Origin of the sequence: Prevotella sp. AM34-19LB, from assembly GCF_003468525.1 — a bacterium.
Classification (GTDB): domain Bacteria; phylum Bacteroidota; class Bacteroidia; order Bacteroidales; family Bacteroidaceae; genus Prevotella.
On record NZ_QSIG01000020.1, the window covers coordinates 1 to 57671 of the forward strand.

Here is a 57671-nt window from a genome sequence, read left to right on the forward strand (position 1 = left end):
GATTGGATAAGCGCTGAAAGCATCTAAGTGCGAAGCCAGCCGCAAGATGAGAACTCCATTGAGGGTCGTCAGAGACGATGACGTTGATAGGATGCAGGTGTAAAGACAGTGATGTCAAAGCCGAGCATTACTAATTGCCCGAACACTTTCTTTAGGAAAGTTCATAGTTTCAACTGTATTTTCAGTTCATTATCTTGTTTTGCTTGTGTGCAAATACGTCATACCCCATTATCAGGTGGTTATTGCGGTGAGGTCCCACCTCTTCCCATTCCGAACAGAGAAGTTAAGCTCACTTGCGCCGATGGTACTGCAATGCAATGCGGGAGAGTAGGTAGCCGCCTTCTTTTATCAAGAGCCTCAGATTTCGAAAGATTTCTGAGGCTTTTTTGTATTTTTGCAGTATGAATTGGACAGATAGGATACGACAGGTGAAGATTTACTGGGTGATAGCAGCGGTTTTGATTGCTGTCGCCTCTTTGCTCGTGTCTCATTTCCTGGTGCGGGATCTGGCTCTGGAGGAACGGAATAGGATGGAGGTATGGGCGGAAGCTATGCGCACTCTCAATAAAGCTGATGAAAATACGGATCTGAGTCTGGTGCTCAAGGTAATCAATGAAAATCATAGTATCCCTGTCATCGTGCTCGATGACCAGAATAAGGCTCAAACTTTCAGAAATGTGGAGATTGAGGGTAGGGATGAACAGGATTCCTTGCGTCAGGCTTCTCTTATCGGACAGCGACTGCTGGCTCAGGGCAAGAATATCAAGATAGAACTCGATGACTCTGCCCATGATTATCTGCAGGTGTGTTATGATGAATCGGTGATGATTCGCAGGCTTTCTGTTTATCCCTATATACAATTAGGGGTAGTGCTGCTCTTTGTGGTCATCGCCATCTTTGCTTTGCTTATTTCCAAAAGGGCGGAACAGAATAAGGTATGGGTAGGCCTGTCGAAGGAGACCGCTCACCAGTTGGGGACCCCTATCTCCAGTCTGATGGCTTGGATTGAAATTCTCCGCATGAATTATCCCGATGATGAACTGATTCCTGAGATGAACCAGGATGTCAAGCGGTTGCAGTTGATAGCCGACCGATTCTCCAAGATCGGTTCGCTGCCGGAGCCGGTATCAGCCAGTCTGAACGAGGTGCTGGAGCATGTCATAGCGTATATGGACCGTCGAACCTCCCGGAAGGTGCAGCTGGTGAAGGAAATGCCTTCTCATGAAGTCATTGTCAGGATGAATGCTTCCCTCTTTGAATGGGTGATAGAAAACCTCTGCAAGAATGCCGTTGATGCGATGGGAGCAGAAGGCGGACGGATTACCCTCCGTTTGATGGAAGCTTCTTATCGTGCCATCATTGAAGTAGAAGATACAGGTAAGGGAATCAGGAAGAAGGATTTGAAGCATGTATTCCGTCCCGGTTTTACCACAAAGCAACGTGGCTGGGGACTGGGACTGTCGCTGGCGAAGCGAATCGTAGAAGAATACCATCATGGCAAGATATGGATAAAAAACAGCGAACCAGGCAAGGGTACAACCTTCAGAATTGAACTCAAGATGGAATCCTGAGCCTGAAAAAACCAGAAAACGGCAAATTATCCGAGAATAATCGGTTAATAATGAGAGATTTTAGTGATTTTTACATAAAAAATTATTTTATCTCAAAAATTATTTGTAACTTTGCAGCCCGAAACCAATATGGTATATATTGAATTATGTGTAATATAGAGTCTTTTAAGATTGATTTGAAAGCTTTGCCTCAAGGGGTAACAAACTTGGAGTTTAAGCTAGACGATGAATACTTTCAGGCAATAGACGCTCCTGATATTCAGAGAGGCGAGTTGCAGAGTAGTCTGTCCATCAACAGGACGGACGACTTCTTCGAGCTCAATTTTCACACAGAGGGAGTGGTACACATACCATGTGACATCTGTCTGGATGATATGGACCAGTCCATTGAGACCGATGACAGACTCATGGTCAAGTTCGGAGACGACTACTCAGAAGAAGATGACCTCGTGATTGTGGCCGAGAACGAAGGAATGCTCGATATCTCGTGGTTCATCTATGAATTTATAGATCTTAACATTCCCATCAAGCACGTGCATGCACCTGGAAAATGCAATCCTGCTATGATTGAAATGCTCCAACAGCATTCTGCCGCCCGAAGCGGTGAGGAAGACGAAGAATCTGTAGATCCACGATGGGCAGCTCTTTTAAAATTAAAAAAGTAAAATTCAAAAAATAAAACATTTAAAAAATTATGGCACATCCTAAAAGAAGACAGTCAAAGACACGTACACTTAAGAGAAGAACTCATGATAAGGCAGTAGCTCCTACATTGGCAGTTTGCCCTAACTGTGGTGCATATTATGTTTACCACACTGTTTGCCCAACTTGCGGATACTACAGAGGCAAGGTAGCTATCGTTAAGGAAGCAGCTGAATAATGGGTAAAATCAATGCTGTAATTACAGGTGTGGGTGGATACGTGCCTGACTACATCCTCAACAACGAGGAGTTGTCTCGCATGGTTGATACTACAGACGAGTGGATTACCACCCGTGTGGGTATCAAAGAGCGCCACATCCTTACAGAGGAAGGTCTCGGAACCAGCTACTTGGCACGTAAAGCTGCTAAGCAGTTGATTCAGAAGACTGGCGTGGATCCAGACACAATCGATGCCTTGATTGTGACAACCACCACACCTGACTACAAGTTCCCTTCTACAGCATCTATCGTCCTCGGTAAGCTCGGATTGAAGAACGCTTTCGCATTCGACTTCTCTGCAGCTTGCTGTGGATTCCTCTACACTCTCGATGTTGCGGCAAGCATGATCCAGAGTGGAAGATACAAGAAGATCATCGTCATCGGTGCAGACAAGATGTCTTCACTGGTTGACTATACCGACCGTGCTACCTGTGTGCTCTTCGGCGACGGTGCCGGCGCAGTTCTTGTAGAGGCTACAGAAGAAGAGAATGTAGGTGTTCAGAACTCATACCTTCGTACCGATGGACAAGGCTTGCCTTTCCTCCATATGAAGGCTGGTGGTTCTGTTTGCCCTCCTTCACACTTCACCGTAGATCATCGTCTGCATTATCTTTATCAGGAAGGTCGTACCGTATTCCGTTACGCAGTAACCGATATGAGCAACGACGTGATGAAGATCCTGGAGATGAACAATCTGAAGGCTGATGATGTGAACTGGGTGATTCCTCACGAGGCGAACCTCCGAATCATCGAGGCAGTGACCAAACGTGCAGGAATTCCACTTGACAAGGTGGTAGTAAACATCGAACGTTACGGAAATACCAGTGCTGCTACAATTCCATTGGCACTCTGGGATGCTGAAAGCCAGTTGAAGAAGGGTGACAACATCATCTTCACAGCCTTCGGTGCAGGTTTCGTACACGGTGCCTCTTTCTATAAGTGGGCATACGATGGTGCTGCTTGCGGCAAGTAAGACATATCAAAAATAGGATAGAATAATTATCTATATAAGGAAACGCATCTTTCTTACTTCATCTATAATATAATGAATAAGCAAGGATGCGTTTCTTTAGCTTAAAATCAATTTTTATCGTATGCATAAAGCAGGTTTTGTAAATATCGTGGGTAACCCTAATGTGGGTAAGAGTACGCTGATGAATCAACTGGTGGGCGAGCGTATCAGCATCGCTACCTTCAAGGCGCAGACCACTCGTCATCGTATCATGGGTATCGTGAATACCGATGATATGCAAATCGTGTTTTCGGATACCCCTGGCGTCTTGAAGCCAAACTACAAGATGCAGGAGATGATGCTCGCCTCTCGGAGAGTGCATTGGCTGATGCCGATGTGCTGCTTTATGTTACTGATGTGATAGAGAATCCTGAGAAGAACATCGACTTCCTGGAGAAGGTGAAGAAGATGAAGATTCCGGTGCTCCTGCTCATCAACAAGATTGACCAGAGCGACCCGAAGAAGTTGGGAGACATCGTGGAAAAATGGCACTCGCTGTTGCCGAATGCGAGATTCTTCCTATTTCTGCGAAAAACAAGTTTGGCGTGGATATGCTCCTGAAGCGTATCAAGGAGCTGTTGCCTGAGTCGCCTGCGTTCTTTGACAAGGACCAGTTGACCGACAAGCCAGCCCGTTTCTTCGTATCGGAGATTATCCGTGAGAAGATTCTCCTCTACTACGACAAGGAGATTCCTTACGCTGTAGAGGTGAGAGTGGAGCGGTTCAAGGAGGATGATACCCGCATCCACATCAATGCCGTGATCTACGTAGAGCGTGACTCTCAGAAGGGAATCATCATCGGCCATCAGGGCGTGGCTCTGAAGAAGGTGAACACCGAGAGTAGAAAGGCTTTGGAAAAGTTCTTCGGCAAGAAGATATTCCTGGAAACCTTCGTAAAGGTTGATAAGGATTGGCGCAGTTCTCAGCGAGAACTCGATGCCTTCGGATATAATCCGGAATAACAACTTTCTCCTCCCTGAATGTAATCGAGGGAGTGACTCTCGCCAGAGGAGCGAGGGCCGGAGCAAGGTCAGCTTCGGCAAATTATTAACTTGGATGCAGAGACCACATCCATGATACCTCCTGAAAGGAAGGAGGCGAATGACTATTTATGGCAAATTTAGTAGCAATCGTAGGTCGCCCTAACGTGGGTAAATCTACTTTATTCAATCGTTTGACTCAATCCCGTCGCGCTATCGTTAGTGATACGGCTGGTACTACCCGCGACCGTCAGTATGGTAAGTGCAGCTGGAACGGCAGAGAATTCTCTGTGGTGGATACCGGTGGTTGGGTCGTTAAATCAGATGACATTTTCGAGGATGCTATCCGCAAGCAGGTGTTGGTAGCTACAGAAGAGGCCGACCTGGTGCTCTTCCTGGTAGATGTAAACACCGGTTTGACCGACTGGGATGAGGATGTAGCTCTCATCTTGCGTCGTGCCAAGCTGCCTGTAATCCTTGTTGCCAACAAGGTGGATAACAGTGCTGAGTATTATGAGGCTGCCGAGTTCTACAAGCTGGGCTTGGGTGATCCTCAGTGTATCAGTGCTGCAACAGGTGGTGGTACGGGTGACTTGCTCGACATCATATTGGACAAGCTTCAGGATAATCCAGAGGAGCTATCGAGGAGGATATTCCTCGTTTCGCTGTGGTAGGTCGTCCTAACGCAGGTAAGAGCAGTATCATCAATGCCTTCATCGGTGAGGACAGAAATATCGTTACCGAGATTGCAGGTACTACCCGTGACAGTATCTATACCCGTTACGATAAGTTCGGTTTCGACTTCTACCTGGTAGATACTGCCGGTATCCGCAGAAAGAACAAGGTGAGCGAGGACCTGGAATTCTATTCCGTGATGCGCTCTATCCGTGCCATCGAGAACAGTGATGTCTGCATCCTGATGCTGGATGCTACCCGTGGTATCGAGACCCAGGATATGAACATCTTCCAGCTGATCCAGAAGAACAACAAGAGTCTGGTGGTGGTAGTAAACAAGTGGGACCTGGTAGAGGAGAAGAACCAGAAGGTGATTGATACCTTCGAGAATGCTATCCGCAACCGAATGGCTCCATTCGTGGATTTCCCTATCATCTTTGCTTCAGCCTTGACCAAGCAGCGTATCTTCCGTGTACTGGAGACTGCAAGGAGGTTTACCAGAACCGCAAGGCTCATATCGGTACTTCCAAGCTCAATGAGGTGATGCTGCCTATCATCGAGGCTTATCCACCACAGAGCGTGAAGGGTAAGTATATCAAGATCAAGTACTGTACACAGTTGCCTAACACTACGATTCCATCGTTTGTGTTCTATGCCAACCTGCCACAGTATGTAAAGGAGAACTATCGCCGCTTCCTGGAGAACAAGATTCGTGAAAACTGGTCATTGCATGGTTGTCCAATCAATATCTTCATCCGTCAGAAGTAATTGAAGCGTAATGGATAGGACGCCCTGAAAGGGCAAAAGCATCTATAAAATGAAGAAACTTTTGTTTTTTATGATATTCAGCATGGGGTTGGGACTTTCTTCCTGCAAGGAGGAGAGTCCTGACCCTGGCTATTTGGCAGGTATCGCAGCCAAGGGATATTACGACCTGCTCCTGGAAGGAAAGTATGAGGAGTATGTGGCTGGTTTCAACCAACCTTACCGTATTCCGAAAGGCTATCATGAGCAGCTGGTGCTCAATGCGGAAATGTATGTGGAGCAGCAGCAGAAAGAGCATGCAGGCATGAAGAAGATTGATGTGCTGAATGCCAAGGCTGATACCGCCCGCCATGTGGCAGATGTCTTCCTGCAGGTGGCTTATGGTGACAGTACCAAGGAACAGATTGTGGTTCCGATGGTAGAGGTGAAAGGTGAATGGAAAATGAGATAAGTATCTGATTTCAATAAAAAAAGCTATCTGCTTGCTGGCAGATAGCTTTTTTTATTGAAATCGGATTTGAAACTTTCTGTTTCTCTATTTTATTTCTTCTCTTTCATTTCCACTTCCTTCACCTTTCTGAAGAGGTCGGAAGCGAAGACGAGGTCGTTGAGCTGCTCGTTGGTAGAAGACATCACCTGGTCCTTGTTGCCCTGCCATTCCTTGTGACCCTTGCAGATGAAGCAGATGTTCTCACCGATACCCATCACAGAGTTCATATCGTGGGTATTGATGATGGTTGTCATATTGTAATCCTTGGTGATGCCCGAAAGGAGTTCGTCGATGACGAGCGAAGTCTTTGGGTCGAGACCAGAGTTCGGTTCATCACAGAAGAGATACTTCGGATTCATCACGATGGCGCGGGCGATGGCAACACGTTTCTGCATACCACCTGAGATTTCGCCAGGGTATTTCTGCTGGGCATCAATCAGGTTGACACGGTCGAGACATTCCTGTGCTCTCTTCACGCGTTCCCTGTAATTCATACTTGAGAACATATCGAGGGGGAACATCACGTTCTCCAGCACATTGAGCGAGTCGAAGAGGGCTGCGCTCTGGAAGATCATACCCATCTCGCGTCGCATCATCACCTTCTCCTTCTTGCTCATCTGCACGAAGTCGCGGCCGTCGTAGAGTACCTTTCCGCTGGTAGGTTCGAGGAGTCCGACGAGGTTTTTCATCAACACCGTCTTTCCCGAACCACTCTGTCCGATGATGAGGTTGGTCTTTCCCGTTTCAAATTTCACACTGATATTATCGAGTACGGTCTTGTCGCCGAAAGCTTTTGTAAGATTTTGAACTTCTATCATAGCCAGAGTCTTTAAGAGAGTAATTGAGTAAGGAACACATCCGAGAAGAGGATGAGAACGCTGGAGCAAACCACGGCATCGGTGGAAGCTTTACCTACCTCTACCGAACCACCTTCCACGGTGTATCCAAAGTAGGAGGAAACACTGGAGATGATGAATGCGAAGAAGAGACTCTTGATGATACTCATCCACACAAACCACTGGTTGAAGGAATGCTGGAGTCCCAGGGTAAGGTCATCCGGCGGGAGAATATGTCCGATGAATGCCGTACCGTATGCACCGATGATGCCCATCAGTGATGAGAAGATGACGAGGAAAGGCATGATGGTAACCAGACCGAGAATCTTTGGCAGCACCAGATAGCATGCAGAGTTGACACCCATGATGTCGAGTGCGTCGATCTGCTGGGTTACTCGCATGGTACCCAGCTCGGAAGCGATGTTGGAACCCACCTTTCCGGCAAGGATGAGACACATGATACTGGAAGAGAACTCCAGCAGCATGATTTCTCGGGTGGTATAACCCGAAACCCATCGAGGCATCCATGGACTCTGGATGTTCAGTTTCATCTGGATACAGATGACTGCACCGATGAAGAATGAGATGAGGAGTACGATGCCGATGGAATCGACTCCCAGCTGCGACATTTCCTTGATATATTGCTTGAGGAACATGCGCATACGTTCTGGTCGCGAGAAAGAGCGACCCATCAATATCAGATATTTACCGAAGGTGGTAAGCCATTTTTCTATTATCATGTCAATATTCTATGAATTTTGCTGCAAAATTAAGCAAAATCCTCTAAAAAACTGCAATATTATGAATAGTTTTAGTTTTTTAAGGTGATATTTCCCCATTTTTTATTATTTTTGCAGTCAAATTAGCTAATTATGGACGAAATAATGAATTCAGAGCAGCAGTCTTCTGACGGCAGATTAGTGCTGCGAACAGAAGGACTGGTAAAGCGCTATGGCAAGCGAACCGTTGCCAATGGTGTAACGATCAATGTAAAGCAAGGTGAGATTGTAGGCTTGCTCGGACCTAATGGTGCGGGTAAGACTACTTCATTCTATATGACCACCGGACTGGTGGTACCTAATGAGGGACATGTATATTTGGGTGATCAGGAAATTACCAAGTTTCCTGTGTATAAGCGTGCCCGTGCCGGCATCGGCTATCTGCCACAGGAGGCGAGCGTATTCCGCAAGATGAGTGTGGAAGACAATATCATGTCGGTGCTTGAGATGACCGGCAAGCCAAGAGCCTATCAGCTTGAGAAACTGGAGAGCCTGATCAAGGACTTCGACCTGCAGAAGGTGCGCAAGAACCTGGGCGACCAGCTTTCCGGAGGTGAGCGCCGAAGAGTGGAAATCGCACGTTGTCTTGCCAACGATCCTAAGTTCATCATGCTCGATGAGCCATTTGCCGGAGTCGATCCTATCCAGGTAGAGGAAATCCAGCATATCGTATGGAAACTGAAGTACCGCAACATCGGAATCCTCATCACCGACCACAATGTGGATGAGACACTTACCATCACCGACAGAGCCTATCTGCTCTTCGAAGGCCGTATCCTTTTCCAGGGTACTCCGGAGGAGCTGGCAGAAAACAAGACAGTGAAGGAGAAGTACCTTACAACCAGCTTTGTGCTTAGAAAGAAGGACTTCCAGCTGCTTGATGAGCAGAAAAAAGCAAGAGATAAGGAGTAATTAGGTTAAAAAAACAAATTTTTCTCTTATATATTAGGTATATCGGCTAAAAATGCGTAATTTTGCAAGCCGATTGTGTAAAAGGCTTGTCCTGGATCGTCAGGGAGAGCCTGGACCAATTGAATAAGATAATAATTAATAATAATAAAAATAAAAAATCAAGATGAAAGTTTCATTTGAAAATCCTGACAAGATTAATGGTCTTATGACTCTCGTTGTAGAGGAGGCAGACTATAAGAACGAAGTCGAGAAGACATTGAAAGATTACCGTAAGAAGGCTAATGTTCCAGGTTTCCGTCCTGGTCAGGCTCCTATGGGTATGATTAAGCGCCAGTTCGGTGCATCTGTAAAGATGGAGGCCATCAACAAGCTCGTTGGCCAGGAGATTTACAAGTATGTACAGGACAACAATATCCAGATGCTCGGCGAGCCTCTTCCATCAGAGAAGCAGGAGCCAGCTGACTTGGAGAAGGACACAACCTTCACATTCATGTTCGACATCGCTGTTGCACCTGAGTTCAAGGTTACTCTCAACGGTCGCGACAAGGTTGATTACTATAACATCAAGGTTGACGATAAGATCCTCGACCAGCAGGTAGAGATGTACGCTCAGCGTGCAGGCAGCTACGAGAAGGGCGAGAAGTATGAGGAGAACGACCTTTTGAAGGGTGATATCCGTGAGCTCGACGAGAACGGTAACACCAAGGAAGGTGGTATCACTGTTGAGGGTGCTATCCTGATGCCTAGCTACATCAAGGTAGAGGAGCAGAAGAATCTCTTCAATGACGCTAAGGTGGGTGATGTAATCACTTTCAACCCTAAGAAGGCTTACCCAGAGAACGATACTGAGGTTTCTTCTCTCTTGAAGATCGAGCGTGAGGCTGTTGCTGACCTGGAGTCTGAGTTCAGCTTCCAGATCACAGAGATCCAGCGCTTCAAGAAGCACGAGGTTAACGAGGAGCTCTTCAAGCAGGTATTCGGTGAGGATACTGACGTGAAGGATGAGGCTGCTTTCCGTGCTAAGATCGCTGAGGGCTTGCAGGAGCAGTTGGTTAACGACTCTGACTACAAGTTCATCCTCGACGTTCGCGAGCACTGCGAGAAGAAGGTTGGCGAGTTGGCATTCCCAGATGCACTCTTGAAGCGCATCATGTTGGCTAACAACAAGGATAAGGGTGAGGAGTTCGTAGAGAAGAACTACGACCAGAGCATCAAGGAGTTGACATGGCACCTCATCAAGGAGCAGCTCATCAAGGCTCAGGATATCAAGGTGAACGACGAGGATATCAAGGAGACCGCTAAGGAGGCAGCTCGTGCTCAGTTCGCTCAGTATGGTATGACAAACATCCCTGAGGAGTATATCGAGAACTATGCTAACGAGATTCTCAAGAAGGGTGACTCTGTTGACGCATTGGTAGATCGCTCTATCGACCGTAAGTTGGCTACAGCTCTCAAGAGCGCTGTTAAGCTCAACGAAAAGGAGATTTCTGTAGAGGATTTCAACAAGATGATGCAGGAATAACACTTTTTTGAAAAAAAACTTCAAATAAATACGAGGTTATCGACTTTTTTTATTATCTTTGTTCCACCGAATGAGATAATGAGGTCGATAACCTCGTTTTTTGTTCCTTATTTTGAAGAAAAAAGTAATATAGATATGAACGATTTTAGAAAATATGCTACCAAGCATCTTGGTATGAATGGGATGGTGCTTGACGACGTGATGAAGTCGCAGGCTAAGTATTTGAACCCTTATATCTTGGAGGAGCGTCAGTTGAACGTTACCCAGATGGACGTGTTCTCTCGCTTGATGATGGACCGTATCATCTTCCTGGGTACAGAAATTGATGATTATACTGCCAACACCTTGCAGGCACAGCTGCTCTATCTCGACTCTGTAGATAGCGGCAAGGATATTTCCATCTATCTGAACAGTCCTGGCGGTAGCGTTACTGCCGGTCTGGGTATCTATGATACCATGCAGTTTATTACCAGCGATGTTGCTACCATCTGTACAGGTATGGCTGCTTCTATGGCTGCCGTATTGCTCGTTTCAGGTCAGGAAGGCAAGCGTTCTGCCTTGCCACATAGCCGTGTGATGATTCACCAGCCATTGGGTGGTGTTCAGGGTCAGGCTTCTGATATCGAGATTGAGGCTCGTGAGATCCTGAAGATGAAGAAGGAACTCTATACCATCATCTCTGAGCATTCTCATACTCCATACGACAAGGTTTATGCTGATAGCGACCGTAACTACTGGATGACTGCCGAGGAAGCAAAGGAGTATGGTATGATTGATAATATCCTGGTACGTAAGTAACGGGACGGTATATCAAGATTGCTATATATAATATAAGGTATATATAATATTAGGGTATATATATAATAAGGTATAAAGAAGAAAAAGGAAAAGACATTATGCCAAAGAAAGCATGTAGTTTCTGTGGAAGAAGCGAGAATGAAGTGAAGTTGTTGATCACAGGTATCAATGGCTTTATCTGTGAGGAGTGCGCTAAGCAGGCATTTGAGATTGTGCAGCAGACTGGCGTGTTGGCTCCAAAGGGCGATGGCGCGAAGTTTGCCTTGAAGCAGGTGCCAAAGCCGGTGGAGATCAAGGAATATCTCGATGAATATATCATCGGACAGGAACATGCCAAGCGTCATCTTGCCGTTGCTGTCTATAATCATTATAAGCGTCTGCAGCAGCCAGAGGATAAGGAAGGCGTGGAAATCGAAAAGAGTAACATCATCATGGTGGGTAGTACCGGTACCGGTAAGACTTTGCTGGCACGTACCATAGCCAAGTTGCTCGATGTGCCTTTCACCATCGTGGATGCTACGGTATTTACCGAGGCTGGTTATGTGGGTGAGGATGTGGAGAGTATCCTTTCCCGTCTGCTCCAGGTAGCCGACTATAATGTGGAGGCTGCCCAGCGTGGTATCGTCTTCATCGATGAGATTGACAAGATTGCCCGCAAGAGCGACAACCCATCTATCACCCGCGACGTAAGTGGAGAGGGTGTACAGCAGGGACTTTTGAAACTCCTGGAGGGAACCATGGTGAACGTACCGCCAAAGGGTGGACGCAAGCATCCTGATCAGGATTACATCCATGTGGATACCAAGAATATCCTCTTTATCTGCGGTGGTGCCTTCGACGGTATCGAGCGCAAGATTGCTCAGCGCCTGAACACCCACGTGGTAGGCTATAACTCAGTACAGAATGTTGCCAAGGTAGATAAGAAGGATCTGATGAAGTACATCCTGCCACAGGATTTGAAGTCATTCGGTCTGATTCCAGAAATCATTGGTCGTCTGCCTGTGCTCACCTATCTCAATCCTTTGGATAGAGATGCGCTGCGCAAAATCCTGGTAGAGCCAAAGAACTCTATCGTGAAGCAGTATATGAAGCTCTTCGAGATGGATGGCATCAAGCTCAGCTTTACAGAGGAATCACTCGACTTCATGGTAGATAAGGCTGTGGAGTATAAGTTGGGCGCCCGTGGACTTCGTTCTATCGTAGAGGCAGTGATGACCGATGCGATGTTTGAGGTACCATCCAAGAAGATCAAGAAGTTTGAAGTGACATTGGATTATGCTAAGGGACAGCTCGACAAGGCTCATCTTGGACAGCTGGAGTCAGCGTAAGGATGATTCCGGCAAGCATCATTCTTTGTAAATATCATCAAATCAGTTGGGAGAGAATCCCGGCTGATTTCTATATACCATATAAAGACATATAAAATTAAAGTTGGATATGACGGAACAGGTAAATCTTACAGAACAGTTGAAACATTATTTCGGTTTCGATTCGTTTAAAGGCGAGCAGGAATCTATCATCAGGAACTTGATGGATGGCAACGATACGTTTGTATTGATGCCTACTGGTGGTGGCAAGAGCTTGTGTTATCAGCTTCCATCCTTGATCATGGATGGAACAGCTATTGTTATCTCACCACTGATTGCCCTGATGAAGAATCAGGTGGATGTAATCAATGGAATGAGCGAAGACGATGGCGTGGCTCACTATCTGAATTCATCTCTGAACAAATCGGCCATTGAGAAAGTGAAGAGCGACATATTGAGTGGCAAGACCAAACTCCTCTATGTGGCACCGGAATCTCTGACCAAGGAAGATAATGTAGAGTTCTTGAAGACCATCAAAATCTCTTTCTATGCCGTGGATGAGGCACATTGTATCTCTGAGTGGGGACATGATTTCCGCCCAGAGTACCGACGCATACGCCCTATCATCAACGAAATAGGCAAGGCACCGGTCATTGCCCTTACGGCAACGGCTACCGACAAGGTGCGTACAGACATCAAGAAAAACCTCGGCATCGTGGATGCCAGGGAATTCAAAAGTTCCTTCAACCGTGCGAATCTCTTCTACGAGGTGCGCCAGAAGAGTAATGACATCGATCGCCAGATTATCATGTTTATCCGTCAGCATCCAGGTAAGAGTGGCATCATCTATTGTCTGTCCAGAAAGAAGGTGGAAGAACTGGCTGAAGTACTCAAGGCTAACGATATCAAGGCTGCTCCTTATCATGCAGGTCTGGATTCTGCAACCCGTTCGCAGACTCAGGACGACTTCCTGATGGAGCGTATCGATGTCATCGTGGCGACTATCGCCTCGGTATGGGTATTGACAAGCCGGATGTAAGATTTGTCATCCACTATGATATTCCAAAGAGTCTGGAAGGTTACTATCAGGAGACCGGTCGTGCCGGACGCGATGGAGGAGAAGGTATCTGCATCGCTTTCTATGCACGCAAGGATTTGAGAAAACTGGAGAAATTCATGGAGAACAAACCTGTGGCAGAACAGGATATCGGCCGACAGCTCCTGCAGGAGACTGCCGCATACGCTGAATCATCTGTCTGCCGCCGCAAGATGCTGCTCCATTATTTCGGAGAAGAATATGATGTGGAAAACTGCCACAATTGCGACAACTGTCTGCATCCTTCCGTGAAGTTTGAGGCTAAAGAAGCCTGGTAGTGGTTTTGGAGGCTGTGGCTGCCGTGAAGGAAAACTTCCGTCAGGAGTATATCATCGATTTCGTGAAAGGCCGTGCCACCGACGACATCGTTTCCCACAAGCACGACAACCTGGAAGAGTTTGGTGCCGGTGAGGATATGGATGCCAAGGTATGGAATCCGGTAATCCGCCAGGCATTGATAGCCGGTTATCTCAAGAAGGATGTAGAGAACTACGGACTCTTGAAGTTGACAGCTGCCGGCAAGCGTTATCTGAAAAACCCGACATCTTTCATGATCGTTGCCGACAAGGAGTTTAAGGACGATTATGTAGAGAGTGCTCACGAAGGCAGTAACAACGGAGAAGCACTGGATCCAACGCTCTTTGCCATGTTGAAAGACCTGCGCAAGAGTGTGGCGAAAAAGCGCAAGTTGCCACCATATGTCATCTTCCAGGATGTATCTCTGGAGCAGATGGCTACCATGTATCCGCACGACTTGCAGGAGTTGCAGAACATCCAGGGCGTGGGAGCCGGTAAGGCAAAGCGTTATGGCAAGGAATTCTGTAAGCTGATCCAGAACTATTGTGTAGAAAATGAAATCGAGCGACCAGAGGAGTTGCGCGTGAAGACCGTTGCCAAGAAGTCATTGCTCAAGGTGAATATCATCCAGAGCATCGACCGACAGATTGACCTCGAAGATCTTGCCAGCGCCAAAGGTTTGGAGTTTGCTGATCTTCTGGACGAAATCGAGGCAATCGTGTATAGCGGAACCAAGTTGAATATCGATTATTTCATCGAAGACAGGATGGATGACGACAAGATTGACGACATCTATGACTACTTCATGGAGAGCGAAACAGACGACTTGGATGCGGCACTCGATGAGTTGGATGAAGACTACACAGAAGAGGACATTCGACTGATTAGAATCAAGTTTTTGTCCGAACAAGCCAACTAATCACGTTAAATAGCATTAATAAGGTAAGATTTTCGTAAAAAGCGAACTCTATCTGAGAAATTATTGCTAAATTTGCACGCAATAAATTTTTAAAGGTTACAATATGTCATCATTTGTTGCAGATAAAATTGTAATGGACGGTCTCACTTACGACGACGTCCTTCTGATCCCTGCTTATTCAGAGGTACTACCAAAACAGGTAGAGTTGAAAACCAAGTTCTCTCGTAACATCGAGTTGAACGTTCCATTCGTTACAGCAGCGATGGACACCGTTACCGAGGCTTCAATGGCGATTGCTATCGCCCGCGAAGGTGGTATTGGTGTCATCCACAAGAACATGACCATCGAGGAGCAAGCTCGTCAGGTGGCTATCGTGAAGCGTGCTGAGAATGGTATGATTTATGACCCTGTCACCATCCGTCGTGGCAGTACAGTGAAGGATGCGCTGGATATGATGCACGACTATCATATCGGTGGTATTCCAGTGGTGGATGACGAGAATCATCTCGTTGGTATCGTGACCAACCGTGACCTTCGTTTCGAGCGTCACATGGACAAGAAGATTGATGAGGTAATGACCAGCGAGAACCTGGTTACCACTCACATTCAGACCGACTTGGTTGCCGCAGCTTCCATCTTACAGGAGAACAAGATTGAGAAGCTCCCTGTAGTTGATAATGAGAATCGCTTGGTAGGTTTGATCACTTACAAGGACATCACCAAGGCTAAGGACAAGCCAATGGCTTGCAAGGATGCCAAGGGTCGCCTTCGCGTGGCTGCCGGTGTTGGTGTTACAGTTGATACCTTGGACCGTGCCAAGGCTCTGGTTGAGGCTGGTGCTGATGCCATCGTTATTGATACTGCTCATGGTCACTCTAAGGGTGTTGTCGAGAAGCTCAAGCAGGTAAAGGCTGCCTTCCCACAGGTAGATGTAGTAGTAGGTAACGTTGCTACCGGCGAGGCTGCCAAGTATTTGGTAGAGAATGGCGCTGATGGCGTAAAGGTAGGTATCGGTCCTGGTTCTATCTGTACTACCCGTGTCGTTGCCGGTGTAGGTGTGCCTCAGTTGAGTGCTGTTTATGATGTATATTCTGCCTTGAAGGGTACAGGCGTTCCTTTGATTGCCGATGGCGGTTTGCGCTATTCTGGTGACGTAGTGAAGGCTCTGGCTGCTGGTGGTAGCTGCGTAATGATCGGTTCATTGGTAGCTGGTACTGAGGAGAGCCCTGGCGATACTATCATCTTCAACGGCCGTAAGTTCAAGAGCTACCGCGGTATGGGTTCTCTCGAGGCTATGGAGCAGAAGAATGGTTCTAAGGACCGTTACTTCCAGGGTGATACCAAGGATGCCAAGAAGCTTGTACCAGAGGGTATCGCAGGTCGTGTTCCTTACAAGGGAACTGTACAGGAGGTTATCTACCAGTTGATTGGTGGTTTGCGTTCTGGTATGGGTTACTGTGGTGCTGCTACTATCGAGAACTTGCACAACGCTAAGTTTGCCCGCATTACAAATGCCGGCGTATTGGAGAGCCATCCACATGATATCACTATTACCAGTGAGGCTCCTAATTACAGCCGCCCAGAATAATTATTTGAAAAGTAATATGAGATTTTATGCGCTTTTTGCAGCTATGCTCCTTTCGGGGAGCATAGCTTTTGCTCAAAACGACGACCCTACTATCATGACTATCAATGGTCAGCCTGTCAGTCGTTCGGAATTTGAATATTCTTATAACAAAAACAATTCCGAGGGCGTGATTGACAAGAAGACAGTCAATGAGTATGTTGACCTATTTGTTAATTACAACTTAAGGTTTTGGCGGCATTGGATGCCCATATCGATACAACGGCTTCTTTCAAACAGGAGTTTCTGCAGTATCGTGACCAGCAGGTGCGTCCGGCGATGATCAGTTCGGGAGACGTGGAGGCGGAAGCGCAGAAAATATACGAAGAAGCAAAACAACGTGTCAGTAGGTCGGGTGGAATGGTTCATCCTGCCCACATATTGATCCGTTTGGGACAGAAAGCCTCTGCTGCAGACCAGGAAACGGCGCGACAGAAGCTCAATCTATCTATCAGGCTCTATGCAAAGGAGGCGATTTCGCCGGATATGCCAGAAAGTATTCTGATGACCAGGGTTCTGCCGTCAAGGGTGGAGATATCTCCTGGATATCAAGAGGGCAGACGGTGAAGACTTTTGAGGATGCTGCGTTCTCACTCAAGGTGGGAGAAATCAGCAAGCCAATCCTCTCGGAGTTTGGCTATCACATCATCAAGCTGATGGGAAAGCAGGACTTCTATCCTTATGATTCGGTGAAGAACGATATCCTTCGTTTCATCGATGCCAAGGGAATCAGAGAAAGAATCATCAACGAAAAGTTGGATTCCATTGCCAGGACGTTGCCTGCGGGAAGTGACCGTGAAACCGTCTTGGATCAGAAAGCTTCAGAATTGTCGGCTCACGACAAGAATCTGAAATATCTCATGCAGGAGTATCACGACGGATTGCTGCTCTATGAAATCAGCAACCGGATGGTATGGGAGAAAGCGGCGAATGATGAACAGGCACAAGCTGCTTATTTTGCCAAGAACAAGAAGAAATACAGATGGGAGCATCCCCGCTTCAAGGGTATTGCTTACCATACAAAGGATGCTGCCGACGTGGCAGCGGTCAAGAAATGTGTAAAGGGTAAGCCTTTTAGCCAATGGGCAGAGTTGCTTCGAAGGAAGTTTAATGCCGATTCGGTGGTGCGTGTCCAGGTGGAGGAAGGAATCTTCAAGAAGGGAGATCATCCTGTAGTGGATTCACTGGTGTTCAAGACAAGCGCCAAGGTAGAGAAGGTTAAAGGATATCCTTACGATGCTACATTCGGAAAAATTCTCAAAAAGGGACCTAAGGAATACACGGATGTGAAAGCCTGGGTGATAGCCGACTATCAGGACCAGCTGGAGAAGGAATGGGTGGCAACATTAAGAAAGAAATATCAGTTTGTGGTGTACCCTGAGGTATTAGCCACGGTAAACAAACATTAAACATAAAATTCAAGCAGAATACAGATCTATGAAGACTGGATATAAAATGAGTCTGGCGTTTATCGCATTGCTCCTTATCATGGGCATGAGCGCAAGCGCCTCACGTATGGGCATGAGTCGCCATGCTTCGGTTGCCGACAGTGATTCGGCAAAGTTGGAAGCGGTGAACGACTCGCAGTCAATCGACCCGGGAAGTATTGTTGACGAGGTGATCTGGGTAGTTGGAGATGAGGCTATCCTCAAGTCTGACGTCGAGGTTACCCGCTTGCAGTCGGAGGCAGATGGCATCAAGTTCGTCGGCGATCCAGACTGTTCTATTCCTGAGCAGATTGCCGTGCAGAAACTTTTCCTGCACCAGGCTGCCATCGACAGTATCGAGGTGTCTGAGTCGGAAGTCATGCAGGGCATCGACGACCAGATCAACTACTGGGTTTCCATGATTGGATCCCGTGAGAAGCTGGAGGAATACCGCAAGCAGAGCATCACCCAGATGCGCCAGCAGATGCATGATGATTTCAAGAACCGCCAGCTCATCCAGAAGATGAAGCAGGAACTGGTGAAGGATATTAAGGTTTCTCCTGCGCAGGTACGTAAGTATTTCAACAACTTGCCTACGGATAGTATTCCATTCGTTCCTACAGAGGTGGAGGTAGAGATCCTGACCATGCAGCCTCGTATTCCGATGGAAGAAATCAGCCGTGTGAAGAACCAGTTGCGTGACTTCACCGACCGCGTGAACAAGGGTGAGACAACTTTCGCTACTTTGGCTCGTATGTACAGTGAAGACCCGGGTTCAGCCCGAATGGGTGGTGAGATGGATTATATCGGACGTGGTATGTTGGATCCTGCATTTGCCAATGTAGCATTCAACCTGACCGACCCAAAGAAGATTTCCAAGATTGTGGAGTCTGAGTTCGGTTATCACATCATCCAGTTGATTGATAAGCGAGGTGACAAGATCAAGTGCCGTCATATCCTGCTCAAGCCAAAGGTTTCACAGGAGGCTATCGACAAGTCAATCGGTCGTCTGGATTCCATCGGTAATGATATCCGTGCCAAGAAGTTTACCTTCGAGGCAGCCGTAGAGGCATTATCTGATGATAAGGATACCCGTAACAACAAGGGATTGATGGCAAATACAGCCCAGGCAGACAACCGTACCTCTAAGTTCCAGATGAAGGATCTTCCTACAGAGGTGGCACGTGTGGTAGATACCATGAAGGTAGGTCAGATTTCTGCACCTTTTACCATGGTCAATACCAAGGGCAAGACTACCTGCGCCCTGATCAAGTTGGTGAGCAGGGTAGAGGGTCATAGAGCTACCATTACTGAAGATTTCCAGGTAATGAAGGATGTCGTCCTTGCCAAGGAAAGAGAAAAAACGTTGCATGACTGGGTGGTTGACAAGATTAAGAAAACCTACGTTCGTATGAACGATCGCTACAAGAATTGCAATTTTGAATATCAAGGTTGGGTTAAATGATCAATAACAAGCAACATAATATTAACAAGAACGGGCATAGAATCTTTTTCATATTGATTCTATGCTATTTGGGTTTTGTCTGGTGCAGGCTATGCAGGCACCTAGGAAGAAACACAAGAAGCGCCCGGAGGGTGAGAGAGTCTATCTTCTTCACGCCGATGAGCTGCGCTACGATATGTTTGGCAGAAACCCTGATGCCCAGATTGTAAAGGGCAAGGTTTCGTTCATGCACCAGGGAGGTCATCTCACCTGCGACAGTGCCTATTTCTATCAGGGTACCAACTCTGTGAAGGCTTTCGGTCATGTGCATTACCGTCAGGGTGATACCTTGTCGCTTACCTGCGAGAGGGCTGAATATGATGGTATGATGCAGATGATGCATGCCCGCAGGAATGTGGTGCTGCACCATCGCAGACAGACCCTGAAGACGGACAGTCTGGATTTTGACCGTCTGTATAACATGGCGAACTTCTTTGACGGAGGTACGCTCATCGACGGTAAGGACCGACTGGTTTCCGACTGGGGAGAATATCATACCGAGACCCGAGAGGCAAAGTTTGTCTTCAATGTGAAGTTGCGCAGTGGTAAGGATGTGGTTACCACCGATACCTTGTATTATGACGTTCCAACCTCTACCGCCCACATGGTGGGACCTTCCAAGATAGTTTCCGGTTCCAGCGTGGTGCATACGGCAGATGGTTATTATGATACCAAGACCGATAAGGCTAAGCTCTTCGGCCGTTCTACCTTGGTGGATAAGGATAAGTCGATTACCGGTGACAGTCTCTACTATGTCAAGAATGGCGAGAGCACGGGTTATGGCAATGTGGTGTATGTGGATAAGAAGAATAAGAATTCTCTTACCTGCAACTATCTCCGTTATAATGAGAAGACGGGAATGGGATTCGCTACCAAGCGACCTGTAGCCATCGACTATTCTCAGAAAGATACGTTGTGGATGCATTCAGATACCATGCGCATTTATACTTTCAATATCAACACAGATTCGGTATATCGCAAGGTGCATGCCTATCCGCATGTCCGTGCTTTCCGCAACGACATGCAGGCTATCTGCGATTCCCTGGTTTTCAATTCCAAGGATTCCTGTATGACGATGTATAAGGATCCTGTTATCTGGAATGCCAACCGGCAGATGCTCGGTGAGGAAATCAGAGCTATATGGCAGACTCCACCATCCGCTTTGCCCATGTCATCGGTCAGGCTCTCTCTATCGAACAGATGCCGGACAGCGTACATTATAATCAGATTACTTCTTCTGAAATGAAATCCTATTTCGAAAAAGGAGAAATGAAGATGACGGAAGCAATCGGCAATGTGCAGACGGTCTATTATATGACCAACGACAAGGACAGTTCCCTGGTGGGACTCAACTATCTGGAGACCGATACCATGCGTATGTATCTGGGAGCAGCCAGAAAGTTGGATAAGATCTGGACCAATAAGTTCACCAGTACCATGTATCCGATTACCCAGGTTCCGCCAGCCAAGTATAAGTTACCTAACTTTGCGTGGTTTGAGGACCTCCGACCAACGGATAAGAATGATATTTTTGTATGGCGTGGCAAGTCGAGTGGCACGGAGTTGAAATCCATCAAGCGCCATGAGGCACCTTTGCAGTCCCTGAAGAAGGAACCGCTCAAGGAGGATAAGGAGAAGGCTGAAGCTGAGACTGCATCTGGGAAAACAGACAAGGAGGCATCCAAGAGTGCATCCAAGACAGCTCCTAAGAAAACTGTTCGTGCAGCTTCCAGAAAAACCTCAAAGGTTGCGCCAAAAGTTACCAAGAAAAACAAACGTAAATAAAAAAAAAGAAACGACGATGAGTGATGTCATCCAACTTTTACCAGATTCTGTTGCCAATCAGATAGCAGCAGGAGAAGTGATACAGCGACCAGCTTCTGTCATCAAGGAGCTGGTGGAGAATGCTGTTGATGCCGGCGCCAGGAATATTCAGGTGGTCGTGGTGGATGCGGGTCGCACCAACATCCAGGTCATTGATGATGGCAAGGGAATGTCGGAGACGGATGCCCGCCTTGCCTTTGAGCGCCATTCCACCTCTAAGATCCGTAAGGCAGACGATCTCTTTGCCCTCCGTACGATGGGATTCCGAGGAGAGGCTTTGGCTTCTATCGCTGCCGTGGCACAGGTGGAACTCAAGACCCGTCAGGAATCTGACGAGATAGGTACCCTCGTAGCCATATCGGGTTCCCGGTATGAGCGTCAGGAACCTTGTGCCTGTCCTGTGGGAACCAACTTTTCTGTGAGCAATATCTTCTACAATGTTCCTGCCCGCCGTAAATTCCTGAAGTCGAATTCTACCGAGCTCAATAACATCCTTACCGCTTTTGAGCGCATTGCCTTGGTGAATCCGCAGATTTCGTTTACCCTGCACAGCAATGGCACAGAAGTGTTCAATCTTCGTGCTGCCAATCTGCGCCAGCGTATCCTGGATGTGTTTGGCAAGAAGTTCAATCATGATCTCTTGCCCGTCAATGTAGAGACAACCATGTGCAAGGTTTCCGGATTTGCCGGCAAACCGGAGGCTGCCCGCAAGAAGGGAGTGCATCAGTTCTTCTTTGTGAACGGCAGATACATGAAGCATCCTTATTTCAACAAGGCGGTGATGGCGGCTTACGACCGCTTGATTCCAGTAGGAGAGCAGGTGCCTTACTTCCTCTATTTCGAGGTGGATCCTAAGGATATCGATGTGAACATCCATCCTACCAAGACCGAAATCAAGTTTGAGAATGAGCAGGCTATCTGGCAGATTCTCTCGGCTGCCGTGAAGGAGAGCATCGGTATGTTTAATGATGTACCTACCATCGACTTCGATACCGAGGATAAGCCGGAAATCCCGATGTTCAATCCGGAAGAGATTCCTTCGGCATCGGCTCCGAAGATCAGCGTCAATCCGGGATATAATCCTTTTAAGACTCGTCCTACTACTACGGCGAAGCCTGTTGGAGCCAGTTTCCCTGGACCTTCCAGTACCAAACCGGAGATAGACCAGAACTGGGAACAGCTTTACGAGGGGTTGAAAGACCAGGATGAACAGCAGCATACGATGGAACTCTTTGATGAGCCCGAGCAGGCTACTGCTGCAGGTACTACTGCTAGCAGTATTATAGCCGAGAAGTCGCCATCCCATTATCAGTATAAAGGCAAGTATATCATGACCGCCGTGAAATCGGGATTGATGATCATCGACCAGCATCGTGCCCATGTGCGTATCCTGTTCGAACAGTATCTCAAGCAGCTTGCCGAGCGCACCTTCCATTCCCAGAAGGTTCTCTTCCCGGAAGTAGTGCAGTTCCCGATGTCGGAGAAGGTAATCTTCGAAAAGATCTTGCCGGAAATGAACGGGATGGGATTTGAATTGGAAGATCTGGGAGGTGGCAGCTATGCCGTCAACTCCGTACCTGCAGGTCTGGAAGGAATGAATCCGGTAAGACTGGTGCAGGATATGGTATCCAGTGCGGTGGAGAAAGGAGTCTCAGCCATGGATGAAATCAACCATGCCCTGGCTCTTTCGCTTGCCCGTCATGCTGCGATACCGCACGGACAGGTGTTGAGCAATGAGGAGATGGAAGGATTGGTCAATGGACTTTTCGCCTGCGAGAATGTGAACTATACTCCTGATGGCAAGTCGGTGCTCTGCATCCTCCAGCAGCAGGAGATAGAGCATCTTCTGGGGTAGTTGCTTCCATCATCAAGGAATGCTATATGTAATATCGAAGACTGCTATATATAATAAGGTGTAGTTAAACTGAAAGTTAAAAATAGAAAGGTATGAAAAAGATATTAGCTTTGCTGGCTTTGGCCAGTGTTTCTATGGGAGGTTTTGCTCAGGACGTGGTTCCTGAAGAAAAATATAGTATTGCCACCAATTCTTTTTTCAGTAATTGGTTCGTGCAGGCTGGTTTGGACTGGAATGCATGGTATTCTGCCGAAGAGAGAGGACACGATCTGTCGAAGAGTCCTTTCAAGAAGTTCCGCAGCAATCCGGGCATCTCCCTGGCTTTCGGTAAATGGTTTACGCCAGGTATCGGTCTTCGTACCAAGATTCAGGGATTCTGGGGAAAGAAGGTGGATGCCGACTGGAACGAGGATACCAACGAGGGCAATGGCAATAAGTATTGGGTAGCCAATGAGCAGGTGATGTTCAACCTGACCAACCTTTTCAAGGGTTATAAGGAAGAGCGCGTCTGGAACATGATGGCGTTTGCCGGTGCCGGTGTGGGCCGCTCGATGACTCACGACAACTATGCCATGAATTACAGTCTGGGTCTTCATTCGGCATGGAAGGTGGCAGATAAGGTGCAGCTTTTCGCTGAGGCTGGTCTGAATACCTTCGATCATAATATTGATAATTGTGCAGGAAGTGCCTCCCAGTCTTGGACCCGCCGATGCAAGAATTACTATTTAGAACTAGGTGTTACCTACAATCTGGGCTCTTCCCGTTGGAGAAAGGCTCCAGATATGGATATTGTTGATACGCTTCACCAGTCGGAACTGGATGCCCTGAATGCTGCTTTGGAAGATGCCAATGCAGAAACCGAGCGTTTGAGAGGACTCTTGGAGAAAAAACAGGCAGGAGAGAAGGATTCTGAGCATGCTATCGACGAGGATCCTGCAGATTCCGTAGATATTCCAGCTGATTCTGGAGATGCTCCTGCAGATTCTGTGGAACAGTAAGTTTTGGCAAAAAGGCCAAATCATCCTATATAAAGGGCATTTTTCCCCGTGGAAAATGCCTTTTTTCATGTTTTTTCAACGAAAATGAAAAAAAAGTAGGAAAAAGTTTGGTGGAATCAAATATTTGTAGTACCTTTGCAACCGCTTACGAAAAGTAAGGGCGCTTAGCTCAGCTGGTTTAGAGCATCTGCCTTACAAGCAGAGGGTCGGCGGTTCGAATCCGTCAGCGCCCACCAAGTTAAAAGGTCTTTCAATAATCATTGAAAGACCTTTTTTGTTTTAATTAAAGCTAAATAATTCTCAGTTTTTCTGTTTTCTCGTAGGAATTCATTAACTTTGCACCCTATATAAATAATACGTATTGTTATGAATTTAGATTTATTGACTGCCATATCACCTATAGATGGTCGTTACAGGGGAAAAACAGAGCAACTCGCTAACTACTTTTCAGAGTATGCTCTCATCCGTTATCGTGTTCGAGTAGAGATAGAGTATTTCATTACTTTATGTGAGTTACCATTGCCACAGCTGGCTTCTTTCGATCAGTCGCTGTTTGAGCGTTTGCGTGACATCTATCGTAATTTCAACGAGAACGATGCTCAGCGTGTGAAAGACATTGAGAAGGTTACCAACCACGATGTGAAAGCTGTTGAGTATTTCATCAAGGAAGAGTTTGACAAGATTGGTGGCTTGGATGCCTACAAGGAGTTTATCCACTTCGGTTTGACATCTCAGGACATCAACAACACCAGTGTGCCTCTTTCTGTGAAGGAAGCTTTGGAGGAGTGCTTCTACCCTCAGGTAGAAGAGCTGATTGCCCAGCTTCAGACTTATGCTGATGAGTGGAAGGATGTACCTATGCTGGCTAAGACTCATGGTCAGCCTGCTTCTCCTACCCGTTTGGGCAAGGAAATCATGGTTTATGTATATCGTCTTACCGAGCAGCTTGATTCATTGAAGGCTTGCAAGTTTACTGCTAAGTTCGGTGGAGCTACCGGTAATTACAATGCTCATCATGTAGCTTATCCTGAGTATGACTGGAAGGCTTTCGGCAACAAGTTCGTCAGCGAGAAGCTGGGCTTGGAGCGTGAGCAATATACTACTCAGATCAGCAACTATGATCATCTGGGTTCCATCTTTGATGCCATCCGCAGAATCAACACCATCATCATTGACTTGGACCGTGACTTCTGGATGTACATCTCTATGGATTACTTCAAGCAGAAGATCAAGGCTGGTGAGGTAGGTTCCAGTGCCATGCCACACAAGGTGAACCCTATCGATTACGAGAATAGTGAGGGTAATCTCGGTATTGCCAATGCCATCCTCCAGTTCCTGGCACAGAAGCTCCCGGTTAGCCGTCTGCAGCGTGACCTTACCGATAGTACCGTACTCCGTAACATTGGTGTGCCTCTCGGTCATAGCGTCATCGCCATCCAGAGCACATTGAAGGGCTTGCGTAAGCTTATCCTCCATGAGGAGAAGTTGCAGGAAGACTTGAATAATACTTGGGCAGTAGTAGCTGAGGCTATCCAGACCATCCTTCGTCGTGAGGCTTATCCACATCCATACGAGGCATTGAAGGCGCTCACCCGCACCAATACCCATATGACTGAGGAAACCATTCATGAGTTTATCAAGGGCTTGAATGTAAGCGATAGCGTGAAGGCCGAATTGATGGCTATCACTCCAAGCAATTACACGGGTATCTAATCAAAAAGCAGTTTCCCTAACGGGCAGCCAAGGATATATTAAGACATATCATATATAAAATAATTAATAATAATAGATTTATTAACCCGGCCGTGAGGCTTTTATATTGAATAATTTATGGATTCAGAGTTCGAAAACAAACCACAGAGTCAATCGTCAGAGAGCGAGAACACCCGAGAGGGCTTCAACGCAGGCGGTTATCAGAAGAGTTATCGTAGTGTAGGTCGCACACAGCGTCCACGTATTAACAGTCATCGCCCATCATTCAACAGCGATAGAAGTAGCAGTAGTAGCGAGGGTGGCTTCCGTCCAGAAGGCTTCGGAGCTGGCTTGCAGAGCAGCTCTAGCAGCGAGCGTCCACAGCGCAGCAGCTATGGTAGCAGCCGTAGCAGCTATGGCAGCCGTCCACAGCAGGGTGGCTACAACAGCCGTGGTGGCTATAACAGCAACCGTGGTGGCGGTTATGGTCGTCCTCAGCCGGGAGGCTACGGCAGCCGTCCCACAGCAGGGTGGCTACAATAGTCGTCCTCGTTTCAATAATAATGCAGAAGGTGACGATCAGCATCCATCAACTGGTGGCTATCAGCCACGTCAGCAGGGTGGTTACAATGGTCGCCCTCAGCAGGGAGGCTATGGCAGCCGTCCTCAGCATGGCGGTTACAACAGCCGTCCTCAGCATGGTGGCTACAACAGCAACCGTGGTGGTTATGGTCGTCCTCAGCAGGGTGGTTACAATAGCAACCGTGGTGGCGGCTATGGTCGTCCACAGGGTGGTGGCTATGGCAACAACCGTGGTGGTGGCTTCCGTCAGCACACTCCAGGATACGATCCAAATGCTAAGTATAGCATGAAGAAGCGTATCGAATACAAGGAGGAGAATATCGACCCAACAGAGCCATTGCGCTTGAATAAGTTCCTTGCCAATGCTGGTGTATGCTCTCGCCGTGAGGCTGATGAGTTCATCCAGGCTGGTCTCGTAACTGTCAATGGTCAGGTAGTTACCGAGTTGGGTACCAAGATTCTTCGCACCGACGAGGTGAAGTTTCATGATGCAGTAGTATCTTTGGAGAAGAAGGTATATGTATTGCTCAACAAGCCAAAGGATTACGTGACAACCAGCGATGATCCTCAGCAGCGCAAGACTGTGATGGACCTCGTAAAGGATGTATGCCCTGAGCGTATCTATCCTGTAGGTCGTCTCGACCGTAACACAACAGGTGTACTCCTGTTGACCAACGATGGTGACCTGGCTTCTAAGCTGACTCACCCTAAGTTCTTGAAGAAGAAGGTATATCACGTACACCTCGACAAGAACCTCACTGCTCACGATATGCAGCAGATCAGCGAGGGTATCACTTTGGAAGATGGCGAGATCAAGGCAGATGCAGTAGCTTATGCTGACGAGCGCGACAAGTCACAGGTAGGTATCGAGATTCACAGCGGCAAGAACCGTATCGTTCGCCGTATCTTCGAGAGTCTCGGCTATCGTGTAACCAAGCTCGACCGTGTACAGTTTGCAGGTTTGACCAAGAAGAATCTCCGTCGCGGTGACTGGCGCTTCCTTACAGAGAAGGAAGTAGATATGCTCCGCATGGGTGCTTTTGAATAAGAAACATTAATATTAACAATGGAAAAAGTAAAAAGAACTAAAGTCGTTGACTTGCTCAAGAGCACTGCTTACGACTCAATCGTGAATGTTAAGGGATGGGTTCGTACCCATCGTAGTAGCAAAGCAGTCGATTTTATCGCTCTTAACGATGGTTCTACTATTAATAATATTCAGATAGTAGTCGACCCATCAAAGGTCGATGAGAATCAGCTCCGTCAGATTACCACTGGTGCCTGCATCAGCGTAGTAGGTACCTTGGTAGAGAGCCAGGGTGCCGGTCAGAGCGTTGAGATTCAGTGCGAAAGCATCGAAATCTACGGTCTCTGCGGCAGCGACTATCCTATGCAGAAGAAGGGACAGAGCTTCGAGTACATGCGTCAGTATGCTCACCTCCGTCTCCGTACCAATACCTTTGGTGCTGTGATGCGCATCCGCCACAACATGGCGATGGCTATCCATACTTACTTCCACGAGCATGGATATTTCTACTTCAATACTCCGCTCATCACTGCCAGCGACTGTGAGGGTGCAGGTCAGATGTTCCAGGTAACAACCAAGAACCTCTACAACCTGAAGAAGACTGAGGATGGCAAGATCGACTACTCTGATGATTTCTTCGGCAAGCAGACTTCATTGACTGTTTCTGGTCAGTTGGAGGGTGAGCTGGGTGCCACAGCACTCGGTGCCATCTATACCTTCGGTCCTACTTTCCGTGCAGAGAACAGTAACACTCCTCGCCACCTGGCTGAGTTCTGGATGGTTGAGCCAGAGGTTGCTTTCCTGGATATGGACGGTTTGATGGAGCTGGAGGAAGACTTCATCAAGTATTGTATCCGTTGGGCACTTGAGCATTGCAAGGACGACCTCGCTTTCTTGAACAAGATGATTGACAAGGGCTTGATCGCTCGCCTGGAGGGTGTATTGAATTCCGACTTCGTTCATCTCCCATATACCGAGGGTATCCGTATCCTGCAGGAGGCTATCGCCAACGGCAAGAAGTTCGAGTTCCCATGCGAGTGGGGTGATGACCTGGCTTCAGAGCACGAGCGCTTCCTCGTAGAGGAGCACTTCAAGCGCCCAGTCATCATGACCAACTATCCAAAGGCTATCAAGGCATTCTATATGAAGATAGACGAGGAGGAGAGCGGCTTTGGTGGCAAGAGCGGTCAGACCGTTCAGGGTACCGACGTACTGTTCCCACAGATTGGTGAGATTATCGGTGGTTCTGTCCGTGAGGAGAGCTATGACAAGCTGATGGGTGAGATTGAGGACCGCAACATCCCTATGAAGGATATGAGCTGGTATCTCGATACCCGTAAATATGGTTCATGCCCACACGCAGGTTTCGGTCTCGGTTTCGAGCGTCTGATTCTCTTCGTAACCGGTATGCAGAACATCCGTGACGTGATTCCATTCCCACGTACACCAAAGAATGCAGAGTTCTAATCTTCGTTGATATCAACGAACAAGAATATAAGATAAGCGAGGCTTCTTTTTCAGAGGTCTCGCTTTTAAAAATATAAAATCGTAAGAAAATGGGAAAGATTATATTGACGGGCGACCGTCCTACAGGTAAACTTCACCTGGGTCACTACATCGGTTCCTTGCAGCGCCGAGTACAGCTTCAGAATGCTGGTGACTTTGACAGAATGTTCGTATTCATGGCAGACGTTCAGGCTTTGACAGATAACGCTGACAATCCTGAGAAGATTCGCCAGAACATTACAGAGGTAGCACTCGATTATCTTTCTGCGGGTCTCGATCCACAGAAGTGTACACTCTATATCCAGAGTATGATTCCGGAGTTGGCTGAGTTGACTACCTACCTGATGAACCTCATCTCTGTATCTCGTGTTCAGCGTAACCCAACCGTGAAGACTGAGATCAAGATGCGTAACTTCGAGGCAAACATTCCTCTCGGTTTCTTCTGCTATCCTGTGAGCCAGGCTGCCGATATCACCGCTTTCAAGGCTACAACCGTGCCTGCCGGTGAGGACCAGGAGCCAATGCTGGAGGTAACCCGTGAGTTGGTTCGTCGCTTCAATCAGACTTATGCGCCTGTATTGGTAGAGCCAGAGATTCTGCTCCCAGAGATTGCCTGCTGCCGTCGCCTCCCTGGAACCGATGGTAAGGAGAAGATGAGCAAGAGTCTCGGCAACTGTATCTACATGAGCGATGACGAGAAGACCGTTTGGAAGAAGGTGAAGAAGATGTCTAACGGTGAGCCACGCATGAGCATGGAAGAGCCAGGACATCTGGAGGCAATGCCGTGTTCACCTATCTGGAGGCATTCTCTACTCCTGAAGACTTCGCAGAGTTCTGGCCTGAGTTCAAGACTTTGGATGAGTTGAAGGAGCAGTATGTGAAGGGTGGTATCGGTGATGGCACCTGCAAGAAGTTCCTGAACAGTGTGATCAACAAGATGCTCGACCCAATCCGTGCCCGCCGTCATGAGTTTGAGCAGGATATTCCTGAGGTATTCAATATCCTGAAGAAGGGTAGCGAGGATGCCCGCGAGTTTGCAGCCCAGACTATGGACGAGGTTCGCAAGGCTATGCGTATCGACTACTTCAGCGATGCTGCCTATATTGAGGAGCAGGCTGCGAAGTTCAGAATTTAATACTTATCACTTAAGCGCTGGAATAAGTGAATAAACGAATATTGCAATTAGCGGTACCGTCGATAATATCCAATATCACGGTACCGCTTTTGGGTTTGGTGGATGTCGCCATCGTCGGACATATCGGCGATGCGGCGTATATCGGAGCCATTGCCGTTGGCTTGATGCTCTTCAATGTCATCTACTGGCTCTTCGGATTTCTGAGGATGGGAACCAGCGGAATGACCTCGCAGGCATTGGGAAGGAGAGACTTTGCCGAGGTGGTGAGACTCCTGGTCCGCTCCCTGGGTATTGGCGTGGGGATAGGACTCCTGTTCTTTATCCTTCAGAAATGGATCATCGGATGCGGACTGTGGGCGGTGTCGCCGGATGCGGATGTCGTGGAACTGGCTCGCAGATACTGCTATGTCTGCATCTGGGGAGCCCCCGCCGTGCTCGGACTCTATGGATTCACGGCTGGTATATCGGTATGCAGAATACCCGTATTCCGATGGTGGTATCGCTCTCTCAGAATGTGGTGAACATCGTAGCCTCTCTGGTACTCGTCTTCGTCTGCAGGATGACGGTAGAAGGTGTGGCGCTTGGAACGGTCATCGCCCAATGGTGGGGATTTCTGATGGCTTGCGTGCTCTATCGGCTCTACTATCGCCGGTTGGGCAAGTATGATTATCGTCAGCATCTCTTTGCTTCAGAACCGTTGAAGCGATTCTTCTCCTTGAACAGAGACATCTTTCTCCGTACAGTATGTCTGGTGGCTGTAAACCTCTTCTTTACGGCAGCCGGTTCCAGGGAGAGTACGCTGGTGCTGGCAGTGAATACCCTGCTGATGACGCTCTTTACCATCTTCTCTTATTTCATGGATGGTTTTGCGTATGCGGCAGAGGCGTTGAGCGGCAAGTATTATGGAGCCGGAAACAGGGAGGCGTTCCGGGAAGTGGTGAAGCGGACGATGGGCTTCGGCGTCGTGGTGGCGATTCTTTTCACCTTATTATATATAGTGGGTGGAGAAAACTTTCTCTCTTTGTTGACCAGCGACAGGCAGGTGGTGGCGGCTGCGGGAGAGTATCTGGGATGGGCGGTGCTTATTCCGCTGGCAGGTATGTCGGCATTTGTCTTCGATGGCATTTTTGTGGGCATCACCCAGTCGAAGTCTATGCTTTGTTCTACCGCTGTAGCTTCTGCTTCATTCTTCGGAATGTATTTTGCCCTTCATCCTTTGCTGGGCAATCACGCCCTCTGGCTGGCTTTTATCCTCTACCTTGTTTTACGAGGTACCGTATTGTTCTACATCTATCGCAAAAAACTGCGATAGGTGTAGAATGGAAAACTACGATAGTTGTAGAACGGATGTAGAATGAAAAACTACAAAAAGTGTTGAATGATGTTATATAGTATATAATACTAGAAATAATGCACATCAATCCCCAAAAATTGCACACTTGAAATATAGTGTGCGCAGTTTATGTAAAAACTACATTAATTTAGTTTAAAACTTACGCTTTTATTCTTTTTCTTAGCATAATTTTCGTACTTTCGCAGAATAAAACATTAAAATATAAAGAGTAAAATGACAGCAGAAGAATATTATCAGGAAGGAAATGCCTGGCGAAAGCAAGGCGACTTCAAGCGTGCCCTTGACAGCTATATGGAGGCGATAGCTCTTGATCCCGAGAGTCCTGCCGTGGCAGCCAAGGAGATGCTGGATGATATCATGAGCTTTTATTGCAAAGACTACTACAATCCATAGCAATTTATTGGGGACAGCAGCAGTTTTGGTTACTCCAGGGAAGAATGATAATATAAGAAAAAGAAAATATATAGAATATGAGCAAAATTAAAGGGGCCATTGTGGTCGATACGGAGCGTTGCAAAGGATGCGCACTCTGTGTAGAAGCTTGTCCTCAAGATGTCATCGCATTGGCTTTGAAGAAGGTCAATGTGCATGGCTATCGCTATGTTGAGGCTGTCAATGCCGATGCGTGTGTGGGTTGTACCTCGTGCGCCATCGTCTGCCCTGACGGCTGCATCACTGTTTATCGTAAGAAGGAGGACTAAACAATGGCAAATCAAGAAGTAACATTAATGAAAGGCAATGAGGCGATAGCCCATGCCTGTATCAGATGTGGTGCGGATGGCTTCTTCGGCTATCCTATCACACCTCAGAGTGAGATTATAGAGACGCTGGCTCTGCTCAAGCCTTGGGAGACATCGGGAATGGTGGTTCTGCAGGCTGAGAGTGAGGTGGCGGCTATCAATATGGTATATGGTGGCGCCGGCGCCGGTAAGCGTGTCATCACTACCTCATCCAGTCCGGGTGTGGCTTTGATGCAGGAGGGTATCTCCTATATGGCTGGTGCTGAGATTCCGGGTGTCTTCGTCAACGTGCAGCGTGGCGGTCCGGGACTGGGTACCATCCAGCCATCTCAGAGTGACTATTTCCAGGCTACCCGTGGTGGTGGTAACGGCGACTACAACGTCATCGTGCTGGCTCCTGCATCGGTTCAGGAGATGGCAGACTTCGTAGATCTCGCCTTCAACCTCGCCTTCAAGTATCGCAATCCGGCGATGATTTTGAGCGATGGCGTGATCGGACAGATGATGGAGAAGGTGGTTCTGCCACCTGTGAAGCCTCGCCGCACCGAAGAGGAAATTGCCAAGGAATGCCCTTGGGCTTCTATCGGACGTCCGAAGACCCGAAAGCCGAACATCATCACCTCTCTCGAACTCAAGCCTGAGGTCATGGAGGAGCGCAATATCGCCCTTCAGGAGAAGTATCAGAAGATTCGTGACAACGAAGTAAGATATGAGATGGAGCAGATGGAGGATGCCGACTATGTAATCGTAGCCTTCGGTAGTGCGGCACGCATCACCGAGAAGAGCATCGAGAGTGCCCGGGAACAGGGTATCAAGGTGGGTCTCTTCCGTCCTATCACCCTCTGGCCTTTCCCTGAGAAGGAAATCCATGAACTGGCAAAGACCAAGAAGGGATTCCTTGTAGCTGAAATCAATGCCGGTCAGATGGTGCAGGATGTACGCCTGGCTGTGAATGGACAGGCTCCAGTAGAGCACTTCGGTCGCCTGGGCGGCATTGTGCCGGAGCCGGAGGAAATCGTTGAAGCATTAAAGAAGTTAATAAAATGAATGATATAATTTCACCAGAGAATCTGGTATATAAGAAGCCTGTGCTGATGAACGATACCCCGATGCACTATTGCCCGGGTTGTTCGCATGGCGTAGTTCATAAGCTCGTTGCCGAGGTCATCGAGGAGATGGGCATGGAGGATAAGGCTGTGGGCGTTTGTCCGGTGGGCTGTGCCGTCTTCGCTTACCGCTATTTGGATATCGACTGGCAGGAGGCTGCCCATGGTCGTGCTCCTGCAGTGGCTACGGGTATCAAGCGTATGTGGCCAGACCGTCTCGTCTTCACCTATCAGGGTGATGGCGACCTGGCGTGCATCGGTACCTGCGAGACCATCCACGCCCTGAACCGTGGCGAGCATATTGCCATTATCTTCATCAACAATGCCATCTATGGTATGACCGGTGGACAGATGGCTCCAACCACTTTGCTGGGTCAGAAGACCGCTACCTGTCCTTACGGACGAGAGGCTGATCTTCATGGTTATCCACTGAACATCACCGAACTTGCCAGCCATCTGCAGGGTACCTGCTATGTAACCCGCCAGAGTGTGGAGACCGTGGCAAGCATCAAGAAGGCAAAGAAGGCAATCCGCAAGGCGTTCGAGGCAAGTATGCAGGGCAAGGGTTCCAGCCTGGTAGAGATTGTTTCTACCTGCAACAGCGGCTGGAAGCTCTCACCTGTTGAGGCAAACAAGTGGATGGAAGAGAACATGTTTAAGCAGTATCCTAAGGGCGACCTGAAGGATACAACAAATTTGTAAGAACAATGAAGACAGAAATCATTATATCCGGTTTTGGTGGTCAGGGCGTCCTTTCGATGGGAAAGATCCTGGCTTACTCAGGACTGATGGAGGACAAGGAGGTGACCTGGATGCCTGCTTATGGTCCGGAACAGCGTGGTGGTACAGCCAATGTAACGGTCATCGTGAGCGACAGCCGCATCTCTTCGCCAATCCTGAGTCATTACGATGTTGCCATCGTGCTCAACCAGCCATCGCTCGATAAGTTTGAGCCGAAGATTAAGCCAGGTGGCATCCTGATTTATGATGGCTATGGCGTGATGAATCCTCCACAGCGCAAGGACATCACCATCTATCGTATCGATGCGATGGACAAGGCTGCCGAGATGAAGAATTCGAAGGTGTTTAACATGATTGTTTTGGGCGGACTGCTGAAGGTTTGCCCAGTGGTGAGCACCGATGGTTTGAATAAGGCACTCTTCAAGTCGTTGCCAGAGCGTCATCATGGCCTGATTCCATTGAATATGAAGGCAGTGGAAGAGGGTATGAAAATCATCGAGAAAGTAGAACGATAAGTTTCAAAATAGTACGCTAAGTTAGAGACAATAGGTCGATAGCTTAGCGGACTGATATTAATCATTTATAGATAAGCCGTATGACTAAAAAATCCAACTATCTATTATCCCTTTTCGGGGCTTTATTGCTTTCATCTCCGATTCAGGCTCAGAATCTGTTGCCAAAACCGCAGCAGGTTACGATGGGCAAGGGCGTGTTTAAAACCAGCGACGGTGTGAAAGTCGAAAACCAGGTAGGCGCTGATGCCGAGAATATCTATACCAAGGCATGGAATGCCAAGGTGAACGATGCTGCCAAGCGGGTGGTGAAGTTCACCAAGCTTGCCAACGCCTCTTCGCCGGAAGCATACAAGTTGCATGTGGCACCTGATGCCATTGAAATCAGTGCCGCCAGCAGCGAGGGTTTCCTCCGTGCCTGGCAAACTATGGAGCAGCTTACTACCAAGAAAGGCATTGCATGTTGCGACATCGTGGATGCTCCTGCCTACAAGTGGCGTGGCTTGATGCTCGATGTTTCGCGTCATTATTTCCCTATCTCCTTCCTCAAGAAGCAGATTGATGTGATGTCGGAGTATAAGTTCAACCGTCTCCATATCCATCTGACCGATGCTGCCGGATGGCGCATCGAAATCAAGCGTTATCCTCGACTTAACAACTTTGCTGCCTGGCGTCGGGTAAGTTATGGAAAGACTGGAATGCCAATGGCAACAAGTATCTGGAGCAGGGCAGCGAGGGTGCCGAGGGTGGTTACTATACCCAGGATGAACTCCGCGACCTGGTGAAATATGCTGCCGAGCGTGGCATCACCATCGTTCCGGAAATCGAGATGCCGGGTCATTCTGAGGAGGTGCTAACTGCCTATCCTGAGTTATCCTGTACCCATGAGCCTTACAAGCAGGCAGATTTCTGTCCGGGCAACATCGGAACCTACGATTTCCTGGAGAATGTCTTGAAGGAGGTGATGGATATCTTCCCTTCTCATTACATTCATGTGGGTGGCGATGAGGCTGCGAAGAAGTCATGGGGCAGTTGTGCACTCTGCCAGAAGAAGATGAAGGAGCTGGGCATCGACAACGTGGATGGATTGCAGGCTCATCTGATTTCCCACATGGGCAAGTTCCTGAACGAGCATGGCAGACAGCTCGTGGGCTGGGATGAGGTGATTGCCGGAAATCTCTCCAAGAATACCACCGTGATGGTTTGGCGTGGCACCGAACTGGCACACGAGGCGATCAAGCATGGCTACGACGTAGTGATGTCGCCGGGTGCTTACTGCTACTTCGATATGTATCAGGATGCGCCGGGCACCCAGCCTGTGGCAAATGGCGGTTTCATTCCTACCGAGAAGGTGTACAGCTACGTGCCGGGAAGCGATCTTCCTGAGGCAGAGCGCAATATGATTACCGGTGTTCAGGCGAACCTCTGGACCGAGCATATTCCTACTCCAGAGTATGCCGAGTACATGCTTTATCCTCGTGCCTTGGCTCTGGCTGAGATAGGATGGAACGGAACCAAGACCAAGAACTATCCTGAGTTCAAGACCCGTGCCCTGGCGCAGGTGGAACATCTGAAGGCTGAGGGCGTGAACCCATTCGACCTGAAGAAGGAGATTGGTGAGCGTAAGGAGAAGATGAAGCCGGTGCAGCACAAGGCTGTGGGTGCCAAGGTTACCTATAACCATAATTACAACCGCTACTATCCTGCGGCTGGCGAAAAGACGCTGGTGGATGGCAATATGGGCGGTTGGGCTCATGGCGACGGTCGCTGGCAGGGCTTTATCGGCAAGGATTGCTTCGATGTAACCATTGACCTCGGTAAATCTACCAAGATCAGCAGTGTAGGTACCGATTTCATGCAGAGCAGCGGTCCTGAGATTTTCTATCCTTCTCAATATACGGTATCAGTTAGTGAGGATGGCAAGAACTTCACCCAGGTATTCGACAAGAAGTATGAGTCGAGCAAGGAGCCGATTCTGAATTTCAAGACGCTTACCTGGAAGGGCAGCAAGACAGCCCGCTATATCCGTGTTCAGGCGAAGCCAAGCAGCTTCGGCGGCTGGCTGTTTGTTGATGAGATTATCGTGAAATAATACGCCCTGAACCAACGGTCACCGGCCGAAGGGAAAGTCATCATGTGTGTAGGTCAGGGAGCCTGGGAGGAAGAACTGCTCTACAGTACCCGTCAGATGGATGCCTTGCTCAAGGAGAAGAATGTCCCTGCCTGGGTAGACTACTGGGGACATGACATTGACCATGACTGGGCTTGGTGGCGCAAGCAGATTGTTTATTTCATGCAGCATCTTCTGACTGATTCAGAAGTGGACTATGTAATTTAGGAAATTGATATGATTGAGATTAGACATATTGAAGAGAAGGACCAGCAACAGTTGGCTGCCATGTATGAACGTCATGGCTTCAGGCATATTCCTCTGCGCCTTGGTGACTCAGGACATACCGCCACCACTATATTTATGCTCAAGGAGTTGTAGGACAACGTCTACGAATGTTGCCTCTTTAAATCACAACTGCAAAATAGAATCTCCAGAGAGAAATCGAGTAGCTTATGCTCCTTGGTTTCTCTCTTTTTTTTGTTTTGTTTGATCAGTTAAGTGACGTTTGGGATTTCAAATAGCGTTTTGAAAATACTTTTTTATACAAAATATGGCCTGAATTATTGGGTATTGACAGATGAGCAGTTTAACCGTTATTGTGATGCCTTGCGATGATGGGAAGCAACAGATGAGTGGAAAAACTGGGATATAGAAAATGGTGATGATGACTTTATTCACTGAGATCTGCAGGATATTTGGCAGTTGCTTGTTGAATTCGCGGAATTCGCGCGAATGAAAAGTGTGTTAAAAGCGTTAAAACTTGGAAAAACGGACAAAAATATGTGTAAATTCCTTGGAAAAACGGACAGAATATAGTACTTTTGTCTTGGAAAAACGGACAAAATGCATCCGTTTAATATTAGAAAAGAGGACAAAAAATGATTAAGCGTAAGATAGACAGATATTTAGCTGACTTTTTCGATACCCATAAGAAAGCGTTGATGTTGACAGGAGCAAGACAGATAGGAAAAACATATTCTATCCGTCGTTTCGGTCATGAACATTTTGAAAGATTCGTTGAAATCAATTTCATTGAAAATCCGGGTTTGGTAAAGGTCTTCAGCAAGGCGAAGAACTGTCAAGACATCTTATTGCGTCTCTCCACAGTGACCAGCCAGGATTTAATAAAGGGTAATACCCTTGTGTTTTTTGATGAAGTGCAGGAATGCCCGGAAATTGTAACTGCCATCAAGTTTTTGGTGGAGGAGGGGGAGTTATCGCTATATTTTAAGTGGTAGCTTATTGGGTGTGGAAATTAAGAATCTCCGTTCAGCTCCAGTGGGATATATGGATGTGAAAGATATGTATCCGCTTGATTTGGAGGAGTTTGCAACTGCCGTTGGTATCAACGATAGAATTATAGATGTTTTGAGGAAACATTTTACAGAAGGGACGTCTGTAGATGAATTCATCCATGAAAAGATGATGGAGGTATTCCGCCTTTATCTTATTGTAGGTGGAATGCCTGCAGCTGTTGATAAATATCTGACTACTAATAATCTGCAAGATGTAATGGCAGAGCAGCAGGCTATCATACGTCTTTATAAGCAGGATATAGCGAAATATGACCCTGACCATAAATTGTATATTCAAGAAATCTTTGACAGGATTCCTGCTGAGCTTGATGCCAAGAACAAGCGTTTCATATTGAAGAACCTGAATGAAAACATCAAGTTTTCACGTTATCGGAATAGTTTCTTGTGGTTGAAGGATGCTGGTGTTGCTCTGCCGGTATATAATGTTGAGGAGCCTACTGTGCCTTTGATTTTGTCGAGCTCCCGAAACTTATTCAAACTGTTTATGGCTGACATTGGTCTTTTGGCATGTCTTTATGCAGATGGCATTCAGCTGAAGATTTTGGATAACGAACCGTCCATCAACTTTGGTTCGATATATGAGAATGCGGTGGCACAAGAACTCTGGGCGCATGGTTTCCAGCTGTATTATTATAACAACAAGCGGCAGGGTGAACTGGATTTTGTGATAGAGCAAGATGGTGAGGTGTTGCCTTTAGAGGTTAAATCGGGCAAGGATTATGAGCGTCACAAAGCGCTTACGAATGTGATGAACTCTACAACCTATCAGATTTCAAAAGCCTATGTGTTGTGTAACGATAATGTGAAGAAGGTGGGAAAAATCACTTATCTCCCTATTTATATGCTGATGTTTATCAAGAATGAACAGAAACTTCCTACCCAATACACCCTTGATTTAAGCGGACTGGTTTAAGGAGTTGGTTTAACTAACCTTTAAATTTTGGAGTACCTTTTGATTGTGAGAATTGGTACGAAAGAAACAACTGAAGAATGGATGAGTAGGGATGATGTAGATGGGGAAGGTGACAACAAACTAAAAGCGTAAACCTGATTTTACTTAGGCTTACGCTTTTGCATGTTGTAGTTCTTTGAAGATCTCCCCCTTTTGGTCTTTATATGGATAATCTCCAATGTTCTGTTAGTTTATCCATCCAAGCAGGGACACCAGATAGGCGTTCCAGTTGATGGCAATCTCGTTTGAGGCATAGCTGCCGACGTTATCCTGGTAGGATTCATCTGGTATGTTGGAAGCATAGGCTGGTACGAATTCGGCATCTTCCTGTCCCTTGTTGGCTCCTCCAGCCACAAGACCAGGTACTGGCTCCTTGATATTGTCGGCTGCAGAGATACGGTGGTGGATATTCATGACCCTCTGGGTGCCGAAGCCTGTCAGGTAGCAATAGCCTGTGGCGTTACGTCCAAAGAAATAATCTAAGGTAGAAAGGGCGGCTTGCCTATACTTGCTGTCCTTTGTCAGGGCATACCCTCATCACATTTTTTCTTAAGGGATTCTTTGATCTCTTTCATAGGGAGCTTGCCGGCATCAGGTGTGCCAAGGAGTTCCTGGTTTACCCATTTGAAGATGCCCAGACCTGCCACGTTACCCCAGGATGGAATGCTGAATTCATCTGGAACAAACTGTTTTGCCTGTTCCAGGTAGGATGTTTCAGAGGTTGTGAGGTATAGTTCTGTAGCTGCCCAGAAGAACTCGTCTTCTGTGTGGTTGTCACCATAACCACCCGTTTGGATGGCTGGCGAGAATTTCTTGTTATTTCCATCCTGGTCATAATAGACAGTGGGGTGTTTCACAGCCCATGCGTATGCTTTTTCTGCTGATTCTATGGCTTGTCGGCAGAAGCTTTGGAACTCAGGGGATTTTTGGTAGGTTCTGGCGGCCAGTGCCATGGTGGCAGCAAAGTCGAGAGCAGCGGTGGTGGTTTTCTGTACCACATAGCGTTGCTGCTTGCTGTCTTCTGGCATCACGAATCCCTCAAAGTTAGGGGTGGTGAGTTTATGATACACTCCTCCATCGGTTGGATCCTGCATGGTGAGCATCCACTCCAGGTTATACATCATCTCATCCAGGATATCTGGAATCTTATTGTCGGATTCCGGAATTTGAAGATTGAGAGAATTGAATCTATCCTGATGGAGCTGGTAGGACTGCAGAATCAGTCCGAGGGTAAATCCTGAATTGACGATATACTTGTTATAGTCGCCAGCATCGTACCATCCCTTGGGAGAGGATATGATGGTTCCCGCCGGTCTTTTAGGGCTTGCTGCCGAAGGATGTACCATGACATGAGAGTCCAGGTGAGCAGCCGGGCGTGCGTACTCACCAGCATACTTTCTTTCCAAGCTCTCCCCAGAACGCTGATAGTAACAGTAGTTCCATATAATAGATAAAGAAAGGCAGTTGTTGGCATTTGAAAGATGTCTGCAGCTGCCTTTCCTTTTTATATTCATTTATGATAGTTTTCTACTAAAAAGTTGTATCTTTGCAACCAAATTATTGATCTACAGCCCAAGGCTTTGAGCATGCCAAGCAATGGTGCAGGGATAATGGTTACATGTATATTAAATAAATATGAAAATGGATAGAGATTTACGTTTGATAGAAGAGCAACATCCTCTCATACATAACATAACCAATTATGTTGCCATGAACTTTGTGGCAAATAGCTACTGGCAATTGGGGCATCCCCAATCATGGCACGCGCCCAGGAAGAGGTGGAGGAAATCTGTAGCAAGAGCAATGCCTTAGCACTTAATCTGGGCATTTTGGAAAGCGAGACAGCACACTCAATGCTATTCGCAGGTAAAGCAGCTTCTAAAAGCAGAATTCCAATTGTATTTGATGTGGTTGGAGTAGGTGCCACTAGATTTCGAATGGATACTGCATCAAAGATCATCCTTCAATGCCAGCCAGCAGTCATCAAGGGTAATGCCAGTGAAATACGATCATTATACTCGCATCAGATAGGAATGCAGGGAGTGGACAGCCATCTTGAGACTTCTGAGGTTGAGGAACAGGCTCAAATTCTTGCCAGGAAACTGGCATGCATCATCGTTATTACCGGTGCTACAGACATCATCACGGATGGTGAAAAAGTAGCTTATGTTCATGAGGGGCATCCTCTGATGGGTAAGGTTACAGCCATGGGTTGTGCTGCCACTGGTATCATAGGAGCTTTCCTTTCAGTAAACCCTAATCCGTTTGAAGCATCTATTCATGCCATGAAAGCCATGGGCATTGCAGGTGAAAAAGCGGGTGCAGTCTCTAGAGGTAATGGTAGCATGATGGTGAACTTCCTCGATGAACTTTGTAATCTGGCATATCATGAGTAAAATTATCAAAATCAAGAAGAGATCATTCATGAAACTATTTTATGCCATCAATCTGTTTGGCATTATCATTACTTGCTTAGTCCTGAAATATAGAAATTGGATGAAAGCATATTACAACATCAGATTTGAGAAAGAAGCCTATGCTCACCAGAATGATATGGAGTATTTAATTCGGAGGAAACACTATTGCTATCTGACACGCATTGAAACAAGACACATTTAGGCATTCCCCAACTTTTTGGGGAATGTTTCCACATTCTTTCCTCATTTTCCACACTATTCATTTTTGGCACAAAGGACATAAGCTTCTGATTATCAATACAAACTAATTTCTCTCATTTTTTTGGCACGCAGATTGTGACTATGATTAGCGGGTTCGATAATGAATCCACAAACAAGTAAGTAACATCAATTAGTAACAATTTTAAAAAGATAAGATTATGAAGAAGTTTATGTTTGCAGCTATCGCAGCTTTGGTTATGGTTTCAGTAAGCAACGTTTTTGCATCAAGCAAAATGGTAAGTAACGCTCAGGTTGCTCCTGTTGATACAGTAGCTCCAGATGCTCCTTCAGATACATTGGCTGTTGGTACTCCTATCCAATCACAGGCTGGTGTTGAGGATTCTACCCAGCAGGAGAATGCCACAGAGGCAACTACAGAAGCAACTCCAACAGAGACTACAACAGAGAATGCTACAGAGACAACAACAGAGAATACCACCGAAGAGACTCCAGTAGCTACAGAACAGCAGGCTATTGCTGAATAATAGAGAAAATACAGTTCATTTTGTAAGCGTTATACAGGAATAATAGGGAGGGACGTGGTTTCATGGGGCAGCACATTGAAGCCATGTCTTGTCCCGATTGCAGGAACATAGTACCTCTAGTGGTGGGTGGAGTGAATTCTTTTCTAAACCTGTTTTTCAATCCATGCCATCAATACCGCTACTGCATATTGCTGTTCTTCTCTTGTCAGCTGTCTTCCGGCAGGTATATGATGCCATTTGAAGAAACATCCACGACAGCAGCAGCCTGTAGCATGCTGGGCTATAAATACAGGATGCCCTCTCATCGGTGTCTGCTTGCCGTCATTGGGAATCACGGCAGGAGCAAGGCGTTTGGCAACGAAATCCTCTGCATGCTTACGGATGGTTTCCAAGCCCTTTTCTGCAATATATTCCTTATCCCTCTTCGAAAGGTGAAAACGGCTGCGGAATGCTGATTGGGAAAGTCTTTCAAACAGACCTGTCAAGTCATACTCTTTGTTTGGAGAGGTATGGTTTTCCTTGTTTTCTGAAGAGACAGAATCTTTCAGAAGATTCTCTTTCTCCTCAGGAAACAGATTGAGTTCTACATATCTGGCATGGTTTACCCTTGAATCTTTTTTCATATCTATTTATCTCCTATATCTGTTTCATCCTTGTAGATAGATACATTCTTATCGAATTTACAAATAATGGAATGCATTTATGACTTTTCTGTCTCCAGTTCCAGCAAAATTCTCTTTGCTTCCAGTCCTTTTTTGCAAAAATAATAAATATTTTCAGATTTCGCAAGATAAAGTACAATATGGCATTCTTATTTATAATATATTATACTTTTATTGAACTTTTCTTTGAGTTTTGCCATATTTTCATTAACTTTGCCAGCAAAACTATCATTAAGAGTTACCCCATTAAAATAAACGTATTATGCAGATATTATTGGCAAATGCCAAAATCATGTTTGATAAGGCAGATAGGGCAGCTGTTTCAAAGCCACTTTTCCAATCTGTGGCTGAAATGTTGGCTGCAGAAATGGCTAAGCTGGACGTAGAGGAATTGGCTAGGCAACTTGATTGCAGCCACAAGATAGCTTCTGAAAACTGGAAACGCTATCGTAATTTTATGGCTGCAGAGAAGAAGCCTGCCATACTTTCCTACAATGGACAGGCGTATAAGCATCTACGCGCCAACACTTTGGGAGAAGAATCCCTGCAGTATGCCCAGAAACATCTCTGGATTACCTGCTTTCTCTATGGATTGCTTCGGCCGATGGATGGCATCGTGCCTTATCGTATGGAGCATTGCGTGACGCTTGAAGCTACAAACGACAAGCCGATCAATCAATTTTGGAAAGATAAACTGACCGATGTTCTTATCCACAGTGTGAAAGCTGACGATGGCATACTTATCCATCTCTCTACGGCAGAATATGAACATCTGTTTGATTGGAAGAGAATTCGCAGAGAAGTGAAAGTCATCCAGCCCCTCTTTTATGTTCGCCAGAAGGATGGTAGGCTGAAAATGCAGGCTGTGTGGGCTAAATCCTGCCGTGGAGCTATGGTGAGATACATACTAAGCAACCAACTTGCTACTCCAGAAGAATTGGCAGCCTTCAGTTACGAAGGTTTTGAATACGCACCAGAATTAGGAGAAGTGGCTTTTCCGCATTTCGTTCGTAATATAACAAAATAGTACTTTTTTACTTTTCCTACATCAAAGATGATATCTTAGAAGACAAGGGAGCGGACTAGGTAATGCTTTAGTCCGCTCCCTTGTTTAATTTAGTTTAAATCCTGAACAATTCTTGTTTATCTCTAGGTAAAATTGTATCTTTGCCGTGGAGAAAGTTATGTTCAGCACTGCTGAACTTATATTCAACACTGCTGAACTTAAGTTCAACACTGCTGAACATAGATTCAACATCGCTGAACGGAGATTTCTTCTAATGATAAAGACTATTATCCTTAAGAGTATAGGTGAATGCATTTAAGGATGCAAACTATCTCTTCCAGGATTACGGTCTCTCTTTATAAATGATGATGTAGAACTTAATAAGGAAAGGAATCGATATGGCAAAGTACAAGTTGCAGGAGATGTCGGATGTTCATCATACCGGCAAGCGTAAGGTTTATCCCAAGATGGTAGTCAACCGGACTTTATCTCACAAGGAGTTTATCGAAAGGATGCAGGGTTATCATCGTGGCATTTCGCCAAGTACCACGGAGGCAGTGCTGATGGATGTGGAAGAAATACTGGTTGAGATGCTCTCCATGGGCTATAATGTGAATCTGGAGGGCCTCGGTACCTTCTCTCTATCCTTGGGTTTCGAGGATGACAAGCCTACGGAGATGCAGGGCGATGACGACAAGATGACCTATCGCAAGGTAGGCGTAAGAGATGTGAACTTCAAGGCATCTCCCGATTTCATCAAGTCTGTGAAGCAGGTAGCCGACCGCGATCTGGAGCGGGATATGGGTGGCGTAAAACTGATATTGAAAAAGAAATATACCCGAGAGGAGCGCATCGCCCGAGCCCTGGATGTCATCGATGAGAATGGCTTCATCGGTCTTACCGACTATGCCTACATCAACAACCTGAGCCGCACCGCCGCCTCTTTGGAGCTGAAAGAGATATCCCATGACGAGACTGTTCCCATCCGCTCTGTGGGTCAGCACAGCCATAAGGTCTGGGTGAGGAGAAAAAAATAAGATAAAGTATGATTTCTCATCATTTTCTTTGGTAGTTAGGAAATATTATTGTAGTTTTGCACAAAGAAAGAAAAAGTCTAAAAAGTAGTAGATATGGAACAGAAGAAGAAACGCGTATATCGCAAGCGCATCCCTTATGGCATGATGAATTTTGAGGATGTTAGAAAGGATGATTGCTATTATGTGGATAAGACTCCGTTCATAGAAGAAATAGAGGCAGCAAATAAGTTTTTCTTTTATATTCGCCCTCGCCGATTCGGCAAGAGCCTTACCCTTTCTATGCTCCAGAATTACTATGATGTGAACAAGAAGGATAAGTTTGAACAGCTCTTTGGTGATCTTTATATAGGTAAGAATCCAACCCCTGAGCGTAATTCCTTTTTGGTGCTGAATCTGAATTTCTCTGTAGTTGCAGCTGGTATCGACGATTATAAGGATGGTTTGGATGCTACCTGTAACATGGCTTATAATTTTTTCTGTGATGTTTATCAGCAGTATCTTCCTGAAAATATCAAGGATAAGATGAACAAGCAGGAGGGATGTATCAATCAGTTGCAGTATATTTGCGAAGTATGTGATAAAGTTGGGCAGCAAATCTATCTCTTCATTGATGAGTACGACCATTTTACCAATAAGATTCTTGCAGAGCCGCAATATATGACCGGTTATCGCAAGCAGACGCATGGCGAAGGCTATCTGCGTCTCTTCTTCGATGCGGTAAAGGCGGCTACAAGTACATCCTTGAAGCGTGTTTTCGTGACGGGTGTCAGTCCTGTGACGATGGATGATTTGACCAGTGGTTTCAACATCGGCACCAACTATTCCTTGAGCGCCGAATTTAACGAGATGACGGGATTTACGGAGGAAGAAGTACGGGAGATGTTGACCTACTATTCTTCGGTTTGTCCTTTCCGTCATTCCGTGGATGAACTTATCCAGGTGATGAAGCCATGGTATGATAACTATTGCTTTGCTATCAACAGATATGGTCAGGTAACGATGTACAACTCTGTGATGGTGCTGTATTTCATCGACCAGTATATTCACAATAATTGTGATATTCCTCGTGATATGATAGAGGATAACATCCGTGTAGATTATAACAAGCTTCGTATGCTCATCCGCCACGACAAGGAGTTTGCTCATGATGCCAGCATCATCCAGCATCTGGTTACGGATGGATTTGTTACGGGAAACTTGAAAAGGGGATTTCCTGCCGAGAGCATCAACGACCCGGACAATTTCGTCAGCTTGCTCTTCTACTTTGGTATGTTGACCATTGATGGAACCTATCGTGGCAAGACCAAGTTTGTGATTCCTAACGAAGTGGTTAGAGAGCAGATTTATGCTTATTTGCTAAGTACCTATAAGGAGAACGAACTGGCTTATGATACCTATCAGAAGAGTGATTTGGAGAGTGGTTTGGCTTATGATGGTGATTATGAATCCTATTTCGGCTTTATAGCCGATGCTATCAAGCGATATTCTTCGCAGCGTGACCGGCAGAAGGGTGAGTCGTATGTGCATGGTTTTACCTTGGCGATGACTTGTCAGAATATGTTCTATCGTCCTATCTCAGAACTGGATAATCAGGCTGGTTATGCAGATATTTTCCTGCGTCCACTCTTGGAGAATTATCCGGATATGGAGCATTCATACATTGTGGAGTTGAAATACTGCAAGTCGGATGCCACCGTTGAGCAGGTGGCGAAGCTGAGAGAGGCAGCTATCGCTCAGGTCAATCGCTATGCAGATAGTGATGTGGTGAAATCTGAGGTAAAGGCCACCCGCCTTCACAAGATTGTTGTGATATTCAGGAGCGTGGATATGGTGGTGTGTGAGGAGATAGAATAATCTTACTGGGATAATTGTATATGAATTATGCAGATTACATTTGTGGCGTTAATTTAAAAGAAAGGAATAAGATGGAAACGATTAATATTCAGAGTCAAGTACCTTCTACAGGTCAATATACTCTTGACGAATTTGTCGCCAAGCTCAAAGACTATGCTGCAAAATTAGCCAGTCTTTATCAGAACAATTAATAGAAATAATAGCAAACATTTAATTGTAAAATATGGAACAACATAAGATTATCAAAAGATTGAAGACGATTGTTGTCTTTCTGATGCTGCTTGTTGCCACTACAGCACAAGCCAAGCGAGTTGTTGAGCGTCCTTACTTCTTAGGCTCAAACAATCACAAATTAGAGATTGAGCGTGTTACACTCGATAAGAAAGCTACATTTCTTGACGTGAAAATATATCAGGCCAGTGGAGAGGTGGGCATAGATTCACATGCTTCTATTATGGCAAATGGAGTGAAATATGACTATATTGGCAGCAAGCAGTTGCCTAAAGGGGTATTCGTGAAAGTGCCCGAATGTGGATATGTTGCAGCCACATTGCGCTTTAAACCAATGCCCGAGACTACAACAGAGTTTGACTTTCGTGAAATAGCCGACAATTCCGGCTGGAATATTTATGGAGTGCGTCTCGATGGCAAGCGTCCACAGACCGACATTCCGCAACACTTACTGCAACAAGCACCTGATAAGAACAGCAAGTTACCAGCAACCGACCTTAATCTTAGCAAGACTGTTGTAGCCGTGCGCCTGCTTGGATATAAACCAGAATACAAGACCACACTTGATATTATTGTGGATAATTGGTTTTCGCCACAACGCATGCCATTCGCCCATGACTCTATAGGCGTAGATGGCACTTGTCGAGTCAGCGCCAATGCGATATTGCCAACTGTGGCAACTATACGCATAAACAGAATAGAGATACCATTTCTTGCCGTACCTAATGACACGACAACCGTGACCATCGACCTACCAACACTTACCCTTGCCGCTACACACCTTTTTGCAAATGATTCTGAAGTAAAGAAATTTGTATGGTTTGAAGGCAAACACGCTACTGTAGATACCGAATTGCAGAGCGTAAAGACCATGCTTGATGTATATGGCGATACTTTCTTTGATGATATCTGCGGAATGACTCCATTGCAATATCGTGATTATGTGCAGCAGAGCTATGAACGACTATCGTCTGCCATCAATTCCAATGCAGCTATTGGCTCCGCCACCCGAACATTGGCGCAGAATATCCTGTCTATGAATTATGCCTCGGCTCTGTTTGGCTTTAAGAACAATATATCTATGGCTCCAATGATAACTGGTAAAAGAGGTGTGCCACGTGCCGACATGCGTATCGACACCCTATCTTACTTCAAGCCGCTGGAGCAACTATCCGTGCTTCGTTCAAAGAATCAGCGTTACTATCATTATCTATCCGACTTCACGTCAGCTCTTCGCCGTCAATATATGTCTGCCGACCCTTTGTTGGACGATATCGCTATTGGTAAGCGTCTAAGCCGTTCGTTCAACCGCAAATGTCCTCTTACAGAACAGCAGATAGCGGTGGCTCATGACAGTATTGCCAACGATATGGTGTGCGGATTAATTCTTGCCAATAACGATGATTTAAAGTCGCAACTGTCAGCTGCCAACAAAAAAATGGAAGAGATTAAAAAGACGGCTAAAACCTCTTCTTTATACTTATCAATTATTGACATAGACCCTAAGATGTCTGCCCAGCAGATATTGCCCACGATAACAGATAAGTATAAAGGTAAAGCTGTGCTCATTGATTTCTGGAACACGTGGTGCGTGCCATGCAGGGCAGCAATGTCGGCCATTCGTCCTTTGAAAGAACAACTTCATGACGTGGTGTATGTCTATATAGCTGATGCCTCATCGCCTGTAGATAAATGGGGCGAGATGATAAAGACAATAAGTGGCGTGCATGTGCGCTTGACCAAAGAACAGGCTGCTGCTCTTGCCGAAATTCATAAGTTCTCAGGCATTCCTACCTATTTTGTTGTAAATAAGGAAGGAAAGATAACCTATCAGAAGACAAGCTTTCCTGGAGTGGAAACGTTAAGGGAGCAACTGGTATCTGCCATGCGTTAACATTCGGTCCTGAACAGTTGTGATACCGTTTATGTATGGTTGAAATTGCCCTTTCTGGCAGTTTCAACCATACAGATCGAAAGAATTCATTATCATTGATTTGTTGACAATCTATGATAAAGGAGAAATCTCTAATATCTCTGATGAGTTTATCAGCTTTTTGCTTGATAAACGTGAAAATGGATAATATACAGAATTAGTATCATTGCCTTTCAGTATTATCTGATGCTGAAAGGTTTTTTGTGTCTTAAAGCGAAGAAAGTCGTTCTTTTCTTTGGCATTTCCAATTCTTTTCTTTAATTTTGTGGCGTTAATTTAAAAGAAAGGAATAAGATGGAAACGATTAATATTCAGATTCAAGTACCTTCTACAGGTCAATATACGCTTGACGAATTTGTCGCCAAGCTCAAAGACTATGCTGAAAAATTAGCAAGTTCTATCTCCAAGTCTGGAAACAGTTACCAGGAAAGATATATGAGCCAGGCAGAGCAGGAAGCCTATGTGGCAGAAAGCCTCAACCGTGCTCTTGATGAAATGGAAGCTCATAAGAAGAATGGGACTAAGCCGATGAGTTTTGATGATTTTATGGCTAAACTTGATGAGGAGGATTAGTCATGGAAGTTGAAATACGTGTTGGGAGTGAGTTCTTAATACAGTTTAAGCGTCTTTCTAAAAAATATCGTTCTTTAAAAAGCGATATTAAAGATTTGAAAGACTCTCTTGTAATTAATCCTTTTCAAGGTACTAGTCTTGGCAAAGGTGTCAGAAAGGTAAGAATGGCAATAGCTAGTAAGGGTAAAGGTAAGAGTGGTGGTGCAAGGGTCATCACTTATAATCTTTACCAGGAAGGAGATTCCGTTATTATTGATTTGTTGACAATCTATGATAAAGGAGAAATCTCTAATATCTCTGATGAGTTTATCAGCTTTTTGCTTGATAAACGTGAAAATGGATAATATGCAGAAAAGGAATCTGGAAAAAAGAATATGGCAGCAACTGTTTTTAATCAAGCACAGCTTGAACTTTTAGATATGATGCAATGGGTAAAAAGCCCGGAGGTATTAGCTGAATTGAAGCAGGGTATTTCTGATTTCTTTGCCAAGAAGGGACAGGAAGAATTAGATGCAATGTGGGAGCGTGGGGAAATGACAGAAGAAAAGCTGAAGAGCTTTGAGACATTGCACGAAAGAACTCCTTATCGCCGATAGTTATGAATATTGTTTTGGATACCAATTGCCTTGCTATTGCAATTTCAAGGCAAAGCGAATACCATCAAGTATGGCAAGATTTTCTTGCTGGTAAATTGATTATCAAGAATCATACGATGGCTGCCCTTGGTTTGGGCGGTAAACCGTATAAGAAAATAAAGGTGACGCATCTCATTTGATGCGCCACCTTTTTAAATGATATGCTTAGTTGCCCCTGATTTACAACAAACTTTAACGCTGTTGCCGCTGATTTACGACAAAAAAGTAGTATCTTTGCCCCTGATTTGAAACAAATGCGTATGTTTAGACGAAATATCATCAGCAAACTGGAGGCTTGGAAGCAAGACAAAAAGCATAAGCCTCTTATCCTGAGAGGAGCTCGACAGGTTGGCAAGACAACTGTGGTCAATGAGTTTGGCTCTCAGTTTGATAATTATCTATATTTCAATCTGGAAAGAAATGAGAATGCCAAGTTGTTTGAAATGGAGATTCCTTTAGACGACCTGGTGAATATGCTGTATGCCAGTGTCGGTAAAGTGAAGAAGGAAGGAACTACACTTGTTTTTATCGACGAGATACAGAATTCTCCTAAAACCATAGCACTACTCAGGTATTTCTATGAACAGAGACCAGATTTGTATGTTATTGCAGCTGGCAGTCTGTTGGAGAATCTGGTGGATGTTAAAGTCAGTTTTCCTGTGGGAAGAGTACAATATCTGGCTTTGCGACCTTGTTCGTTTTCGGAATTCCTGGGAGCTATCGGTAAGAATAATCTGCTTGCCGTACTCTCGCAGAAGGCGGAATATACGGTTGCCTTCCATGAACAATTGATGCATCTTTTCAATCAATATACCATTGTGGGAGGTATGCCTGAAGCTGTGCAGCAGTATGCTGAAAACCAAGATGTCATTGGTATCGAAGATGTTTATGAAACTCTGGTGCAAGCCTATAAGGATGATTCTGAAAAATACGTCAGAGGTAATAAGTTGACAGACGTAGTGAGATTCATCCTCTCCTATGGTTGGGCTTTTTCGGGTGAGACCATTACGTTAGGTAACTTTGCCAATTCTGGCTATAAGTCAAGAGAGGTGGGCGAGGCATTTAGATTGCTGGAGAAGGCTATGCTCCTGGAGTTGGTTTACCCCGTGTCTTCTACCCAGTTGCCGATTATCCCTGAGACCAAGCGAATGCCAAAACTCATCTGGTTTGATACGGGATTGGTGAACTATCAGGCGGGAATCAGAAAGGAAATCATTGGCTCTACCGATATGGTGGACAGTTGGCGTGGGCATATTGCAGAACAAATTACGGCTCAGGAATTATTGGCTTTGGAAGATAGGGTGGGACAGCATCGCTCATTTTGGGCAAAGCCTAATAATGGTGCAGAGGTTGATTTCATTTTTGCTCATAACTCCAAGCTTTATCCGATAGAGGTAAAGAGCGGAACCAATGCCCATCTCCGTTCACTTCAGGTGTTTATGGATAGTTCTGCTGTAAATATTGCCATCCGTATCTGGTCAAAGCCTTATTCTATAGATAAGGTCAAGACCATTCATGGCAAGGAGTTTACGTTGATCAATCTTCCGTTCTATCAGATAGGTAATTTGCGGAACGTATTGGATGCTGTTGTAGATGAATGAGTGATAATTAGATTACAGGAGAAATGCAATAATAATGATACAATGCTTGGAAAGAATTGTTTCAAAAAATGAGGTGGAACATCGGATTCGATACTCCACCTTTTATATATATACCTTATACTATATACATCTAAAAAAGCTTTATTCTGCCAATCGGATGCTCATAGGGCTTACGGTGATGAGGCGCTTCTTGTAGAGGTCGCCAATGGCACGCTTGTAAACCTTCTTGCTCACGTGGAAACGCTCGTAGATGTCGTCGGCCTCGCTCTTGTCGCCAAGGTTGCACTCGCCGTCATTGTCCAGAAGATACTGGTAGAGGGTCTCGGCGAAATCGGCTGTCTGCTGGATGCCGGTCTTCTGCAGGGTGACGTCTATCTTTCCATCAGGACGAACTCTTCCGATGTAGCCCTTCATCTTGTCACCCGTGTGGATGTACTGGAAAATCTGGTCCTGATAGAGCAGACCCGGATACTGGTTGTCGATGATAACCTTGAAGCCGAGGTCGGTCTTCTGCCAGATGAGGAGATCCACCTCTTCGCCATGCTTGTAGTGAGGATGATTTTCATTGAGATAACGCTCTATCTTGGCAGAGGCAACGATGCGGTAGCTCTCCTCGTCGATGTGAATATGCACGATGTAGGAGTTGCCGAGCACCATGCGCTTCTTCTGCTCGCGGAATGGGCAGAAGATGTCCTTCATCAGGCCCCAGCCCAGGAAGGCTCCGTATTCGTTGACCCATTTCACTTCGAGATAGGCGAAGTCGCCAACCTTAGCCAATGGGGTTTCGGTGGTAGCGATGAGGCGCTCATCCTGATCGAGATAGATGAAGACATCCAGCTCGTCGCCGATGCCAGCGTCTTCAGGAACGTAGCGGGATGGAAGGAGGATTTCTCCCTCATCTCCACCATCGAGATACAGACCGAAATCTACTTTCTTTACGATGCGAAGGCGATTGTAATCGCCGAGTTTTATCTTTTTTGCCATATAATGTTATTTTCGAGAATATAAAATGCTTTTGCCCTTACAGGGCGACAGTTTTGCGTCCGTAATTACCCACGGTGTTGCCCTGGGCTAGGAGCTTTTGCCCTTTCAGGGCGTTTAGATGCAATCTATGGATGAGTCTGGTTCTTCTGCAGAAACTTCTTTATTGTTATCAGCAGTTTCTTCCTGGCTATCAGCTGCTCCAGCCTCCACTGTCTTCTCAATCATTCCATCCTTGAGATGGATGGTGCGGTCGGTGATGGAAGCAAGACCCTCATCGTGGGTAACGATGACGAAAGTCTGGCCGAACTTGTCTCTGAGATCGAAGAAGAGCTGGTGAAGCTCTGCCTTGTTCTTGGAGTCGAGACTTCCTGATGGCTCATCGGCAAGGATAACGGCTGGATTGTTGACCAGGGCTCTTGCCACGGCTACACGCTGTTTCTCACCACCAGACAACTCGGCAGGCTTGTGGTTGGCTCTATCGCTCAAGCCCATGAATTCCAATAACTCCTCGGCACGCTCCTTGGCTTCCTTTCTGCCCTTTCCGGCGATGAAGGCAGGAATCATGATGTTCTCCAGGGCGGTGAACTCAGGGAGAAGCTGATGGAACTGGAAGACGAAACCGAGATGCTGGTTGCGGAAATCGCTCAGTTTCTTGGTGCTGAGGCTGCGCACATCAATGCCGTCCACCTCTATGCTGCCACTATCTGGCTTGTCGAGGGTACCGATAATCTGGAGAAGAGTGGTCTTGCCGGCACCGCTAGGTCCGACGATACTTACCACCTCGCCCTTGTCAATATGCAGGTCGATGCCCTTAAGCACCTGCAGGGAGCCGAAGCTCTTTGTTATACCTTTTATATCAATCATTTTCTAACTCAAAATTATTTTGCAGGCAAAATTAAGCAAAATATTTGGAAATGCCTAATTTTAAGAGATAAAAAGAAAAAAAGAGCCTTATTTTATGTAATAAGACTCTTTTGATAAAATAAAAATCTTTATTTCAACCCGTCGGCATCGCCTGTGGTCTTCAATCCGTTGCTCTTTTCCCTAGGGGTGATATTCACTTTCTTTGCCACGGTGTTCTCGATGAGATTGGCATCGAATGCCATCTTCTTGTCGGTGCAGGTGATATCCTGGAAGGTGAAATCTACCAGACGGTATTTCTCGCTCTTGCCCACATCGAAGAAGTTGTCACAATCCATCTGGATGTTCTTGATGGTGATGTTGTTGCATTGGCTCAATGGCATGTCCTTGCGGTCACCAGGCTTGAAGAACTGGGTCCATGGACGGATGACGAGGAAACTGCCTGTGGTGCCCTGGATGTTATCCACGGTTACGTACTCGTAATGCTGGGGAGTATCTGGGCGCATCTTCAGCCAGAGCACGCGCTGTGCCTTATCCACCTTGATGTTGCGGAGCACGATATTGCGGTCTTTCACGCTCTCGCTGCCAAGAGTCAGACAGCCATGCACGGTTCCATAATGGCAGTTCTGGATGAGCACGTTATACACCGGACCATTTTCCGGTGCCTGGTCTGCCCAGGTTCCCTTACCGCCCTTGATGGCGATGGCATCATCGTTGACGCTCATCTCACAGCCATCTACCAGAACATCGTGGCAGACATCAATGTCGATGGCATCGCTGCTTGGTGCCTTCATGCCACTGGTAGGGGCGAAGATGGTGCAGCCCAGGAAGCGGACGTGGTGGCAACGGTAGATGTGGTTGGTCCAGAACGGACTGTTCTGAATATGCACATCCTGCAAGGTTACGTTGCTGGAGTTGCTGATATAGACGAGGCGGGGACGCTGTGCATCCTTGTTGGTGCATTCACGGTTCCAGGTGCGACGAATCCAGAACTCCTCCCAATAGTGATAACCGTTTCCATCGATGGTACCGGGACCGGCAATGGTGAAACCATCACATTTGTCGGCATTGATGAAGGCGGAGAAGTATTTGCAGGTTTCGCCCTCAATGCGGGTTTCCACTACAGGGAAGTTGGCGATGCGGTCACTGCCTTTCAGTTTTCCGCCTTCCGAAACATAAAGATGGGTCTTTGGCTTAAAGAAGAGGGCACCACTCTGATAGGTTCCGGCAGGTACCACGATGACGCCACCGCCATCTTGGGCAGCACGGTTGATGACCGCCTGGATAGCCTGGGTCTGAATCAGGGTACTATCTGTTTTCACGCCATAGTCGGTGAGAACGTATTTCTTGCCCAGGGTATCCACGTTCACCTTCTGGGCGTTGCAGAACCAGGCATCCATCTTCGTTCCATCAGGCCAAAGTTCGGTTTGTGCCTTCTTCGCTTTCTTCTGTTTCTTGGCGGCGTTGGCGCTTAGTGGCGAAAACGCCACCAGGCAAGCCATCAGCCAGATATATTTCTTCATGATTTGTTTTCTTTTTTACATTTAAAAGCCTTTTTACTTTTTTACCTTTAAAAGCTTGTAATACTCTGCAGCACCAAGCAGGAGGCAACCTGTGCCGTAGTCCTCAAAATCAGGAACAGAGGTGAAGGTAACAGGCTGACCGGCTGCAGGATCCTTTCCGGTACCCTGGTTGTAGCCGATGAAACCATCCTCGGTTCCAGTAGCCATCCTCGCGCTGGCATTTCAGGATAGCCTTACTCATAGAGATGAAGTCTTTCTTCAGATACTGATAGTACTTATCTGTCTTTGGCAAAGTCTCCATCACGCGGACCAGGGCTGCATATACCCAACCGTTGCCGCGGCTCCAGTAGCAGTTGCTGCCGTCCTTCTCCTTGTAAGGTGGCACGTAGTCCTTGTCTCTCCACCAGAGACCTTCTTTTTTGTTGAAGAGACCATTAGCCAGTGTATCACGGCTCCATTTATAGGAATTCATCGCATAATCCAGATACTTGCGCTCGCCGGTAATCTTGGCATACTTGGCGTAGGCTGGCATCGCCATCTGGATAGCGTCAATCCAAGTCCAGTAGTTCACCCGGTTGGTGGCCATCTGATGGTCGAGGTTCTCCTTTACCTTGCTCAAGTCTTTTTTGCCACCGGTCTGAACGTAGCGGTCCATGTAGGTTTGCTGGCAGCACTGGTTGTCGGCATCGGTATCGTTCACGCTGCCACGGGCTGTCCATTTGTGATAATCCGCCCACTTGTCGGTATAGTCGAGATAGCGCTGCTGAGGGTCAATCTCGTAAAGCGCCATCAATCCCTCGTAATACACGGCACGGGTCCAGAGGTTGCTGGTGCGGACTTTCTTCACGAATGTGTCGAGAGTAGGGTCGCTGTACTTTGTCATGAAGTAGTTGTTGGTTCGATTGGCTACTTCCAGGATTTCATTTTGCAATGCGGTCTGGGCAGACATTGAGGTCAAGCTCATGAGCATGCAGAGCGATGAAAAGATCTGTTTCTTCATTTGTCTTGTTATTAATGTTTGTTTATTATTAATTGATTTCCACGAGTTTTACGGTACTGTTGAGTCCGCTTGGCACAGGAGTCCAGTTCTCGTAGGTGGTCTTCTTGTAGTTGATATCTACCACGTTGATTTCCTTCATCTTGCGCCACTTTACTCCCTGACGGTCGAGTTCTGCGATGCGGTTGGCAGGCAGGTTGGTAACCTCGATGCGAAGGGTATTCTTGCCCTTTACCAGCTTGTCCTGACAGTTGAGGATGTAAGGTACAGCCCAGGCACAACCCACGTATTCGCCGTTGATATAGACACGGGCACTCTCTCGTACATCTCCCAGATCGATAGCCCACTGTCTCTGGGCATCATCCTTCGACAGCTTGATGGTGGTTTCGTAAACACCCGTTCCCATCATCACCTTCGCCTTGTCGCTGAGGCTTTCCCAGGTCTTTACTCCCTTGAGGTTGAAGGTTTCGCCCACCTTAGGAGCATCTTCGGTGAATGATAGCTTCCAGGCATTCTCTGTCAGGTCGATGGTCTTGCTATCCGCAGCAGCGATGGCTTCCTTGCCGCCTACCTTCACCTTAGAACCAAGTTTCCACTCATTCACGGGTTTGTTCGATGTGATGAGGATGCGGCTCTCGCCACTCTTCAGGTTCAACTGGATACCCTTGTCGCCGATGGTTGCCTCGTGGTATTTGCCCGTCATTGGATTATACCAGAGACCATTCTTCTCGTTCACGGCCAAAGCAATGCTAGAAGCGATGTCCTTGCTGGTGAGGTTGGCGATGAAGTAATGATGGCCGATGCTGTTGGCACGGCGGATCATTTTCAAGCCCAGGTTCTTTCTCATCAGTTCCGGTTTTGCCGCCTGTTCCATTGCCTTGATGTTGTCGCCCTTGATGATCTTGGCGCCCTGTGCCTTGAGGGCTGAGATATGCTGGATCACATCGCTTGGCATGATGTTGTTGCCAGGAATGATGATGCCCTTGTATCGGGTTCCGGCAGCAGTCTCTACCATTCCATCCTTAAAGGTACACGTGCGGAGATACTTGTCGCTGATGTAATCGCAGTCGAATCCTGCCTTGTCGATGTCGAGAATCACCTTGATAAACTCCGGTGCCTTCTTCGCCATGCTGTGGATGTCGAATTGCATCAGCCAGTTCTTGGTATCCTTGCGCCACATATCTCTTACTGGCAGATAAACCAGGAAATCGTTGTCTGGCTGTCCCCACTGCAGATAGGTCTGGCAGTTGGTGATGTATTTCATCAGTTCCGGTGCATCGCGCCAGATGCTGTTGGTAGGACTCATATCCACCGAAGCATAGAACTTCCAGCCTGGCCATGGATCGTTCTTAGGCGAATAGGCGGTGCCATGGAAGAACATGTGGTTTACGCCGGCGCAGAACATCAGGTCCATATCCGGTTTCATCTGGCTCAGGGATGTGCGGAAGTGCTCGGTGAGCCAGGTGAAGGTTTCGCTGGATGTATATTTCTTTCCGGTGATGTGCGCAGCCGATGGAGCATATTTCAGCATGCTGAGGTCGCTGAAGTTTGGACGGGTCTTTCCCGGATCCTTGCGCAGTCCCTTGATGCCGAAGTTGGTCAGTCCGAAGCCTTCAATCTCCGGAATGTCAACGGCAGCATAGCAATCGATGAGGTTGGCTGGTGAACCATGTGCCTGGTTGCGGGTGATGGCACCACGCTTGTTCGCCCATGCCGTCCACTGT

Annotated in this window: 43 protein-coding genes, 1 tRNA gene, 2 rRNA genes and 11 pseudogenes (1 of these 57 running past the window's edge); 47 read left to right on the forward strand and 10 right to left on the reverse strand. The window is 46.6% G+C overall.

What is annotated here, in order from left to right:
- The 9 genes and pseudogenes from DW830_RS07755 to DW830_RS07795 form a co-directional block, all read left to right on the forward strand.
- Positions 1–155: ribosomal RNA gene (locus DW830_RS07755) — 23S ribosomal RNA — on the forward strand; the annotation flags it as partial.
- A gap of 76 nt (positions 156–231) precedes the next feature.
- Positions 232–344, forward strand: a 5S ribosomal RNA gene (rrf, locus tag DW830_RS07760).
- A gap of 57 nt (positions 345–401) precedes the next feature.
- Complete coding sequence (locus DW830_RS07765; protein ID WP_119249483.1) at positions 402–1571, forward strand: sensor histidine kinase; 1170 nt, start codon at positions 402–404, stop codon at positions 1569–1571.
- 146 nt (positions 1572–1717) lie between these two features.
- Complete coding sequence (locus DW830_RS07770) at positions 1718–2236, forward strand: YceD family protein (RefSeq protein ID WP_089544997.1); 519 nt, start codon at positions 1718–1720, stop codon at positions 2234–2236.
- A gap of 29 nt (positions 2237–2265) precedes the next feature.
- Positions 2266–2451 carry a 50S ribosomal protein L32 gene (rpmF, locus tag DW830_RS07775; protein WP_006848356.1) on the forward strand — a complete coding sequence of 62 codons (186 nt, stop codon included), beginning with the start codon at positions 2266–2268 and terminating at the stop codon, positions 2449–2451.
- Positions 2451–3464 (forward strand): beta-ketoacyl-ACP synthase III, encoded by a 1014-nt coding sequence (locus tag DW830_RS07780; protein ID WP_089544996.1) that lies wholly within the window; start codon positions 2451–2453, stop codon positions 3462–3464. The genes rpmF and DW830_RS07780 overlap by 1 nt, the downstream gene beginning before the upstream one ends.
- Positions 3465–3585: 121 nt before the next feature.
- Positions 3586–4465 (forward strand): annotated as a pseudogene (gene era / locus DW830_RS17075) (GTPase Era).
- Positions 4466–4614: 149 nt separating this feature from the next.
- Positions 4615–5926 (forward strand): annotated as a pseudogene (gene der, locus DW830_RS07790) (ribosome biogenesis GTPase Der).
- 49 nt (positions 5927–5975) lie between these two features.
- Positions 5976–6374 carry a hypothetical protein gene (locus tag DW830_RS07795; protein ID WP_118312284.1) on the forward strand — a complete coding sequence of 133 codons (399 nt, stop codon included), beginning with the start codon at positions 5976–5978 and terminating at the stop codon, positions 6372–6374.
- Between the two features lie 89 nt (positions 6375–6463).
- Here DW830_RS07795 and DW830_RS07800 read toward each other — a convergent pair whose 3' ends face one another.
- Together DW830_RS07800 and DW830_RS07805 are read right to left on the reverse strand one after the other, a co-directional pair.
- Positions 6464–7231, reverse strand: a complete 768-nt coding sequence (locus tag DW830_RS07800; RefSeq protein WP_119249484.1) for an ABC transporter ATP-binding protein — start codon at positions 7229–7231, stop codon at positions 6464–6466.
- A gap of 11 nt (positions 7232–7242) precedes the next feature.
- Entirely contained in the window at positions 7243–7989 is a 747-nt protein-coding gene (locus DW830_RS07805) for an MlaE family ABC transporter permease (protein WP_089544991.1), read from the reverse strand.
- Between the two features lie 132 nt (positions 7990–8121).
- Between DW830_RS07805 and lptB the strand changes: the two genes are divergently transcribed.
- The 27 genes and pseudogenes from lptB (at position 8122) to DW830_RS07930 (ending at position 38848) form a co-directional block, all read left to right on the forward strand.
- Entirely contained in the window at positions 8122–8940 is an 819-nt protein-coding gene (gene lptB / locus DW830_RS07810; RefSeq protein ID WP_089544990.1) for an LPS export ABC transporter ATP-binding protein, read from the forward strand.
- A 163-nt stretch (positions 8941–9103) separates the two neighbouring features.
- Positions 9104–10462: a trigger factor gene (gene tig, locus DW830_RS07815; RefSeq protein ID WP_119249485.1), complete on the forward strand. Its 1359-nt coding sequence runs from the start codon at positions 9104–9106 to the stop codon at positions 10460–10462.
- Between the two features lie 135 nt (positions 10463–10597).
- On the forward strand, positions 10598–11260 hold the full coding sequence (gene clpP / locus DW830_RS07820; RefSeq protein WP_089544988.1) for an ATP-dependent Clp endopeptidase proteolytic subunit ClpP: 663 nt from the start codon (positions 10598–10600) through the stop codon (positions 11258–11260).
- A 98-nt stretch (positions 11261–11358) separates the two neighbouring features.
- Positions 11359–12588: an ATP-dependent Clp protease ATP-binding subunit ClpX gene (gene clpX, locus DW830_RS07825; RefSeq protein WP_119249486.1), complete on the forward strand. Its 1230-nt coding sequence runs from the start codon at positions 11359–11361 to the stop codon at positions 12586–12588.
- A 109-nt stretch (positions 12589–12697) separates the two neighbouring features.
- A pseudogene (gene recQ / locus DW830_RS07830) lies at positions 12698–14879 on the forward strand (DNA helicase RecQ).
- Positions 14880–14982: 103 nt separating this feature from the next.
- Positions 14983–16467 (forward strand): IMP dehydrogenase, encoded by a 1485-nt coding sequence (gene guaB, locus DW830_RS07835; protein ID WP_117662332.1) that lies wholly within the window; start codon positions 14983–14985, stop codon positions 16465–16467.
- 16 nt (positions 16468–16483) lie between these two features.
- Positions 16484–17912: pseudogene (locus tag DW830_RS07840) on the forward strand (peptidylprolyl isomerase).
- A gap of 28 nt (positions 17913–17940) precedes the next feature.
- The gene (locus DW830_RS07845; protein WP_119249487.1) at positions 17941–19395 is read left to right on the forward strand and encodes a peptidylprolyl isomerase; all 1455 of its coding nucleotides are present in this window, start codon (positions 17941–17943) and stop codon (positions 19393–19395) included.
- Positions 19392–21219: pseudogene (locus DW830_RS07850) on the forward strand (OstA-like protein). Before DW830_RS07845 ends, DW830_RS07850 begins: the two are co-directional and overlap by 4 nt.
- 16 nt (positions 21220–21235) lie before the next feature.
- Entirely contained in the window at positions 21236–23113 is a 1878-nt protein-coding gene (gene mutL / locus DW830_RS07855; RefSeq protein ID WP_119249488.1) for a DNA mismatch repair endonuclease MutL, read from the forward strand.
- 92 nt (positions 23114–23205) lie between these two features.
- Positions 23206–24111: an OmpA family protein gene (locus DW830_RS07860; RefSeq protein WP_119249489.1), complete on the forward strand. Its 906-nt coding sequence runs from the start codon at positions 23206–23208 to the stop codon at positions 24109–24111.
- Positions 24112–24269: 158 nt separating this feature from the next.
- Positions 24270–24347: transfer RNA gene (locus DW830_RS07865), tRNA-Val, on the forward strand.
- A gap of 130 nt (positions 24348–24477) precedes the next feature.
- Positions 24478–25824: an adenylosuccinate lyase gene (gene purB / locus DW830_RS07870; protein WP_089544979.1), complete on the forward strand. Its 1347-nt coding sequence runs from the start codon at positions 24478–24480 to the stop codon at positions 25822–25824.
- Between the two features lie 117 nt (positions 25825–25941).
- A pseudogene (locus tag DW830_RS07875) lies at positions 25942–27433 on the forward strand (pseudouridine synthase).
- Between the two features lie 18 nt (positions 27434–27451).
- On the forward strand, positions 27452–28879 hold the full coding sequence (asnS, locus tag DW830_RS07880) for an asparagine--tRNA ligase (protein WP_119249490.1): 1428 nt from the start codon (positions 27452–27454) through the stop codon (positions 28877–28879).
- Positions 28880–28968: 89 nt separating this feature from the next.
- Positions 28969–30053, forward strand: a pseudogene (gene trpS, locus DW830_RS07885) (tryptophan--tRNA ligase).
- Positions 30054–30079: 26 nt separating this feature from the next.
- Positions 30080–31365: pseudogene (locus DW830_RS07890) on the forward strand (MATE family efflux transporter).
- Between the two features lie 255 nt (positions 31366–31620).
- Complete coding sequence (locus DW830_RS07895) at positions 31621–31800, forward strand: tetratricopeptide repeat protein (RefSeq protein WP_089544974.1); 180 nt, start codon at positions 31621–31623, stop codon at positions 31798–31800.
- A gap of 77 nt (positions 31801–31877) precedes the next feature.
- Positions 31878–32108, forward strand: a complete 231-nt coding sequence (locus DW830_RS07900) for a 4Fe-4S binding protein (protein ID WP_089544973.1) — start codon at positions 31878–31880, stop codon at positions 32106–32108.
- Between the two features lie 3 nt (positions 32109–32111).
- A complete protein-coding gene (locus DW830_RS07905) occupies positions 32112–33194 on the forward strand; it encodes a 3-methyl-2-oxobutanoate dehydrogenase subunit VorB (RefSeq protein WP_119249491.1) in 1083 nt (360 codons plus the stop codon).
- The gene (locus DW830_RS07910) at positions 33191–33955 is read left to right on the forward strand and encodes a thiamine pyrophosphate-dependent enzyme (RefSeq protein WP_119249492.1); all 765 of its coding nucleotides are present in this window, start codon (positions 33191–33193) and stop codon (positions 33953–33955) included. Before DW830_RS07905 ends, DW830_RS07910 begins: the two co-directional genes overlap by 4 nt.
- 5 nt (positions 33956–33960) lie before the next feature.
- A complete protein-coding gene (locus DW830_RS07915; RefSeq protein ID WP_119249493.1) occupies positions 33961–34509 on the forward strand; it encodes a 2-oxoacid:acceptor oxidoreductase family protein in 549 nt (182 codons plus the stop codon).
- An 80-nt stretch (positions 34510–34589) separates the two neighbouring features.
- Positions 34590–36598, forward strand: a pseudogene (locus DW830_RS16915) (family 20 glycosylhydrolase).
- Positions 36599–36640: 42 nt separating this feature from the next.
- On the forward strand, positions 36641–36844 hold the full coding sequence (locus DW830_RS07925) for a hypothetical protein (RefSeq protein ID WP_118312271.1): 204 nt from the start codon (positions 36641–36643) through the stop codon (positions 36842–36844).
- A 9-nt stretch (positions 36845–36853) separates the two neighbouring features.
- Positions 36854–36997: a hypothetical protein gene (locus DW830_RS15820; protein ID WP_158573456.1), complete on the forward strand. Its 144-nt coding sequence runs from the start codon at positions 36854–36856 to the stop codon at positions 36995–36997.
- A gap of 500 nt (positions 36998–37497) precedes the next feature.
- Positions 37498–37857, forward strand: a complete 360-nt coding sequence (locus DW830_RS16470) for an AAA family ATPase (RefSeq protein WP_233544432.1) — start codon at positions 37498–37500, stop codon at positions 37855–37857.
- A 10-nt stretch (positions 37858–37867) separates the two neighbouring features.
- On the forward strand, positions 37868–38848 hold the full coding sequence (locus DW830_RS07930; RefSeq protein ID WP_233544433.1) for an ATP-binding protein: 981 nt from the start codon (positions 37868–37870) through the stop codon (positions 38846–38848).
- A gap of 225 nt (positions 38849–39073) precedes the next feature.
- On the opposite strand, the gene DW830_RS07935 is transcribed toward DW830_RS07930, so the two are convergent.
- Both DW830_RS07935 and DW830_RS07940 read right to left on the reverse strand, forming a co-directional pair.
- Positions 39074–39412 carry a glycoside hydrolase family 9 protein gene (locus tag DW830_RS07935; RefSeq protein ID WP_119249494.1) on the reverse strand — a complete coding sequence of 113 codons (339 nt, stop codon included), beginning with the start codon at positions 39410–39412 and terminating at the stop codon, positions 39074–39076.
- Entirely contained in the window at positions 39409–40401 is a 993-nt protein-coding gene (locus DW830_RS07940; protein WP_119249495.1) for a glycoside hydrolase family 9 protein, read from the reverse strand. Before DW830_RS07940 ends, DW830_RS07935 begins: the two co-directional genes overlap by 4 nt.
- A 196-nt stretch (positions 40402–40597) precedes the next feature.
- On the opposite strand from DW830_RS07940, the pseudogene thiM reads away from it, so the two are divergent.
- Positions 40598–41283: pseudogene (thiM, locus tag DW830_RS07945) on the forward strand (hydroxyethylthiazole kinase).
- 440 nt (positions 41284–41723) lie between these two features.
- On the forward strand, positions 41724–42050 hold the full coding sequence (locus DW830_RS16090; RefSeq protein ID WP_199656085.1) for a hypothetical protein: 327 nt from the start codon (positions 41724–41726) through the stop codon (positions 42048–42050).
- Positions 42051–42193: 143 nt separating this feature from the next.
- Here DW830_RS16090 and DW830_RS07960 read toward each other — a convergent pair whose 3' ends face one another.
- Positions 42194–42673, reverse strand: coding sequence for a DUF4186 domain-containing protein (locus DW830_RS07960; RefSeq protein WP_119249497.1), 480 nt, complete (start codon positions 42671–42673; stop codon positions 42194–42196).
- A 301-nt stretch (positions 42674–42974) separates the two neighbouring features.
- Between DW830_RS07960 and DW830_RS07965 the strand changes: the two genes are divergently transcribed.
- The 9 genes from DW830_RS07965 to DW830_RS08000 all read left to right on the forward strand — a co-directional run bounded on the left by DW830_RS07965 (position 42975) and on the right by DW830_RS08000 (position 51582).
- Entirely contained in the window at positions 42975–43739 is a 765-nt protein-coding gene (locus DW830_RS07965) for a YaaA family protein (protein WP_119249498.1), read from the forward strand.
- A gap of 377 nt (positions 43740–44116) precedes the next feature.
- Entirely contained in the window at positions 44117–44755 is a 639-nt protein-coding gene (locus DW830_RS07970) for a hypothetical protein (RefSeq protein ID WP_119249499.1), read from the forward strand.
- A 93-nt stretch (positions 44756–44848) separates the two neighbouring features.
- A complete protein-coding gene (locus DW830_RS07975) occupies positions 44849–46609 on the forward strand; it encodes an ATP-binding protein (protein WP_233544434.1) in 1761 nt (586 codons plus the stop codon).
- A gap of 400 nt (positions 46610–47009) precedes the next feature.
- The gene (locus DW830_RS07980; protein WP_158573458.1) at positions 47010–48734 is read left to right on the forward strand and encodes a TlpA family protein disulfide reductase; all 1725 of its coding nucleotides are present in this window, start codon (positions 47010–47012) and stop codon (positions 48732–48734) included.
- A gap of 333 nt (positions 48735–49067) precedes the next feature.
- On the forward strand, positions 49068–49346 hold the full coding sequence (locus DW830_RS07985; protein WP_119249501.1) for a hypothetical protein: 279 nt from the start codon (positions 49068–49070) through the stop codon (positions 49344–49346).
- A gap of 2 nt (positions 49347–49348) precedes the next feature.
- On the forward strand, positions 49349–49690 hold the full coding sequence (locus tag DW830_RS07990) for an addiction module toxin RelE (RefSeq protein ID WP_119249502.1): 342 nt from the start codon (positions 49349–49351) through the stop codon (positions 49688–49690).
- Positions 49691–49720: 30 nt separating this feature from the next.
- On the forward strand, positions 49721–49942 hold the full coding sequence (locus DW830_RS07995; RefSeq protein WP_119249503.1) for a dephospho-CoA kinase: 222 nt from the start codon (positions 49721–49723) through the stop codon (positions 49940–49942).
- A gap of 2 nt (positions 49943–49944) precedes the next feature.
- Positions 49945–50121, forward strand: a complete 177-nt coding sequence (locus tag DW830_RS16475) for a hypothetical protein (protein WP_233544435.1) — start codon at positions 49945–49947, stop codon at positions 50119–50121.
- Between the two features lie 120 nt (positions 50122–50241).
- On the forward strand, positions 50242–51582 hold the full coding sequence (locus tag DW830_RS08000) for an ATP-binding protein (RefSeq protein ID WP_119249510.1): 1341 nt from the start codon (positions 50242–50244) through the stop codon (positions 51580–51582).
- A 141-nt stretch (positions 51583–51723) separates the two neighbouring features.
- Here the strand turns inward: DW830_RS08000 and DW830_RS08005 are convergent, their stop codons facing one another.
- The 5 genes and pseudogenes from DW830_RS08005 to DW830_RS08025 all read right to left on the reverse strand — a co-directional run.
- Positions 51724–52566: a S1 RNA-binding domain-containing protein gene (locus DW830_RS08005; protein WP_119249504.1), complete on the reverse strand. Its 843-nt coding sequence runs from the start codon at positions 52564–52566 to the stop codon at positions 51724–51726.
- Between the two features lie 114 nt (positions 52567–52680).
- Positions 52681–53430, reverse strand: a complete 750-nt coding sequence (locus tag DW830_RS08010) for an ABC transporter ATP-binding protein (protein ID WP_119249505.1) — start codon at positions 53428–53430, stop codon at positions 52681–52683.
- A gap of 128 nt (positions 53431–53558) precedes the next feature.
- A complete protein-coding gene (locus tag DW830_RS08015) occupies positions 53559–54950 on the reverse strand; it encodes a glycoside hydrolase family 28 protein (protein ID WP_119249506.1) in 1392 nt (463 codons plus the stop codon).
- Between the two features lie 33 nt (positions 54951–54983).
- A pseudogene (locus DW830_RS08020) lies at positions 54984–55950 on the reverse strand (glycoside hydrolase family 88 protein).
- Positions 55951–55978: 28 nt separating this feature from the next.
- Positions 55979–57671, reverse strand: the 3' portion of a protein-coding gene (locus DW830_RS08025) for a glycosyl hydrolase (protein WP_410524502.1). Its footprint extends 884 nt past the window's final position; 1693 of the gene's 2577 nt are visible here — the last part of the coding sequence; the start codon falls outside the window, past its right edge — the gene reads right to left on this strand; it ends in the stop codon at positions 55979–55981.

Excerpts from the sequence above, each read along its gene's own strand:
- DW830_RS07765 (WP_119249483.1), top strand. The coding sequence starts at position 402 with ATGAATTGGACAGATAGGATACGACAGGTGAAGATTTACTGGGTGATA.
- DW830_RS07770 (WP_089544997.1), top strand. The coding sequence starts at position 1,718 with ATGTGTAATATAGAGTCTTTTAAGATTGATTTGAAAGCTTTGCCTCAA.
- rpmF (WP_006848356.1), top strand. The coding sequence starts at position 2,266 with ATGGCACATCCTAAAAGAAGACAGTCAAAGACACGTACACTTAAGAGA.
- DW830_RS07780 (WP_089544996.1), top strand. The coding sequence starts at position 2,451 with ATGGGTAAAATCAATGCTGTAATTACAGGTGTGGGTGGATACGTGCCT.
- DW830_RS07795 (WP_118312284.1), top strand. The coding sequence starts at position 5,976 with ATGAAGAAACTTTTGTTTTTTATGATATTCAGCATGGGGTTGGGACTT.
- DW830_RS07800 (WP_119249484.1), bottom strand. The coding sequence starts at position 7,231 with ATGATAGAAGTTCAAAATCTTACAAAAGCTTTCGGCGACAAGACCGTA.
- DW830_RS07805 (WP_089544991.1), bottom strand. The coding sequence starts at position 7,989 with ATGATAATAGAAAAATGGCTTACCACCTTCGGTAAATATCTGATATTG.
- lptB (WP_089544990.1), top strand. The coding sequence starts at position 8,122 with ATGGACGAAATAATGAATTCAGAGCAGCAGTCTTCTGACGGCAGATTA.
- tig (WP_119249485.1), top strand. The coding sequence starts at position 9,104 with ATGAAAGTTTCATTTGAAAATCCTGACAAGATTAATGGTCTTATGACT.
- clpP (WP_089544988.1), top strand. The coding sequence starts at position 10,598 with ATGAACGATTTTAGAAAATATGCTACCAAGCATCTTGGTATGAATGGG.
- clpX (WP_119249486.1), top strand. The coding sequence starts at position 11,359 with ATGCCAAAGAAAGCATGTAGTTTCTGTGGAAGAAGCGAGAATGAAGTG.
- guaB (WP_117662332.1), top strand. The coding sequence starts at position 14,983 with ATGTCATCATTTGTTGCAGATAAAATTGTAATGGACGGTCTCACTTAC.
- DW830_RS07845 (WP_119249487.1), top strand. The coding sequence starts at position 17,941 with ATGAAGACTGGATATAAAATGAGTCTGGCGTTTATCGCATTGCTCCTT.
- mutL (WP_119249488.1), top strand. The coding sequence starts at position 21,236 with ATGAGTGATGTCATCCAACTTTTACCAGATTCTGTTGCCAATCAGATA.
- DW830_RS07860 (WP_119249489.1), top strand. The coding sequence starts at position 23,206 with ATGAAAAAGATATTAGCTTTGCTGGCTTTGGCCAGTGTTTCTATGGGA.
- purB (WP_089544979.1), top strand. The coding sequence starts at position 24,478 with ATGAATTTAGATTTATTGACTGCCATATCACCTATAGATGGTCGTTAC.
- asnS (WP_119249490.1), top strand. The coding sequence starts at position 27,452 with ATGGAAAAAGTAAAAAGAACTAAAGTCGTTGACTTGCTCAAGAGCACT.
- DW830_RS07895 (WP_089544974.1), top strand. The coding sequence starts at position 31,621 with ATGACAGCAGAAGAATATTATCAGGAAGGAAATGCCTGGCGAAAGCAA.
- DW830_RS07900 (WP_089544973.1), top strand. The coding sequence starts at position 31,878 with ATGAGCAAAATTAAAGGGGCCATTGTGGTCGATACGGAGCGTTGCAAA.
- DW830_RS07905 (WP_119249491.1), top strand. The coding sequence starts at position 32,112 with ATGGCAAATCAAGAAGTAACATTAATGAAAGGCAATGAGGCGATAGCC.
- DW830_RS07910 (WP_119249492.1), top strand. The coding sequence starts at position 33,191 with ATGAATGATATAATTTCACCAGAGAATCTGGTATATAAGAAGCCTGTG.
- DW830_RS07915 (WP_119249493.1), top strand. The coding sequence starts at position 33,961 with ATGAAGACAGAAATCATTATATCCGGTTTTGGTGGTCAGGGCGTCCTT.
- DW830_RS07925 (WP_118312271.1), top strand. The coding sequence starts at position 36,641 with ATGTGTGTAGGTCAGGGAGCCTGGGAGGAAGAACTGCTCTACAGTACC.
- DW830_RS15820 (WP_158573456.1), top strand. The coding sequence starts at position 36,854 with ATGATTGAGATTAGACATATTGAAGAGAAGGACCAGCAACAGTTGGCT.
- DW830_RS16470 (WP_233544432.1), top strand. The coding sequence starts at position 37,498 with ATGATTAAGCGTAAGATAGACAGATATTTAGCTGACTTTTTCGATACC.
- DW830_RS07940 (WP_119249495.1), bottom strand. The coding sequence starts at position 40,401 with ATGAATATAAAAAGGAAAGGCAGCTGCAGACATCTTTCAAATGCCAAC.
- DW830_RS16090 (WP_199656085.1), top strand. The coding sequence starts at position 41,724 with ATGAAGAAGTTTATGTTTGCAGCTATCGCAGCTTTGGTTATGGTTTCA.
- DW830_RS07960 (WP_119249497.1), bottom strand. The coding sequence starts at position 42,673 with ATGAAAAAAGATTCAAGGGTAAACCATGCCAGATATGTAGAACTCAAT.
- DW830_RS07965 (WP_119249498.1), top strand. The coding sequence starts at position 42,975 with ATGCAGATATTATTGGCAAATGCCAAAATCATGTTTGATAAGGCAGAT.
- DW830_RS07970 (WP_119249499.1), top strand. The coding sequence starts at position 44,117 with ATGGCAAAGTACAAGTTGCAGGAGATGTCGGATGTTCATCATACCGGC.
- DW830_RS07975 (WP_233544434.1), top strand. The coding sequence starts at position 44,849 with ATGGAACAGAAGAAGAAACGCGTATATCGCAAGCGCATCCCTTATGGC.
- DW830_RS07985 (WP_119249501.1), top strand. The coding sequence starts at position 49,068 with ATGGAAACGATTAATATTCAGATTCAAGTACCTTCTACAGGTCAATAT.
- DW830_RS07990 (WP_119249502.1), top strand. The coding sequence starts at position 49,349 with ATGGAAGTTGAAATACGTGTTGGGAGTGAGTTCTTAATACAGTTTAAG.
- DW830_RS07995 (WP_119249503.1), top strand. The coding sequence starts at position 49,721 with ATGGCAGCAACTGTTTTTAATCAAGCACAGCTTGAACTTTTAGATATG.
- DW830_RS16475 (WP_233544435.1), top strand. The coding sequence starts at position 49,945 with ATGAATATTGTTTTGGATACCAATTGCCTTGCTATTGCAATTTCAAGG.
- DW830_RS08000 (WP_119249510.1), top strand. The coding sequence starts at position 50,242 with ATGTTTAGACGAAATATCATCAGCAAACTGGAGGCTTGGAAGCAAGAC.
- DW830_RS08005 (WP_119249504.1), bottom strand. The coding sequence starts at position 52,566 with ATGGCAAAAAAGATAAAACTCGGCGATTACAATCGCCTTCGCATCGTA.
- DW830_RS08010 (WP_119249505.1), bottom strand. The coding sequence starts at position 53,430 with ATGATTGATATAAAAGGTATAACAAAGAGCTTCGGCTCCCTGCAGGTG.
- DW830_RS08015 (WP_119249506.1), bottom strand. The coding sequence starts at position 54,950 with ATGAAGAAATATATCTGGCTGATGGCTTGCCTGGTGGCGTTTTCGCCA.